The organism is Nocardia sp. NPDC050175, from assembly GCF_044459885.1.
GTDB lineage: Bacteria > Actinomycetota > Actinomycetes > Mycobacteriales > Mycobacteriaceae > Nocardia.
Map to the genome: position 1 here is coordinate 56,051 of NZ_JBITJI010000002.1, position 57,671 is coordinate 113,721.

Here is a 57,671-nt window from a genome sequence, read left to right on the forward strand (position 1 = left end):
GGCGCAAGAGGCGGTGGACAACGAGTATCAGCCCGAGCAGAACCGTTTCGATTCGATGCAGCAGCTCAAACAGAACTTCCTCGACGGCAAGCCACACGGCAAGGAAGCGTTCGGGTATCGCATCGTCTACCAGCGCGGCAAGGCGATGGAGCGGGTGCCCGACGAGGCGACCGCGCCGATTGTGCGTGAAATGGCAAGACGTGCACTGGAATTGGAGTCCGCTACCGGCATCGCGCGGTGGTTGACCGGCGAGGCGGTTCCGGTGCCAAGTGCGGGTATGGGGTTGCCGTGCCGGGTGTGTTCGGTCACCGATGGCCGTAAGGTCCTCGAAGCAGTCGATCGGCGTCATTGCCCGTGTGACAAGGGTTGGTTGACCCGTTGGGATCATGTCGCGGTCCGCAATGTGTTGGTCAGTGCGACGATCGCCGGTTTGCGCGCCCACACAGACAAGGCCACGGGCAAGACTGAAACCGTTGTGGGGCAATGGGATTCGATAATCAGCGTCGAGGATCACGATCGGTTGGTGGCGATGTTCACCGCCCCTGCTCGCTTGACGAGCAATCGGGGTTGCGCGCCGCGTTGGCTGCTCTCGGGTATCCCTCGTTGCGGTAAGTGTGATGGCGGCAAGATCCGTTCGCGTTCGGGCGGGACGGCGGGCAAGGCGCGGACGTATGAGTGCGAGCGGTTCTGTGTCGCCCGCAACGCTGAGCTCGTTGATGATCTGGTGGAGGAGACCGTGTTGCGCCGCCTCGAGGACCCGGAGTTGCTGGCCGCGCTCGAACGCAGTGATGAGGAGGCCGCCGCCGCTGGTGCCGAGGCCAAGGCGTTGCGCGCCTCCTACGACAAGTGGGTTGCCGAAGCGATCGAGGCGGAGTTGTCGCCGATGGAGATCAAGCAGTACAAGGACCGGAAGTTGCCCGCGATCAAGGCGGCCGAGGCCCGTGCTCAGGCGGCGATGCCGATGCCGCACGTGGTCGCCGCCGCTGGGCCGGACGCCCGCGCGAAGTGGGACGACGAGCAACAGACTCCGTTGCAGGCCAAGCGCGACATCATCCGGTCGTTGCTGTCGATCACGATCTATCCGGCCGGGAAGCGTCGCGGTTTCGGCGGTTCGCCGGGCGTGGAGACGATCGAGATTGCCCGTCTGGTCGCGTGAGATCGGTGGTGGTGGTGTCGGTGCGATAGCCGCCGCGCCACCACCGCCTTAGCACCGAGAGTTGCTGGTCGGTCAGCGGTCCGGACAGCCGCTGCTGTACCCGATCGAGGTATTCGAGCTCCTCAGGCGACCAGTCCCGCCGCTGTCTAGGCTTGTCCGTCATCGGATTTCCGAGCCGACATCAGCCCACCATCGTGGCCCTTGACCTGCCCGTCCGCCGTCCGGTGACCCGATCCCCCGCGCAGCCCTGCGAACGCGCCTTCGAAGGATCTGCTGATCGATACCGCCTTTGGTGGCTACGCCGGAGCCGCTGGCGTGTGGGCGAGGGTTCCTGTCGGGTGACATGGCTGTTCTCTCCTCCGACCAGCCCGTCAACCCTGATTCTCCCGAGTCCAGTATGCCTGAAGATCGACAGTGCCCGAGTGCCCCTGATTGTGCGCCCAGGGGCTCCCGCTCGTCGTGCGGGCCGCCCGTTGGTCGCGTGCCCGGCATGGTCCGGCGCGCGCCGGACCACCGGACTCACTTCTCTACTCCGTCGAAGGTGCGCACACAGCACACATCGCTACCACCGACCCACACTCCCTCACCCCATCTGCTGTATGCCTCACCCGCGCACCCATTCTCACCCTCTCACCTCATACCCCACCCTCGTATCCATCCACTTCTCAACAATCAGACATCTTGCATCTCGGGGTGATATTGCCTCGAATATCGTTGTTCTCAGTTATTTTTAAGGGTTGACCTCTTGAATTACGAAGTGTAGTAGGCGCTTCATGGAGGCATGGTCGCGACGATGCACAAAGTCGCCGCAGGCAACGGCTACCAGTACTACCTGCGAAACACCGCCGCCAACGACAGCAGCGCGCGCGGGCGCGCCTCACTGGCGGAGTACTACAACGAACACGGTGAAGCCCCCGGAACCTGGCGCGGCACCGGACTTTCCGCCCTCGGTATCAACCCTGGTACGGAGGTGAGCGAGGAGCAGATGCGGAATCTGTTCGGGGAAGGGATTCACCCCGACGCCGAACAGGTCCGCGCACGCGCCCTCGCCCGCCACCTCGCCGCCGGTATGCCGCGTGCCCAGGCTGCCCGGATGGCGGAGAAGGCAACCAGACTCGGTAACCGCTACCCGGCCTACACCTCCACCTCGGCCTACCGGGCCGCCAAGGCCCAGGCATACCGCGACTACAACACCAGCGTCGGCGCGTGCGTCACCGCGCCCATCCCCGAGGATGTCCGCGCTCGGATCAGCACCCGAGTCGCCACCGACATGTTCACCGCCGAGTACGAGCGCGCCCCGCTCGATGCCCGCGAGTTGTCGGGGTGGGTGGTCAAGAACTCCCGCCCCGACCGCACGGCCGTCGCGGGATACGACTTCACGTTCAGCCCGGTCAAGAGCGTGTCGGCGTTGTGGGCGATCGCCTCACCGAAGCTGGCGGACATGATCGCCTCCGCGCACCGCCACGCCGTCAACGATGCGCTGACCTGGCCCGAGCAACACGCGCTGTTCACCCGGTTGGGTCGCAACGGTATTCGCCAAGTCCAGGTGCAAGGAGCGATCGCCGCGACGTTCGACCACCGCAACTCCCGCGCGGCCGACCCCGACCTGCACACCCACGTCCTGATCGCCAACCGCGTGCGCACCACCGACGGGAAGTGGCGCACCATCGACGGCACCACCATCCACGAAGCAGCGGTCACGGTCTCCGAAATCTATGACACCCGCCTCGAGCACCACCTCGAAACCGCGCTCGGCCTACGCTTCGCCGCCCGCCCTGACCGCACACCCGAGCAAGTTCGCGTCCGCGAAATTGTCGGTGTTCCACTGCCGCTGATCCAGCTGTGGTCGCGGCGCGGGGCCGCGATCACCGATCGCCTGGATACCCTCACCGCCGCATGGCAGGCCGCGTTCGGGCGCGAACCCGAACCCGGCGAAGTCCACCGACTCGCCCAGCGCGCCACCCTGGAAACCCGACCCCGCAAACACCTTCCGGGATCACGCACCCAGCAGCGCGCGAACTGGCGCGACGAAGCCGCCGAACTACTCGGCGGCTCCGATGCTGTGGACGCTGTCATCAGCCGTGTCCTGTCCGTCCAACCGGTCCCGCGTCCGGCACTCGATGACGCGTTCGTGGCCCGTATCAGCGGGCAGGCGGTGTCGGCGGTGTCGGACAAGCGCGCGACCTGGCGTGAGTTCAATCTCCGCGCCGAAGTCGAACGCCAACTCCGCGGGCAGGTGGCTCCCGCGGACTGGGCGCGCGTCGCCGTCGAGGTCTGCGCGCACGCACTCGCTCCGGAATCAGCACTCGCACGCGGAGATCCAGACGTGGCCGAGCAACCCGACCTGCGGGTGGTCCCGGCATGGTTGCGCCGCGACGACGGCACCCCGACCCATACCCGCGCGAACTCCCAGATCTACACCACCGCCTCCACACTCGCCGCCGAAGCCGAACTCATCGCCCTGGCCGTCGAACCCGGCGGGCGCATCCTGGACCCCGGACACGTCGCCGTCGCGATCCACGACTACAACACCACCCACCCAGACCGGCCGCTGAACCTCGGTCAGATCCGCGTCATCGAATCCTTCGCCGCTGCCGGGATGCGCGTGCACACCGCCAACGCACCGGCCGGAGCCGGCAAAACCACCGCCATGGCAGTGCTCACCACCGCCTGGAGATCGGCCGGCGGGACCGTGCTGGGCTTGGCTCCCACCGCAACCGCCGCCTCAGTCCTGGGCCGCGAGATCGGTGCCCGCGCCGAAACCGTCGACAAACTTCTCCACGTCCTCGACGCCCACCACCCCGCCGCCCTCACCGGTGAGCGTCTGCCTCACTTGCCACAGTGGGTCCTCGACATAGATGACACCACGCTGGTCATCATCGACGAACACGTCATGGTGCCGACCGCCAAACGTCTGCACCTGTTGCGGTATCTGAGCAGCCGGGGCGCGACCGTGCGATGCCTCGGCGATGACCACCAGCTCCCGGCCATCGACGCCGGTGGCGCCGCCGCCGACATGGCCCACGCCGCACCAGGTCAGCCAGTCAGCCTGACCGAGGTGGTGCGCTTCGCCAGTCGCGGAGAAGCATTGGCCTCCAAAGGAATACGCATCGGCGATCCCCTGGCCCTGGCCTGGTATCTCGACCACGGCCGCATCCACGCCGGGCACCTGGGCAGCGTCTACGAAGACACCTACCAAGGCTGGGCCACCGACACCGCCACAGGCGCACACGCGGTGATGCTGGCACCAACCCGCGACATCGTGACCGCCCTGAACATGCGTGCCCGCGCCGACCGACTCGCCCGCACAGGCGCACCCACCGGCCCCGATATCGCACTCGCTGACGGCCTGGTCGCCTCGGCCGGTGACACCGTGCGCACCCGCCGCAACGACCCCCGCCTAGGCGTCGGTGAACACGACTGGGTCCGCAACGGTCACACCTGGACCATCCGCCACGTCCACCCCGACGGCACACTCACCCTTACGCGGCGCGTCCACGGCCGAGACACCACCGCCGTCGTGCGACTGCCCGCCGAATACGTAAGCGAACACCTGCATTTGGGTTACGCCGCCACCATCGACTCCGCCCAAGGCATCACCGCCGACACCTGCCACGTCGCGTTGTCCGGACGCGAGTCACGCCAGCAGTTCTATGTGGCGATGACACGCGGGCGTCACGCCAACCACGCCTACCTCGCCACTGCTCTGGGCGGGGAGGAAGGCGACATCTACACCATGCCCGCCCACTACCCCCGCACCGCCGTGGAGCACCTGCAACACATCCTCGACCGAGACGGTGCCGCCACATCCGCCCACACCGAACTCCGCGATGCCCTCGACGCCGCACGCCGCATCGGCCGCGCCGTCGACATCTACCTCGACACCCTGGCCATGACCGCCGAACATGCCTGCGGCCCAACACGACTCGACACCATCGACCGCATCGCCGAACAGCTCCTGCCAGGGCTGACCGACAGCCCCGCTTACCCGGTCCTCCGTCAGCACCTGGCAATGCTCGCCCTCGCTGGAGGAGACCCGATCACCGCCCTGCGCACCGCGATCACCGCGCGCGAACTCGATACCGCCACCGACCCCGCCGCCGTGCTGGACTGGCGAATCGACCCCGCCGGTCAGCACTCGGCCGGACCCGGCCCACTCCCATGGACCCCCGGACTGCCCACCAATACCCCCGAGGCCATCGACCCCGACACCCTCGCACCCGTGCGAGCCCGCCAGCAGATCGTCACCGAACTCGCCACCCAGATCAGCGACACCGCCCAAGCGTGGACCCCGGCTACCGCGCCCCGATGGGCGCGAAACCTCCTCGCCGACCCCGAACTCCTCGCCGACCTCGCCATCTGGCGTGCCGGACTCCGCATCGCCGACACCGAGCACCGCCCCACCGGACCGACCCGTCACACCGCCATCGAACGCGCGCACCAGCAAGAACTCCAACGCCGCATCCTCGACAATGATGGCAATATCCAACTGCCCCAACATCATTGGGCCGCAACGGTCGACCGCATCGACCCGCGCATCAGCACCGACCCGACATGGCCGATCATCGCTAGCTACGTCGACGCCGCCGCCCGAGCCGGAATCGATATAGAACACCAGCTCACCCACGCCGCACAGCAACGACCGCTGCCCGACGAGATGCCCGCCGCCGCACTCTGGGCACGCCTGGAAATCGACGAACACGACATCACCACCCACCAACCCGACCCAACCCCACACCCGCACAACCAAACCCAGCCCGAACCCGAACCCGCCGACCCACAACCCACCAACCCCGGCCCGGACGGGCAGGAAATCGCGGACGCGATCGACGCCGCCGACCTCGGCCACCACACCGAGTACGCCGACGACTACAGCGCCGACCAGAATGCCCCCTACCAGTCCGAACCCGACACAGGCCACGACATCGACTGGTAGACCGGTATTCGGTGGCTATATCGGCGAGCTGTGACGTCGCTTATCGGTCATGCAGCTGACGGTATGCCGAGTTCGTCTAGCAGGCCACGGATGTGGTGTTCTATTTCGTCGCGGATCGGGCGCACGGCGTCGATGCCTTGCCCGGCGGGATCATCGAGCTTCCAGTCCAGATATCGCTTTCCGGGGAAGAACGGGCATGTGTCGCCGCATCCCATGGTGATCACCACGTCGGATGCTTCGACCGCGTCGGTGGTGAGTACCTTCGGGATTGCGGCGGCGATGTCGATCCCGAGTTCGCGCATCGCTTCCACGGCCGAGGGGTTGACGTGGTCGGCGGGTTGCGAGCCCGCCGAGCGGACCTCGACCCGGTCTCCGGCGAGGTGGGTGAGAAAGGCTGCGGCCATCTGGGAACGTCCGGCGTTGTGGACGCAGACGAACAACACGCTGGGTTTCGAAATCACCGGTGGTGCAGTCCTTTTCAGCTCGTCGGGAGGTCGAGGCTGGCCAGCAGATGGCGGACGTGGCCTTCGATGTCGTCGCGGATGGTGCGTACGACCTCGAGGGATTCGCCGTCGGGGTCGGGCAACTCCCAGTTCTCGTAGCGCCGCCCTGGGTAGATCGGGCAGGAATCGCCACAGCCCATGGTGACAATCACGTCGGCCGCTTGCAGGATCTCCTCGGTCCACGGCTTCGGGTATTCGCGAGCGATGTCGATGCCGACTTCGGCCATCACCTGTACCGCGACAGGGTTGATCTCATCGCCCGGTTCTGATCCGCCCGACCACACGACGGCCGCGTCCCCAGCGAGGTGGGTGAACCACCCCAGTGCCATCTGGGAGCGTCCGGCGTTGTGGGTGCACAGGAACAACACGATCGGTTTGCCGGTCAGTGCCTTGCCTTCGACCTTGGCGAGTGCTTGCAGGCGTTGTCGGGCGAAGCGTTCAGCCAGCAGCGGCAGGAAGTTGAGAACGGTTGCACGGGAGGCGAATTGGTTGAAAGACGCGTACAGGAACTTCTCGATCGTCTCTACTCCGAAGAGCTCGGCGAACTCGCGCTGGAGCCGAGTCGCCGCTGTCCTCAGGGCGAGCCGATGGTCGATGGTCAACGTGTCGCGGACGGCGTCGGTGTGCGCGAGCGGGCTGTCTGTCATGGGAGGTACTCCGAGTTCAATGCGGGGTGACGGTGCGGGGGAAGCGGTTTCGTAGGGCGAGGGAGACATAGACCAGGCCGACCAGGACGGGGACTTCGATCAGTGGCCCGACGACTCCGGCGAGGGCTTGGCCGGAGGTAGCGCCGTAGGTGGCGATCGCGACGGCGATAGCGAGTTCGAAGTTGTTGCCCGCTGCGGTGAACGCCATCGTGGTCGTGCGCTCGTACCCCAGCCCGAGCAGCGCGCCGAGTGCGTAGCCGCCACCCCACATGAGCGCGAAATACACCAGCAGCGGCACTGCGATCCGCACGACGTCGACGGGATGGGAGGTGATCTGTTTGCCTTGCAGCGCGAACAGGATGACGATCGTGAACAGCAGTCCATACAGTGCCCACGGCCCCAGGCGCGGCAGCAGGACCGATTCGTACCAGCTTCGGCCCCTGGCCTTTTCGCCGAGACGACGGGTCAGGAATCCGGCCAGTAGCGGGATGCCGAGGAAGATGAGCACCGATTTCGCGATCTGCCATGGCGAGGTGTGGATGTCGGTCTGGGCCAGGCCCAGCCAGCCGGGCAGTACCGACAGGTAGAACCAGCCGAGCACGGCGAACATGACGACCTGGAACACCGAATTCAATGCAACCAGTACGGCGGCGGCTTCGCGGTCACCGCATGCGAGGTCGTTCCAGATGATCACCATCGCGATACAGCGCGCGAGGCCGACGATGATCAGCCCGGTTCGATACTCGGGGTTGTCCGGCAGCAGCAGCCACGCGAGCGCGAACATCAGCGCGGGCCCGATCACCCAGTTCAAGACCAGTGATCCGAGCAGCAGGCGGCGATCACCAGTGACGGTGTCGAGCCGGTCGTAGCGGACCTTCGCCAGTACCGGGTACATCATCACCAGCAGACCGACCGCGATCGGCAGCGAGATCCCGTCCAGCTGCACCGCCGACAGCCCGTCACCGAGGCCGGGGATGAGACGGCCCAGTAGGAGACCGGCGGCCATGGCGGCACCGATCCATACCGGCAGAAACCGGTCCAGGACCGACAGCTTGCCGACGACGGCCGGGTGCTCGGAAGTGGTGGTCATGCACTCACCCGCAGTCCTGCCTCGATCGCCAAGATGTCGGAAAGTCGTTGCAGTGCTTCGGGAACCGCCCGGTAATACACCCAGGAGGCGCGCCGTTCACTGGTCAGCAGGCCAGCTTCCCGGAGCACTTTCAGGTGATGGGAGATGGTCGGTTGACTGACGTCGACACCGTCGGACACATCACACACACACGCCTCCTGCCCGGCCCGCGACGCGATCGCAGACAGCAACCGCAGCCGCACCGGGTCCGACAGCGCCTTGAACATTCCGGCCAGCTCGACCGCGTTCTCGGCGTCCAGGGGTGGGCGAGTCCGAGGCGTGGCCCCACAACCAGGTGTGACCACGCCGATCAACGGCAACTCCGACTTCGACATGCATCGATATTGACAACTATCAATATCGAAGGCAAGCCAACAGCTGGTGAACTCGCCCACCTACACGAGGGTCAGGCGCAGCAGTTCGCGCCGGAGGCCAGGGCCTTCTCCTTGGCGGCGCTGCCGCAGCACGCGCCCTCGGCGGCAGCTTCCTCGGCGGTGCCGCAGCAGGCTTGCACTGCCTCGGCGTCGCTGAGTTCCGGTGCGGTGCCGAAGGTTTCACTGTCGGCGAGCACGGTGTAGACCTCCCAGCGCTCGGTATCCGGTGCGGTGACCCACACCTTGTCCTGGGTAGCGAAACAACACGTGGTCGCTATCTGCTCCTCGGTGAACAGGCCCGCCTGCGACAGGCGCGCGATCTCGGCGTGCACCTCACCGGAAGACTCGACCTCGACGCCGAGGTGGTTGACACTGCCACCATGGCCGCGGTTCTCGATGAGTACCAGCTTCAGCGGCGGCTCGTCGATCGCGAAGTTCGCGTAACCGGGCTTGCGCTTGGCCGGTTCGGCATTGAAAAGGGTCGAATAGAACTGGACCGCCTGGTCGATGTCATCGACGTTGAGGGCGAGTTGAACACGGGACATGATGACAAACCTCCATTTGTGAGACATATGTCGAAGAACTGACGGCACGAGTGTGCACCACCTTTTCGACATATGTCAATGAAGTCGGTAGGGTTGATCTCATGCCCAAGGCGCTGCCCGTGATCGACATGTCCGCCCCTGTCTGCTGCCCACCCGTCGCGGCCGGACCGGTCGACGACAACGCGGCCCTCGAAGTCGCGTTGCGGCTCAAGGCAATCGCCGACCCGGTGCGAGTGAAACTGATGTCACTGCTGCTGACCACCACGACCGGCGAAGAACACAGCGGCGACCTCGCCGCAGCAGTCGGACTGTCGGAATCAACGGTCAGCCACCATCTCACCCAACTCCGCAAGGCCGGACTGATCGCATCCGAGCGCCGAGGGATGAACACCTTCCACCGCGCCCGCCGCGACGCCCTCACCGCGTTGTGCGTCGTTCTCGACCCCAACTGCTGCCGCTGATCACAACGGCAATACCGGCAAGGCAAGCCGCGGAGTACTCGATTGCCGAGGGTGACATCCCGCGAGGATGCACCTAGGTCGAGCCCGACCCGACGGACGGACCGGGCTGGGGGCTCACAGCGCCAGTCGCCCTTACAGTCGAACTCTTGCGGCTTCGCTCAGCCCCCGGCCAACAACAGTCCGATCTCGCCGACTCGGCGATCGAGCCGGGCAGAATGCACCGCGTCCGCCGCCTTGCGGGCAGCAGCGATCGTCGCCTCGGCCGCATCGAACTCACGGTTCCGTAGGTACGACTCCGCTAGCCACGTTTGGTACAGCGCCACCTCGCGAGCGTGCTCCTGTGGGTAGCCCTCAATCGCCTCCAGAAGTAGCGGACTCGCGAGGCCTGGCTGACCCAGCTCAACCAAGCAGCGTCCAGCCATCACATTGATTTCAGAGCGATTTAACCAGTAGACCCATTCCGCCTCTTCGATGTCGGCCGACCGCCGCTCGTACGCATCATCGACCGCATCAAGGGCACGCATCGTTCCGTCCCGATCACGAGACCGAGCCGATGCCCACGCAACTCGCTCTGTCAGAAGTGCTTCAACTACTGGCGTAGCGTCTCGTGCACCGGTTACCGCAGTCTTTGCAAGAAGCGCTGCGTCCGCCGGATCGCCGATGTTCGAAATCTGGTAGGCCAGGCTCGATAACAACTGACCGGCTAACACTCGATTTCCTGCCGCTGTTGCGGCCTTATGCCCGTCTAGATACGCGCGCTGAGCCTGCGTGTATCGACCGGCGTCGCTGGCAACCCATCCAACAAGTTGTGCCAGCTCCCCGGCGCTAGTCCGGAGTCGCCGACCTATCTCATCGGTGTAGCTGCACTCCTTGATGGCCTTGCGAACGTCTTCGAACTCCCGGTCGACCAAAGGCAGTAAGTCTTTTCCGCCGACGTGGTCGTCCAGGTGACGCAGTTCGATCACTCGGTTCTCTAGGTCGGTCGCTAGGTCGTTTCCGACGCGCCGCCCGGCAGCGGAATGGGTCGTCGCCACAGAGTCGGCTACGAGCCACTCGTGCGCGATACGGATCGGATCATCCGGAGGTGCCATCAGAGCATCTACGGGGATGTTCAACGCTCGCGAGTATGCGGTGATGTGCTCGGCCCTGATGTCCCGCTGACCGTTCTCCAGCATCCCCAGAAGCGACTTGGAGTAGTGAGTTTGCCCAGCAAGCACCGCCAGGCTAACTCGCTGCGATTCGCGAGCGAGTCGGAGAAGTGCGCCGGGACTATCCATCGCGTCGCCGAATCCGATCTGTGGACCTTTGTGGACACCGAACCTGTTCTGCGTCAAGCGGTATAGCACGAGACTACTACTCAACGCCTGGCTGGGAGTTGGACCAAGATCCGCATGGGCTTCCGCTCCGGGTGCTTCCTTCGTACTACCGGAGGCCGGGCCACCTAAGCCGTAGTCGACGCAGGGAGGTCGGCAGATGCCGAACAAGCTTCCACCACGCGACCCGTCCAACGGGCCACTTGTCCAGCGATGGACAGCGCTCACTGAATCCGCCCGGTGCTGGGGTGTCGCACCAACCTCCAGCATCGGGAGGCACCACCCGGAGGTGCCGTAATGAACCGAGATCGGTTGCGTACCACCGAATCACCAGATAGCCGGAAGGTCGTGACGTGGCGGCTGGTAGGTCGCGACTGCCAGGTACTCAACTTTCAGAATCGGGCCGATTCGTCACCGGCCTACCGATGGCCTAGCGGGACTGAACTTCCTTCTGCTGCGCCGGGATTAGTGATACTCGATGGCCCGCCGTCCCTGTGGGAAGCACGCGAAGGATTCTACGACCATAACGACCTGTGGGACGCCTTACGCCGTGCCTACTGGGTCGCTGTACTCGATCCGACCGACCAACCAAACCCATTGGGAGCGTGAGATCACGTTCGAGGAACTACACCAGCAGGTGACCGTACAAGCCGAGCGGAGCGGGTACGCGGTGCGTCGCAGGAACCGCGCGCCGTACGGGTTCGAGCTGATCAACGAGCATGGCGACATACCGGCGTCCGGAACGCTGGCGGAGCTGGACAGCTATCTGGCTGACCAGTGGGAGAAGACCGGCAGCGATCGGCAATCACGGTGACCGAGTACAAGGAAGCCCTAGCTGAATGGCTCAGTGCCACAGATGCATTCAATGCGATGGATGAACCACAAGCCGGGCCGGTACTCGAACGGCTCGAAGCTGCACGGGACCGATTTGTCAACGCGCAGAAGCCTGACCCTACGAGCGCGGAAGACCGTTCTTTGTCATGGGCTGCTTGTATCTTGACTCGTGTACGCGGACACCTTCCCCGTTCAGGCCACGACGAGAGGGATAGATGTGAGTGACGACGAACAGCTGACGATGGATCTCGGAGTCGAGCGGACCGATTGGGGTAAATGGGTCGCCCCTGAACGACAGGCGGTGCAAGTGCGGAAGTTTCTCGAATATGCGGGACTGGATGCCCTCCCGCCCAAGTTATGGCCGGAGGATTCCCCGGAACTGCAACGGCTGAACGATACTTGCAGGGAATTGTTTCCGGATTCAGACATGCCGTACCGGCCGGAAAATCAGGACATGACCGACGCATTCATTTGTTTCTTCGGCGAGTGTTTTGTGAGATATGTGGATGGCGAGTGGGTCGACCACACCGAATATGGTACCGATAAATCATTCTATGACGGCGGCGTAAACCCGGCACTGCGATACGTGGATTACGACGGCGACGAAGACGAATCAACGGTGTTCGATTATGTCGACTCCATGATCGATCATAATATCGAATACGGTGACGGTTTCATTCACATCACCGCCGATCTGCGCCGAAAATATTACAATCTGATGTAAATGTAGGCTCCTGATGAGTGACGGCTACAGCCGGGATCGTGACCAAATCCCGAACCATGAGCGTGGCAAGATCTTCGAGACCGGTACCGACAGATTCTTTCGCGACCGCGAAACCGGATACACGCAGGGATCGCGCAAATATGAGTTCCGAGACAACGGCGGTCGCACAGAACGAATTCAGTTCGACAAAATCAGGAATGAGCAGGATCGTAGTCGCACCGATTCGATCGAAGAAAAGTCAGGTCGGATCGAAGGACGGAAGGACGAAAAGCAGCTTCGAGGAGTTCGGGAACTTCTCGACAGGGGTGAGATCAATCGTCACACATTGCGTTCGGTTGAGGGTGAGTCGATCTCGAAGGAGTGCCAGGAACTCATCAATGGGTTGAAGCGCGATTTCCCGGATAGATTCACACACCTGCAAATCTCGCGAACCGATGCCCGCACAATTTGGGCAATAGGTAAGGATCTGGAACGAGGCCGACAGGTCGAAACACCGGAGCGAGGCAAACAGCTTGAACTTCCGGGTGTCGGGGAAAAAGCGCGAGAAGCGAAGGCACAAGAGGCTCAAAAGCAACGGGACAAACAAGCCGCACTCGCTAAGGCGCGTGGGGCGAAGGAGAAGTTCCAGGCGGTGCGAAGGTTCAGCCAAGGCGCTGAACGTGGCCGAGCCGAAGCTCCACAACGCATACAAGCTGAACGCGCTCAGCAGGCACAAGAGCGGGCCGAACGGGCGAAAACCCGTGAAACGCCGCAGGCCGAGCGCGATCGGGCGACCCGCGCAGTTGCCGAGAAAGCCGTACAGGAAGTTCAGGCTCGATTTAAGTCCGGCCCAGAGCCGTCCACGGGCAAAGCACCCGAAAAGACTGCGCCGGAACGAGAATCACCCGAAGCGGCACGCGCCAGAGTCGAGCGCGAAGCCTGTGAACAGGTTTTGCGTGACTTCCCGTTCCCGGTGCCCGATCGACCCCAAGAGCGAGAAACCGTCGAGATCGGAGAACGAGCCGCCCCAGCGCTAGCCGACTCTGCCAGCGTCGAACGTGAAGCGGCGGACAAGGCGAAGGCAGCAGAACGTGAAGCGGCCGATAAGGCACGCGAGGAAACCCGGGAACGGGCAAAGGCGTTGGAGCAGAACCAACTTCAAGGTCTTTCGGCCGAAGTCAGGAACCTGCTCGCGTTAGGCCAAGCTCAACCGCCTGCTGCGGCGGTGGAGACGAAACCGGGCCACGCCCCTCCAGTCCAAGGCCACGGGAGAAACGCCCAAGGGATCACTCGGGGGACAGAACGCACCCGTTGATGCGTTCAGTGAAACGAAGCTGCCGCGCCCCTTCGGGGCTTGCCACCGAATCCCCGAACGACGAATGTCCCCGACATCAGGCACGCTATGCTGTCCCGACGTCGAGGACCGTCTGTGATTGAGATCACATTAATGGGTAAACCCGCAGTTCAGCAGGCCGAGTTTACCTATTTCCGCAGGTCAGATCATTTACCCTGGAAAGGGGCATTGATCGTGGTGAAGTACTGGATTGCCGCGCCGATGGCGACCGGGGCGGTGATCAGGATCTGGCCCGCGACGGTGCCGAGGGCGCCGAGGGCGATGATGCCGCCGAGGCAGCCGATGGCGGCGGCCGGGATGAAGGGGCCGAACAGGCCGATGATGGTGGCCGAGGCAGCGGTGGCGCCGAGGATGCCGCCGAGCACGCAGCCCACGGCCGCGCCGCCGAGACCGCCGACCAGGGTGCCGATGGTGGCGCCCGCGCTGATCGTGCTGGTCAGTCGGCTCCAGGCCGCCTGCTCACGGTCGTACTCGGACTTCCACGGCGCCTTGTCCTCGAACGGCAGCGCGACCGGCTTGTAGGTGGCGTGCTCGGTGTCGATCTGCGGGGTGAGTGTCGCGGTGCGGTCGGAAATCTGTGCGGCGATCGGGAATTCGAAGTCGTCGATCTTCAGCTTCAACGGCGTCGCCGCGACGGTGGTCCCGTCCGCGGCTTTGATCTTGAAGGCCTCGTCCTCGACCACCAGCGAGCCGGAATCCGTCGAGATGATCGATGACGTGTCGGTGGCGTGCGCGGTGTAGTTCACCGGGTCCGCGTCGGTCTGCGGTGCCGCGACCGAAGTGCCTGCGGCCACTCCGGTCGCCATGGTCACCAGCGCCGCGACCACGGCGAGCTTCCTCATCCTCATGTACTGCAATCCCTCATCTAGATGGCTCTGTCGAGGCAAAGCATCGAGGAGAAAGCCCAGGAGAACGAGGGAAAAACGCAGGCAGATTCCAATGGACGACAGCGCGTCGGATGGGTCAGAGCTTGCGGCGCACGTCGTCGAGCCACACCGCAGCCTCGTCCGGTGCCGCATCAGTTCCGATCATGTCCACCACCACATGCCCGATGCACGCGGCCCGCAGCACTCGGTTCGCCACCACCTCGGTATCGCCCCACGGGATGAACGGTTTGGCGATCAGCAGCGACGCGATTCCATGCGCGGCGGCCCACAGGTCGAGCACGACCGGCAGCGGGTCGCCCGGTGCGATCACGCCCGCGTCCATGCATTCCTGAACCGTCCGCGAGAAACGCAGGAACGCACCGCTACCGAGCACCTGATCCACCGCGCCGCCGGACGCGGACGGGATGGTCGCCAGCCGATACTGCTCGGGGTGCTCTCTGGCGAACCGGACGTAGGCCAGCCCTTGCTGGCACAGCCGGGTGATCGGCGAGACCGACGGATCGGACTCGCCGGCGATCGCGGCGTCCAGGTCCTCGAAGACCTGCACCACCACGGCCTCGATGAGCTCGTCCTTGTCGGCGAAATGCCGGTAGATCGACGGCGCGCTGACGCCGACCCGCTTGCTGATCTCGCGGATCGACACCGCGTCGGCGTGCCCGGTACGGGCCAGCAATTCCCCTGCCGCGTCGAGGATTTCGGCCCGCAACTGAGCGCCGGTGCCGCGGGCCGAGCGCGACCTGCTCGAACCGATCATTCGCGCCCGGCCAGTACCCGCTCGGCGGGATCGGGATCGGCGTCCTCGCGCAACCCGATTCGGGCGTGCAGCCGGGCCAGCGGCGCGGGCGCCCACCAGTTCCAGGTGCCCATCAGCTTCATCAGGGCCGGTGCGAGCATGGTGCGGATCAGGGTGGCGTCGGCGAGCACGGTCAAGGTTAAACCGAGGCCCATCAGCTGGATGAACGACACCTTCGAGGTGATCATCGCGCCCATCACGATGGCCATGAGAAGCGCTGCGGCCGTGAAGATTCGGCCGGTCCTCGCGACACCGACGGCGACGGCGTGCACGTTGTCCTGCGCGGTGCGCACGGTGACGCCGTCGACGACTCGACCGGAGGCGAGCCATTCCTCGCGGATGCGGGAGAGCAGGAACACCTCGTAGTCCATCGACATGCCGAATGCGAGGCAGAACATCAGGATCGGCATCGTCGGTGTCATGTAGCCGACCGGGGTGAAGCCGAGCAGGCCGGACAGGTGACCGTCCTGAAAGATCCAGACCATCGCGCCGAACGCGGCGGCCAGCGAAAGTACGTTGAGGACAATGGCTTTCAGCGGCAGTATCAGGCTGCCGGTGAAAAGGAACAGCACAACGAAGGTGGCGAGCGCGATGAGCGCGATGGCCAGCGGCAGCCGCTTGCCGAGCGAGTCGAGGGCATCGGCATTGATCGCCGCGCCCCCGCCGAACAGCGTCTCGCCCGGCGCGGGTACGGCGCGCAGCTCGCGCAACTGTGCCTCGCCCGCCGGGGAGAACGGGTCGACCCGGGTCGCCACATTGATGTATTCGCCTGTGCTGTTTGCCATTCCGGCCGGGCCGTTGGCGACTCGCCCGCCCTTGATGTAGACGCCCGCACTGGACAGCACCGCCGAAACACCGTCCGCTTTGGACAGTCCCTTGGCGTAGTCGCCGATCGGCCCTTGGCCGCCCTGATATCCGTCCAGCACGACGGTGGTGTTGTTGCCCGCGTTGGCCGCGGGGAACTCGGCCCGCAGCACGTCACCGACCTGGCGGGTGGCGGCGCTGGTCGGCAGCACCCGGTCGTCGGGATAGCCGAATTTCACGGAGAGGAAAGGCGATCCGAGCGCGAGGAACAGCGCAACGAGGATCACCGCGACCGGGATGGAATGCCCGGTCACCCAGGTCACCATCCGGTACCACCGGCTCTGCTCCGGCACCTGCGGCGCCATCGGATCCGGCGCCGAACGACCGAACAAGCGGCGCAACGGAACTCGGATGTCGAGCGAGTTCACCCGGTGACCCAGCAGTACCAGCGCGGCGGGCAGGATCAGGATCGCCGCCGCGGCCGCCGCGGCGACCACCGCGACGCCGGCGTAGGCGAACGAGCGCAGGAAGTAGATGTCGAAGATGCTCAGCACGGCCAGCGAAAGGGCAACGGTCAGTGCGGAATACAGCACCGTGCGGCCCGCGGTCTGCACCGCGCGAATGGTGGCGGCCACCGGTTCCAGGCCGTTGGCGAGCTCCTCGCGGTACCGGCTGACGATGAACAGGCTGTAGTCGATGGCCAGCGCGAGACCCATCGCGGTGGTCATGTTCAGCGCGTAGATGGACACGTCGGTGATCAGCGTGAACATCCGCAGGATCGCCAGGGTGGTGAGGATGGCGAAGATCCCGACGGTCAGCGGCAGTGCGGCGGCGATCAGGCTGCCGAACACCAGCACCAGCACGACCAGCGACACCGGGATCGCGACGCCCTCCGCGAGGGCGAGGTCGTGCGTGATCTGTTTGTTCACATCGTGGAAGACGGCGGCGGTGCCGCTCTGCCGGACCGTGATGCCGTCGGTGGTTCCGGTGAGCTGCTCGGTGAGCTCGCCCGCGGCCACCTGAGATTGCGTGTCGTCGCCGGTCAGATAGGCGAAGACCAGGGCTTCCTTGCCGCTGGTGCTGCGCAGTGCGGACGCCACCGCGGGCGGCGCGGTCCAGTACGACTGCACGCCCTTCACGTCGCCGCGGGCGCGCAACGTGTCGGTCAGGTGCAGGCCGACCGCGCGGGTGGCCGGTGCGTCGGCGCCCGCGTCCGAGCTGACCAGCAGCACGTAGTTCGGTGCGGCCCCGTCGAAATTGTCCGCGAGCAGCCGCGCGACCTGGGATGACTCGGCATCGGGCGAGGTGAATCCGGCGGACTTCAGATGCGACGCCGCCGTCGCGCCGAACACTCCGCAGAGGATCGCGAGCGCGGCCGCGGCGAGCAGGATCGCCCGGGGATATCGGGTGACGATCTGTGCAATCCGAATCAGCACGCGCGGCTCCCTTGCTCGACGCAATAGGTTAACGGCGTTAGCGTAACGCCGTTAACCCTGCGCGAACAGAGGGAACCGCCGCGCGATCAGTGATCCCGGTCACCCAGCTGGCCCTGGCCGAAATGCCCTTCGCCGAACCGGCGCGGCGAGTGGCCGTGCACGCCCTCGGCATAGGCGGTCTCGGCGTGCAGCGCGAAGTCGATGCCCGCGGTCTCGTCTTCGTGGCTCACCCGGAAGCCGATGGTGCGATCGATGAGCTTGCCGAGCGCGAAGGTCACCACGAACGCGAACGCCGCGACGACGAGCACGCCGACCAGCTGCTTGCCGAGCTGCGCGAGCCCGCCGCCGAAGAACAGCCCCTCGACGCCGCCGGTCATCACCTGGGTGGCGAGTAGGCCGATCAGCACCGTGCCGACGATGCCGCCGACGAAGTGCACGCCGACCACGTCGAGCGAATCGTCATAGCCCGCCTTGAATTTCCAGCCGACCGCGAACGAACACACCACGCCGGCGGTGAGCCCGACGATCAACGCGCCGAGCGTGTTCACCGATCCGCAGGACGGCGTGATCGCGACCAGGCCGGCCACCACGCCGGATGCCGCGCCGAAGGTGGTCGGCCTGCCGTCGCGGATCTGCTCGACCGCGAGCCAGCCGAGCATGCCGAGGCAGCCCGCCACCAGGGTGTTCAGAAAGACCGCCGCCGCAACACCATTCGCGGACAGCGCCGACCCGGCGTTGAAACCGAACCAGCCGAACCACAGCAGACCGGCACCCAGCAGCACGAACGGCAGGTTGTGCGGACGCATCGCATCGGTCTTGAAACCGATGCGCGGGCCGAGCACCAGGGCGAGCGCGAGTGCCGAAGCGCCGGAAGCGATCTCGACGACCAGGCCACCCGCGTAGTCCAGCACGCCGAAGGAGGCCAGCCAGCCGTCCGGACCCCACACCCAGTGCGCGATCGGGGCGTAGACCACCAGCGCCCAGACCGGTACGAAGATCATCCACGCGGCGAATTTCGCGCGGTCCGCGATCGCACCGCTGACCAGCGCCGCGGTCAGGATCGCGAAGGTCAGCTGGAAGGTGGCGAACAGCAGTTCCGGCACCGCGCCGTGCAGGGTGCTCGGATCGATGTTCGCCATGGCGAGGTGATCGAGATTGCCGATCAGGCCGCCGCCCGCGTCGTCGCTGAAGGCCAGGCTGTAGCCGAACAGCAGCCAGGCGACGGTCACCAGCGGGATCGCGATGAAGTTCATCATCAGCATGTTGAGCACGCCGGTCGAGCGCACCATCCCGCCGTAGAACAGCGCGAGCGCCGGTGTCATCAGCAGCACCAGGGCCGTGCTGACGAGCAGCCAGGCGGTGGCCGCGGGATCCAGGGGTGTGGACACGAGGAGCTCCTTCCACGCAAGGTGCGTTGCAAGGAAATTACCGAATGCTCACCGCCGGATTTGCGCTGGTCCACGAGTCGCGCGCAAGTCCGGACATGGGATGTTTGCCGAGGGACGCCGTTCGGCGGTGACCGATCAGGCGCGGGACTTGCGGGTGATCGCGCGCTGACCACGCTTGCCGGGGACGGGCAGCTCGTCCTGGATGGCCACCCATTCGGCGGTGGTCAGCCACAGTTCCTGGACGCGGGCGTCGGCGGTGTTGTGGAAGACCCGGCGGCCGCGATCGTCGCGCAGTTCCTGGGCGACGGTGGACCAGCGCGGGGCGCGATCGTGCTCGGTGAGGTAGTCGCCGAGGTAGGCGGCCACCGCGGTGCCGATCGTGTTGACCGGGCGCAGCGAGACCCGGTTGCCGTACTGATCGGAGTGGAAACGCCGTCCGGCGCACAGCGATCCGGCGTTGGCGTTGGAGGCGATCCAGCCGGCCCGCTGGGCGCGCTCGATCAGCCAGAGGTGTTTCACCGCCGCGGGGGCGATGTCGCCGATGCGGGTCCGGATCAGCGACATGACCTGTTCGGAGGACAGCACGTCGCGCCGGGTGGGGCCGATGCCGTGCGCGGTCCAGTGGGCGTCGGCCAGGGTGGCCAGCGCACGGCCGAAGTCGTCGATGCTGCGCTGGGCGCGGCGGCCGAGGCGCTCGATGCGTTCGGCCTCGTGGCGCATCTCGTTCTGCGCGGTGAGGGTGCGGATGGCGGCCATCGTGGGCACCTGGCCGCGTTCGAGGAGTTCGAGGATGGCGGCGGAGGTGGCGGGATCGGCCGCCGCGGCGACCGGGAGCGAATCGCGTTTGATCGCGAAGTCCTGCGGGCTGATCGCGCGGCTCAGCAGGTCTACCGCGGAGCGATCGCCGGCGAAGTCGGTGCTGGAAAGCAACGCGGTGGCGATGTCATCAGGCGTTTGCACGGTGAGAAGTTCCTCCGATGGATGTGGAACTCGGTTGCGCTGGAACTTGGCGGTGCGGGAACTTTGGTTGTGCCCCGGTCGGGATGAGGGACCGGCCGGGGCAACCAACCTGATGAAGGTTTGGCTACCGAAGTTGCCGATTGCCACGGTAGCCAGCCGATTGCGTCGGTGTCACCCTCGTTGACGCTTTCGTTATCTCCACAAACCTGCGGTAAATCGGGGAATGGGTACATATTTTCCGGTCTACAAGGGGGAATTGGGCGGTATTTTCCCGCGTTCGACCGGTGCTTCGTCAGCGTTAGCTCATACGTTGCCGCTGTCGCTGTCGGTCAGCGGGGGTTAAGAAGGGCTTTGGAATCTTGTGATTTGGATCACATATCGAAGTCTGCGCTGGCGCTGTTTCGCCGCGCCGGGCCCGGCGCGCAGCGGGAATGTTCTTTGTCGGTGCGCGCCGGTAACCTCTGGCCGTGGCTCTGTACCGGAAGTACCGACCGGCAACGTTCGCTGAGGTAGTGGGTCAGGAGCACGTCACCGACCCGCTGAGCATCGCCCTTGATACCGGCCGGATCAGTCATGCCTACCTGTTCTCCGGACCGCGGGGGTGTGGCAAGACGTCGTCGGCGCGCATCCTGGCGCGATCGCTGAACTGCGTGCAAGGTCCGACCTCGACGCCGTGTGGCGTCTGCCCGTCCTGCGTCGCGCTCGGTCCCGGCGGCTCCGGCAACCTGGATGTGATCGAACTCGACGCCGCGAGTCACGGCGGCGTCGACGACACCCGCGAACTGCGCGACCGCGCCTTCTACGCGCCCGCCGAATCCCGCTACCGGGTGTTCATCGTCGACGAGGCGCACATGGTCACCACGGCGGGCTTCAACGCGCTGCTGAAGATCGTGGAGGAGCCGCCCGCCCACCTGATCTTCATCTTCGCCACCACCGAGCCGGACAAGGTGCTGCCGACCATCCGCTCGCGCACCCACCACTACCCGTTCCGGCTGCTGCCGCCCGCCACCATGCGCGGACTGCTCGGCAAGATCTGCGACCAGGAGCAGGTCACCGTCGAAGAAGCGGTGTACCCCTTGGTGATTCGCGCGGGCGGTGGCTCGCCGCGCGACAGCCTCAGCGTGCTCGACCAGCTGCTGGCCGGTGCCGGTCCCGAGGGCGTCACCTATTCGCGGGCGGTGTCGCTGCTCGGCGTCACCGATGTCGCGCTGATCGACGATGCGGTCGGCGCGCTGGCAGACAACGACGGCGCGGAACTGTTCGGCACGGTCGACCGGGTGATGGAGGCGGGGCACGATCCACGCCGCTTCGCCGTCGACCTGCTCGAGCGATTGCGCGACCTGATCCTGATGCGCGCGGTTCCCGACGCCATCCAACGCGGGTTGGTCTCCGGGCCGGAGGACGTGCTCGATCGGATGAGCGAGCAGGCCGGGCGGCTCGGTCCGGCCACATTGGCTCGGTATGCGGAGTTGCTGCACGAGGCGCTCGGCGAGATGCGCGGCGCGACGTCACCGCGGCTGCTGCTCGAGGTCGTCTGCGCGCGCATGCTGCTGCCGTCGGTGTCGGATGCCGAATCCGCGACCTTGCAGCGGTTGGAGCGGCTCGAGCGCGGGTTCGCGGGTGGGGCGATTGCCGCCGTGCCCGCGGCAGCGTCGGGCTCGGCGCCTGTTGCCGCGGCACCCGCCGCGGCAGCGCCGCGAGTCGCGCCCGCCACCACATCGGGCGAATCGACCCGTCGACGGGGCGCGGAGGCGCTGGCCGCGATCCGCCGTGAGACCGCGGGAACGGGTGGTACGCCGACGGCTGCCGACAGCGCGAGTTCTGGTGGACCGCGCGGCGAAACTGCCGCTCCTTCGGCCCCGGCCGCGAGCGACGCAGGTGCTGCGCGGAGTAGCCATGAGAGTGTTGGCGAGGCAGCGGGAGCCCGACCGGTCGACAGTCGGATCGAATCGAGTGCCTCGACCGCTGGCGCGACCTCCGCGAGCGATGCGGGTGCCGCGCGGAGTGACCACGAGATGGGTGGCGCGGCGGCGGGAGCCCGACCATCTGGTAGTCCGACCTCCCACACGAGCGACGCGGGTGCTGCGCGAAGTGGCAACGAGGCCGGGGAAACTCGACTGGCTGACAGTTCGGCCGACGCGGGTGCCACACCGATCAGTCGCGAGGCGGCGCAAGCGCAGCCCGCTGATATCCCTACGGGCGCGAGTGCTTCAGCCTCCGGCGCGTCCGCCGAGGGTGGTGCGCAGCCTGCTCGTGATGGCGAAGGGGTCGGCGAGGCCGAGGCAACCCGACCCGCTGTCGTCGGCGTTGCTGCCGGTGCGGATCCCGTTGCCGCCGCGTCGGACAGCTCGGTCGATCGACCGAGCGCGTCGACTCCGGTCGAGCCCGAATCCGCTGACGCCACGGCGCTCGAGCCGAGGCAAGCGGGTGCCGTGTCGGAGCAAGTTCCGGTGAGTTCGCGCGAGCCCGTTGCGGCTGCGGCGGTCACCGAAGACCAAGCGGCGCAGGCAGTTTCCGCAGCTGGGTCGGTTGGCGGGGAGGTTGCCGAACAGGCCACCGCCGCGCAACCGGAGCCGGTGGCAGCCGCTGCGTCACCCGCCGATACCGCACAGCCCGATCCGGTAGCCGAGCCAGAACCGTCGGCCGCCCCCGCCGGGGCGAACGCGGATCTGCTGCGCGAGGTCGAGGCCGCCTGGGCGGATATTCGAGCCAAGGTGCGCGAGTTCGGCGCCGCCGTGCAGGCGATGCTGGCCGGTGCCTCGGTATCGCGCATCGAGGGCGACACCATCGTGTTCGCGCATCAGCACGCGCCACTGGCGCAGCGGCTCTCGGATCCGCGCAACCTGGACGCGGTGCGTTCCGCCGTCCACGCGGTGCTCGGACGCGAGCACGACGTGCGCTGGGAAGCGGGCGGTGCCGCCGCGCGACCTGCGGCGACGCAGCGGGCCGGTGCCGCGGCGAAACCCCAGCGCAGTGCCGCGCAACCGGCCGGGCGTGAATCCGGCAACGCGGCCGGGCGCGCGTCGGATGCGCCTGCGCCACCGCGTTTCTCGCGGCCGAGCCAGGCCAAGAACGCCGCGGCGGACCAGTCGGCGGCGGCGAACAAGCCGCGCTCGTTCGGCGACGACGACATTCCGCCGCCCGATTTTCCCGATCTACCGGATGATCCCGGCCCTTTTGATTCAGCGCCGCCCGAGTCGGCGCAATCCCAGGTCGGCAACGGGACAGGCGGCGGCGTAGGCCGCGCGACCGACGGCGTGGTACCGGAGACCACGCCGGAGGACGAAGAGGAGATGATCCGGGCCGCGGCGGTCCCGGTGGCGCCGGAGGATCGGCGCGACCCCGACGAGGCTGCCCTCGAATTGCTGAAGAGTGAGCTCGGTGCCACACGGCTGAGTGGTTGACAAGCACCGCCGCCAGGACGTTAAGTTAACCGGAGTTCGCACACCACGGTAGTATGAACGGGTGGCCGTGAGCTCCGGTACGACGAGGTTCTATGGTATGCCCAGGCGTATGGGCGATCGGAACCTGCGTCCGCCGTCGCATGCCGCGTTTTGTACAGCGTCAGGACGGTCGGTCGCAGGACCGGTCGGCGAGGTTACCCGCAGTGAAACCGCAGTATGCGGTGCCGTTGCACAGAGCGCTCGGACGGACGACGTCCGGCCGCCGCACCTTTAAGGAAGGAACACTCCGATATGACCACCGAGGCCTACATTTACGAGGCCATCCGCACTCCGCGCGGCCGCGGCAAGAAGAACGGCTCGCTGCATTCGGTCAAGCCGATCGACTTGACTGTTGGTCTGATCCAGGAGCTGCGCGGCCGCTTTCCGAACCTCGACGAAGACCGGATCTCGGATCTGATCCTCGGTGTCGTCAGCCCCGTCGGTGACCAGGGCATGGACATCGCCCGCACCGCGGTGACCGTGGCGGGCCTGCCCGACACCGTCGGCGGCTTCCAGCTCAACCGGTTCTGTGCCTCCGGCCTCGAGGCCGTCAACCTGGCCGCGCAGAAGGTGCGCTCCGGCTTCGACGACCTGGTCCTGGCCGGCGGCGTCGAGTCCATGTCCCGCGTGGCGATGGGCTCCGACGGCGGCGCGTGGGCGCTCGACCCGGCCACCAACTACGACACCTACTTTGTGCCGCAGGGTGTTTCGGCCGACCTGATCGCCACCATCGAGGGCTTCAGCCGCGATGACGTGGACGCCTACGCGGTGCGCTCGCAGGAGCTGGCCGCCAAGGCCACCACCGGCGGCTACTTCGCCAAGTCGGTCGTCCCGGTCAAGGACCAGAACGGCATCATCGTGCTGGACAAGGACGAGCACATGCGTCCCGGCACCACCGCCGAGGACCTGGCCAAGCTCAACCCGTCCTTCGCTGTGATCGGTGAGATGGGTGGCTTCGACGCGGTCGCGCTGCAGAAGTTCTACTTCGTCGAGAAGATCAACCACGTGCACCACGGTGGCAACAGCTCGGGCATCGTCGACGGTGCCGCGCTGGTGCTCGTCGGCACCGAAGAGGCGGGCAAGGCCTCCGGCCTGACCCCGCGTGCGCGCGTCGTCGCGACCGCGACCAGCGGCGCCGACTCGACCATCATGCTCACCGGCCCCACCCCGGCCGCCAAGAAGGCGCTGGCCAAGGCGGGTCTGACGATCGAGGACATGGACCTCGTCGAGATCAACGAGGCGTTCGCCTCCGTCGTGCTGAAGTTCCAGAAGGACCTGAACGTCCCGGACGAGAAGCTGAACGTCAACGGTGGCGCGATCGCGATGGGCCACCCGCTGGGTGCCACCGGCGCGATGATCACCGGCACCATGGTCGATGAGCTGGAGCGCCGCAACGGCCGCTACGCGCTGATCACCCTGTGCATCGGCGGCGGCATGGGCGTCGCCACCATCATCGAGCGCGTCTAACCCCAACCGACAGCTGAGAATCAAGGGAGACACAGAGCTGTGACCAGCACCGAAACCAACATGATCGGTTGGGAGCAGGATTCGGACGGCATCGTCACGCTGACGATGGACGACCCGAACCAGGGCGCCAACACGATGAACGAGCTGTACAAGACGTCGATGACCGCGACCGTCGAGAAGCTCGAGGCCGAGAAGGACAACATCACCGGCGTGGTGCTGACCTCGGCGAAGAAGACCTTCTTCGCGGGCGGCGACCTGAAGAACATGATGCAGGTCGGCCCGGGCGACGGCCAGGGCGTGATGGAAGAGCTCTTCACCATCAAGGACGCGCTGCGCCGCCTGGAGACCCTCGGCAAGCCGGTCGTCGCCGCCATCAACGGCGCCGCGCTCGGCGGTGGCCTGGAGATCACCCTGGCGACCCACTACCGGATCGCCGCGGACGTGCCGGGCGTGCAGCTCGGCCTGCCCGAGGTGAGCCTCGGCCTGCTGCCCGCCGGTGGCGGCGTCACCCGCACCGTGCGCATGCTCGGCCTGCAGAACGCGCTCATGCAGGTGCTGTTGCAGGGCAACAAGTACCGCCCGGGCAAGGCCAAGGAAATCGGCCTGATCAATGAGGTCGTCGGCTCGGTCGAGGAACTGGTGCCCGCCGCCAAGGCGTGGATCAAGGCCAACCCCGAGGGTGGCGTGCAGCCGTGGGACAAGAAGGGCTACAAGATCCCCGGTGGCACCCCGTCCACCCCGGCCTTCGCGGCGAACCTGCCCGCGTTCCCGGCCAACCTGCGTAAGCAGCTCAAGGGCACCAACATGCCTGCGCCGCGAGCGATCATGTCCGCCGCGGTCGAGGGCGCGCAGGTCGACATCGACAACGCCTCGCTCATCGAGTCGCGCTACTTCGTGCACCTGCTCACCGGCCCGGTCGCGAAGAACATGATCCAGGCGTTCTTCTTCGACCTGCAGTCCATCAACAACGGTGGCTCGCGGCCGAACGATGTGCCGAAGAAGGACATCAAGAAGATCGGCGTGCTCGGCGCGGGCATGATGGGCGCGGGCATCGCGTACGTCTCCGCCAAGGCCGGCTACGACGTCGTGCTCAAGGACGTCACCATCGAGGCGGCCGAGCGCGGCAAGAACTACTCCGAGAAGATCGAGGCCAAGGCCCTCTCGCGTGGCAAGACCACCGAGGAGAAGTCCAAGGCGCTGCTGGGCCGGATCACCCCGTCCGCTGACGCCAAGGATTTCGACGGCGTCGACTTCGTGATCGAGGCCGTCTTCGAGAACACCGAGCTCAAGCACAAGGTGTTCCAGGAGATCGAGGACATCGTCACCCCGGACGCGTTGCTTGGCTCGAACACCTCGACCCTGCCGATCACCGGTCTCGCCGCCGGTGTGAAGCGCAAGGAAGACTTCATCGGCATCCACTTCTTCTCGCCGGTCGACAAGATGCCGCTGGTGGAGATCATCAAGGGTGAGCAGACCTCGCCCGAGGCGCTGGCGCGGGTATTCGACTACACCCTCGCGATCAAGAAGACCCCGATCGTCGTCAACGACAGCCGCGGTTTCTTCACCTCGCGCGTGATCGGCACCTTCGTCAATGAGGCCATCTCCATGCTCACCGAGGGCATTGAGCCCGCGACCATCGAGCAGGCCGGTCTGCAGGCGGGCTACCCGGCCGCGCCGCTGCAGCTGTCGGATGAGCTGAACCTCAAGCTCATGCAGAAGATCGCCAAGGAGACCCAGGAGGCCGCCGAGCACGGCGACACCACCATGGGCAAGAAGCGGCACCCGGCCCAGGACGTCATCGACTACCTGGTGTCCGAGGGTCGTCCGGGTCGCCTGGAGAAGGCCGGCTTCTACGAGTACGACGAAGACGGCAAGCGCACCGGCATCTGGCAGGGCCTGCGCGATCACTTCAAGACCACGGCGGACTTCACTGTCCCGCTGCAGGATCTGATCGACCGCATGCTGTTCATCGAGGCGATCGAGACCCAGAAGTGTTTCGACGAGGGTGTGCTGGAGACCACCGCCGACGCCAACATCGGCTCGATCTTCGGCATCGGCTACCCGGCCTGGACCGGTGGTGTGCACCAGTTCATCGTCGGTTACCCGGGCGGTCAGGCGGGCTTCGTGGCTCGCGCCGACGAGCTCGCCAAGACCTACGGTGAGCGTTTCGAGGTTCCGGCCTCGCTGCGTAAGTAGTCACCAACGGTAAAGCCCGCCACCGCGTTTCGCGGTGGCGGGCTTTCGCCGTTTTCGGGGCTATTCGGCGGATTCGGGTGCTGTTCACCTGTTGGTACCGCATTGTGGATAGCGTGAAGCGCGTGAGACGTGGACAGGCACGACGTGGGCAAGCTCTGGTGGTCGCGAGCATCGCGGTGGCGCTCGGCGTAGCGCCCGCCGCCGCGGCGCCGGACGCGCGCCCCGCGGTCCGGCTGCTCGGCGAGCAGGTGGTGCCCAACGATCTGGTCTTCCAAGACACCGCGGTCGGTGGCTTATCCGGGATCGACTTCAATTCCCGCACCGGCGATTACGTGCTGATCAGCGACGACCGTTCCGAGCGCGATCCGGCCCGGTTCTACACCGCTCGCTTCCCGGTGGGCGAAAACGGTATCGGCCCGGTGACTTTCACCGGCACTCGGCCGCTGCTTACCGCCGGGGGCGTGGCCTACGGCCCGAAGTCGGTGGACCCCGAGGAGATTCGGGTCGACCCGTGGACCGGTGACTACTTCTGGACGCAGGAGGGTGAGCGCACCGATACGGTGCTCGCCGACCCCTCGGTCCGGGTCGCGCGGCCCGACGGTACCTTCGCGGCCGAGCTGCCGATTCCGAACAACGAACGGATGCAGCCGAATTCGGGTCCTCGGCAGAACCTGGCGCTGGAGGGCGCGACGTTCACCGCCGGTGGCGCGCTGTTCGTGACCTCGGTGGAAGGCTCGCTGCTGCAGGACGGTCCGCTCGCCACAACGACGGCGGGCGCGACCTCGCGGCTCACCGTGCAGGCGCGGTCCGGCCAGCTGCTCGCCCAGTACGCGTACCCGATGGAGCCGGTGTTCGCCGAGTCCCGTCCCCAGCCCGATCTCGGCATGAACGGCATCTCCTCGATTCTGGCCGTCGACCCGGTGGATCCGTCGAAGATCCTTGTCCTGGAACGCTCTTTCGTCTTCGGCGTCGGTAACAAGATCCGGATCTACGAGGCCGACCTGAGTGCCGCCACCAACGTGCTGGACGCCCCGCTCGGCAACGCCCGCCCGGTCACCAAGCGCCTGCTGGTCGACCTGGCCGACGTCGGCCTGCGCAACATCGACAACGTCGAGGGCATGACCTGGGGCCCGCGCCTGCCCTCCGGCGAACGCACGCTGATCCTGGTGAGCGACAACAACTTCGCCGACAACCAGATCACCCAGTTCATCGCCCTCGCCGTCCGCTAGGACCTCGCACCGCACCGCCCGCGATCTGCTGCGGGCGGTGCGTCGTTGAGCCGCAAGTAATTCCGGCGTTGCCGAGTTACTCGGCGCGCAAATCCTCGGTCGCGTCGCGGAACGCGTCGGCGGCACGATTGAAGTAGTCGAACAGCACTTCGCGCTGTTCGGGCGTATAGCCGCCGACGATTTCGCCGATCCGACGGCGGGCCGGTGCCAGTGCCGCGTCCAATTCCGCTGGCGTGCCGACCAATTCGACCAGTACCTTGCGCCGATCACCGGGCACCGGCACGCGCCGCACGTAACCCGCGGCTTCCAGGCGATCGATCAGCCGTGTTGTCGGACCGGTGGTCAATCCGCTGCGCGTGCCGAGTTCGCCCGGCGTCATCGGCCCGGTCAACTCCAGGATGTTCAGCGCATATAGATCGGTCGCGCCCAGGTCGACGGCCCGTGCGCCGGCCTGTCCGTGCAGCATCACCGCACTCAAATACCGCTGATAGACCTTGCTCGCATCCGATCGCGCGGGGGGTGTTGACACGGCGGACCTCCATCTCGTAATCTCTTCCTCAACGAAGAGACTTCTTCAAAGAAGAAAGCTCCTCTGAGAAGAGAATCTACCACGGAGGCCATCATGAGCAGCAACAACGTCGACCAGCAGAGCCAGGAAATCCGCACCGTCTTCGCCGAAATGGTCGCGGCCTGGGGTCGCGGCGACGCCGACGCCTACGGCGCGGTCTTCACCGAGGACGCCACCTACACCGCCTGGTTCGGCACCCTCTTCCAGGGCCGCGCCGACATCGTCGAATCCCACCGTGCCCTGTTCGACAGCTTCCTGAAGGACACCAAGATGGCCGAGGACGTCGTGGACATCCGCCTCTACGGACCCGACACCGCGGTGGTCAACAGCCGAGGCGACCTCTACAAGGGCAGCCCGAAGACGCCGGACCAGCTGGGCAAGGTGCAGACCTACACGCTGGTCCGCCAGGACGGGCAGTGGCTGATCGCCAGCTTCCAGAACACCAAGCGCAAGAAGCTCATGGAGCGCTTCACCTTCCGCTTCGCCCCCGGCGCCCGCCCCGCCGCCCAGCGCTGACGTCACCCACCAAGCAACTAACGGAGAAAAGCCATGAACACCACCGACATTCAGACCGTTACCGTCAAGGCCAAGCCCCGCCGCCGCACCGTCGCCCGCGTACTGGCCGCCTCGGCCATCACCCTCGGCGTCGCCGCGGGCGGCGGCTATCTATACCTGGACAAGACCTCGGACGTGCACAACCTCGGCACCACCGAATGCAGCACCATCACTCCGTCCGGCCCCGCCGCGACACCCCAATCACTGCATGAGGTCTGCGCTCTCCTCGACGATCTCACCGAGGCTTGGGGCCGCGGCGACGCGGACGCCTACGGCAAGCTGTTCACCGAGAACGCCACCTACACCAGCTATGTCGGCACGCACTACCAAGGCCGCGCCGATCTCACCGAGGGGCACCGCGCCCTGTTCGGCGGCTTCCTCAAAGGCACCAAGCTGGCCGACTCCTTCCTCGACATCCGGTTCTACGGCGCCGACACCGCCGTGGTCACCAGCCGAGGCGACACCTACAAGGGCGACCGCAAGAAGCCCGAGGACCTGTCGAAGACGCAGACCTACACGCTGGTCCGACAGGCGGGTCGCTGGGAAATTGCGTCCTTCCACAACACCAAGCGGCAGAATGTTATGGAACGAATCTCGTTCCTGATCGCACCGGACACCAGGCCCGCGCTGGAGCGCTGAGCTGGGCGAATTAGGGGGAAGGTTGAGGTGGAAAAGATCCTGTTCCGAAACTTCTCCCACCGGATGCCGTGCCCGCGCTACGTTGGAGTATGCGCAGACATATCGGACATCGCGCGGGGTTTCGGGTGATGTCCGTCGGTCGGCGCGCTTATTGGTCGCCGGTGACGCCGATTCGATATGAGTTCGAGGTGGTCACGTGAATCCACGGACGCAGACGGGGGAAGTCGGCCCGGACTCGACTCCGGCCGACTCGGATACCCAGCGCCACCCGCTCATCGGGATCGCCGACGAGCTGGAGGCGATGGGCCTGTCGGAAGCGAAGGAGATCGGCCGGGGCGGCTTCGGCGTGGTCTACCGCTGTATCCAGCGGGCGCTGGAACGTGTGGTCGCGGTGAAGGTGCTCTCCTCCGAAATCGAGTTGGAGAGCCGCGAGCGCTTCCTGCGCGAGGAACAGGCCATGGGCCGGTTGTCCGGCCACCCGAATATCGTCGACATCCTGCAAGTGGACGTCACGCTGAGCGGGCTGCCGTTCATCGTCATGCCGTACTGCACCCGTGGCTCGCTGGAACAGGTGATCCGCGATCAGGGCCCGCTCACCTGGGCCGATTCATTGCGGGCCGGGGTGAAGCTGGCGGGCGCGATCGAGAGCGCGCATCGCGCCCAGATCCTGCACCGCGACGTGAAACCGGCGAACGTCCTGCTCAGCGGCTACGGCGAGCCGCAGCTGACCGACTTCGGCATCGCCAGGATCCCCGGCGGTTTCCAGACCTCCAGCAGCCTGATCACCGGTTCGCCCGCGTTCACCGCGCCGGAAGTGCTCAAGGGCGACGACCCGACCATCCGCTCCGATGTCTACGGCCTCGGCGCGACGCTGTTCGCGCTGCTCACCGGGCACGCCGCGTTCGAGCGGCAGGCGGGGGAGAAGGTGGTCGCGCAGTTCCTGCGGATCACCACCCAGCCGGTGCCGGATCTGCGCGCGCACGACATCCCACCGGATGTGGCCGACGTGATCCAGCAGGCCATGTCCACCGACCCCGACGAGCGGCCGCCGTCGGCCTACGACTTCGGGCAGCTGCTGCGCGCGGTGCAGCGCGACCACGATCAGATGCCCGACGAGATGGCGCTGCTGGAAACCATCGCCGCGCCCGAGCCGATGGCACATCCCGCCGAATCCTCGGCCTCGACCAAGTCCAGGCCCGCGGTGACGGCCCGGCGCAGCTGGCCGCTGACGCTGCGCCCGGCGCTGACCGCGCAGACCGGCACCACCGGCTCGGCCACCACCTTGCCGCCGACCGCGGCCACCAAGTTCCGCCCGCCGACCCCGGCTCGCGAACCGGTCCCGCGTCCGCGACTGCTCGACATCCTGCGGGCGGGCGGCCGGCGCAGGCTCGCCGTGATCCACGCGCCCGCCGGTTTCGGCAAGAGCACCGTGGCCGCGCAGTGGCGCACCGACCTGACCGACCGCGGCATCCCGGTCGCCTGGATCGGCATCGATCGCGACGACGACAACGAGATCTGGTTCCTCGCCCATCTCATCCAGGCGATCCGCCGGGTCCGCCCGGACGTGGGCGCGGGCCTGGATCAGGCGCTGGAGGAACGGCCCGCCGACGCGGGCGCCTTCGTGATCTCCACGCTCATCGACGAAATCCATGCCAGTGGCAGCACGGTCGTCGTGGTCATCGACGACTGGCATCGGGTCACCGACGCGGGCGCGCACCGGGCGATGGAAGCGTTGCTGGACAACGGATGTCACCATCTGCGCTTCGTGGTGACGAGCCGGGAGCAGTCCGGCCTGCCGACCAGCCGGATGCGGGTGCACGACGAACTGGTCGAGATCGGCTCCGCCGCGCTGCGCCTGACCACGGAGGAGACCAACGAGATCCTGGTGCAGCACCACGGGTTTCCGCTCAGCGACACCCAGGTGGAGCAGATCCACGCGGCCACCGACGGCTGGCCCGCCGCCATCCAGCTGGTCAGCCTGTCGCTGCGCGGCAATGCCGACCCGGCACAGCTGATCGCCAATCTGTCCGAGGGCAATCACGGCATCCGCGAGTACCTCGCCGAAAACGTCTTGGACACACTGGAACCCAGGATGCTCGACTTCCTGATGTCGATCTCGGTGACCGAGCGGGTGTGTGGCTCGCTGGCCGCGGCGCTGTCCGAGGACGCGGGCGCCGAGCAACTGCTGGAGCAGGCCGAGCAGCGCGAGCTGTTCCTGCGCCGGATCGTGCACGACCCGGAGTGGTTCCGGATGCAGCCGCTGTTCGCCGAACATCTGCGGGCGCGGCTGGAACGCGCCCAGCCGGGTCGGCTGAAGTCGTTGCACCGCAAGGCGGCCCGCTGGTACGCCGAGCATCAGCTGCTGCGCAAATCGGTCGATCACGCGCTCGCCGCCACCGATTTCAAGATGGCCCTCGATCTGCTCGAGACCGGCGGCATGGACCTGATCGACCGGTCCCGGTTGGCGACGCTGCTCGGCTCGGTCTCCAAACTGCCGATGCAGCAGGTGGCTTCGCGGTCCAAGCTGTTGATGGCGGTGGCCAGGGCCAACGTGAACCTGCAGCAGTCCGGCGCGGCCCGGACGGCGCTCGGCAGGCTGTCGAACATCCTCGCCCGCGGCTCGGCCACCGACGAGGACGTGAGTCAGCAGCGCTGCCAGGCCGCCGTGATCGGCGCCGCCGATCAGATCGCCCGCGACCACACCGACGGCGTGCTCGACCGGGTCGCGGACTGCCTGAAGAAGCCGGACGAGCTGCCCGCCTGGACCGTGTCGACCGCGGCGAATCTGACCTCGTTCGTGCGACTGTGCGAGTTCGACTTCGACGGTGCCCGTGCGATCCAAGACTGGGCGGCGCCCTACCACGCGCGGTCCAAGGATCCACTCGGCGCGGTGTTCGGTCTGTGCGGGCGCGGCGCGGCCGCCTACGAGCAGCTCGACATCGCCACGGCGACAGAGTGTTTCCAGGAGGCGTGGCAGGTCGCCAAGCAGCGGTCGGGCCCGCGCTCGCACTCGCTGCGGGTGGCCTCGGCGATGCTCGGCGAATTGAACTACCGCCGTGGCGATCTCGACACCGCCGACCGGCTGCTCGACGAGAGCCATCAGCTGGTCGCCAGGGTCGGCCCGGTGGACTTCCTGATCTCGACCTTCGTCATCGGCGCCAGGGTCAAGGCGGTGCGCGGCGACCTGTTCACGGCCGCGACCAGGCTCGACGAGGGCGCGCGGATCGCCAACGACAACAGGCTGTTCCGGCTCGCCGCGCACATCCGCGCCGAACGGCTGCGGCTCGGCCTGCCGATCGATGACACCGACGATCAGTTCGGGGGCACCGAATCCCCTTCCGCGCCACTGCATGCGGGCCACCGGATGACCGGCGCCGCGGTGCTCACCGCGGAGGCCGAGGAGGTCGCCGCGATCCGCACCCTGCTGGCCAAGGGCCGGATCGGCTCGGACGATCGCGCGGTCCGCCGGTCGCGCGCGCTGCACGGCCGGATGCTCGACAAGGGCCGTCCCCGAGCCCAATTGGACGCGTCGCTGCTGCTCGCCGAATGCCTCGCCGCCTCGGGCTGGGTCGGCGAGGCCACCGGCCTGCTGCTGCCCGCGGCCGCCACCTGTGTCGAACTCGGTTGGACAAGGCCACTACTCGACGCGGGCCCGGGCGTGGTCTCCATCCTGCGCGTGCTGCGCGCCGAAATGCCTTCCGCCGCAGCACATACCGGCGACATAGAACTGCCCGCCCTATTCCTGGATGAACTCCTGGACTAGGACGGGCAGCGCTGCGAAAATTACGGCTGCCACCACGGGCGCAGCGGGACCGTCCAGTCGCCGTCGGCCGGTAGTTTCACGCCGAGCACCTGGTGCAGCTGGACCACGTTGCGCTGGAAGCCGAGTCGGCAACCCGCCATGTACAGGCCCCACACCTTCGCGGTGCCCTCGCCGACCTCCGCGACGCACGCGTCCCAGTTCGCGACCAGGTTCTTGCACCATTCGTGCAGGGTCAGCGCGTAGTGCTCGCGCAGGTTCTCCTCGTGCAGCACCTCCAGGCCGGTGTTCTGGATCTCGGAGATGATCCGGCCGGAGCCGATCAACTCGCCGTCCGGGAACACGTACCGGTCGATGAAGTCGCCGGCCTTGGTGGTCCTGGTGTTGTCCGGCCTGGTGATGCTGTGATTCAGGAACAGGCCGCCGTCGCGCAGCTTGGTCTTGATGTAGTCGAAGTAGTACGGGTAGTTGTGCACACCGATGTGTTCGGTCAGCCCGATCGAGGACACCGCGTCGAACTCGCCTTCCGCGATGTCGCGGTAATCGGAGTGACGCACCTCGGCGAGCTCGGACAGGCCCTGCTCGGCGATCTTCTGCTGCGCCCACTCGGCCTGCTCGGCGGATAGCGTCGCGCCGATCACCTTGACGCCGCGCTTGGCCGCGTAGCGGACCATGCCGCCCCAGCCACAACCGATGTCGAGCAGCCGGTCGCCTTCCTTCAGCCGCAGCTTCTCGAAGACGAGGCGATACTTGTTCTCCTGCGCCTGTTCCAGCGTCCAGTCCTCGTCGCCGTAACACGCACAGGTGTAGGTCATCGACGGGCCGAGCACATACTCGTAGAACTTGTTCGAGACGTCGTAGTGGTGATGGATCGCCTCGGCGTCGCGAGTCTTGGAGTGCCGCAGGCCTTCCAGCGCGATCCGGCGCCAGCGCGGCAGCGTCTCCTGCGGCGGCGGCGCGATCGGCTTGAGCCGCTCCCAGCCCAGCGAGCGGGCGATGGTGACCAGCGCGAGCGCGGACGGGCGGTGGAACTTCAGCCCGTCCATCGCCGCGAGAATGTCGTAGGGATCGCCGGGATGCACCCCGTCGGCGGTCATGTCGCCGGAGATGTAGGCGCGGGCCATGCCGAGATCGCCGGGCGCGGTCGCCAGGTAGTTGATGCCGCGTGGCGTCTTGATGTCCAGCGCGTACTTCGAGTCCTCGGGACCGGTCGCGCTGCCGTCGTAGGCGGTCAGCCGGATCGGTACCTCGCCGTCGATCAGCGTCTCGAAGATCTCGGCAATGCTGAGTTTGGCTCCGAGGTCACCTAAGACGTCGGAACGGTCCTTGAATGTCGTCATTTGCGTTGCACCGCCTTCGAATACAAATCCAGCAGCCGCTGGTCTGGGTCGTAGCGTTTCTTCAATTCGGTGTAAATGTTGCCGCCGTACAGCGCCGCGAACTCATCTTTGTCGTAGTAGGAATCGGAGTACAGCGACTTATGTCCGTCGAAGTCGGTCACGGTGCGCTCGATCGCACGGTTGGCCGCTCCTTCCTGCTGTCCGGGCACGGTGGGGACGGCGGACCAGAACCCGACGTTGACATACGTCCGGTTCGGCTCGAGGGGATACAGCGGCCAGGTGCGCTCGGTCGTCGCGGGCGCGTCGGTCTCGCGCAGCCGCAGCGGGCACAGCCAGATCGGCTCGATCGGAATCTCGCGCAGGAACCATTCGACGAAGTCGGCGGTGCGGTCCACCGGCACCTCGATGTCCTGCACCACGCGCTCGCGCGGCGGGTTGCCCTGCCGGGCCTCCAGCTTGTCGGCGATGTTGTATTTGTGGTCGAGCGCGATCAGCTTCCAGTAGAAGCTGCTGCGCCGGTAGCGCTTCGGCCAGAACCGGCGGATCTTCGGGTTCTGCGTGCCGAACGCGCGCGAGCACCAGAACCAGTCGGTGTCCCAGCGCCACAGGTAATCGTGGATGGTCAGGCGGTCGCGCTTGGGCACTGCGTCGTCATGCTGGATGGACCGGTAGAAGATGTCCATGTCCGTGTAGTCGCTGACCGGTCCGGGCTCGTCGGTCTGGCGGCCGAGGGTCAGGTAGCTCTCGTCGGCGGTGAACACCACGCCGTCGAGGTAGTCGACCCGCTCGCCGTCGTAGGTCTTCTCGTCGACGATGGTGGCCAGGGTCCGCTCCAGCTCGCGCAGATCGTGGAAGCGCAGGTGACGCAGGGCCACGTACGGCCGCACCGTCTCCAGCTCGATCTTCAGCCGGACCGAATAGCCGAGGGTGCCGTAGGAGTTGGGGAAGCCGCGGAACAGGTCGGCGTGCTCGTTGTCCGGGGTGGCGGTGATGATCTCGCCCGACCCGGTCAGGATGTCCATCTCCAGCACCGACTCGTGCGGCAGGCCGTTGCGGAACGAGGTCGACTCGATGCCGAGGCCGGTCACCGCGCCGCCGAGGGTGATCGTCTTGAGCTGCGGCACCACGAACGGCGCGAGGCCGTAGGGCAGGGTCGCGGCGACCAGGTTCTCGTAGGTGGTCATGCCTGCCACGTCGGCGGTTTTCGCCACCGGGTCCACCGTGATCACCTGGGCCAGCCCGGATACGTCGAGGCCGGGCGCGGGGTTTTTCGCCCTGGCCCGGAACAAGTTCGAGGTCTTCTTCGCCAGCCGCACGTTCGCGTCCCGGGGAATCGCGCGATAACTCGCCAGGAGTCGGTCCACTCCAGCCCGATGCGCGGCAAACCCGGATTCGTGCGCGGCCGGAGCGTGTCCGGCCTTCCCCAACAGACTCACTGCCACCCCTCGACGCTAGTACGCACCTCAGTGTGAGACCACCGCGAGGGCAGGGTCTCGGGAGAAATGTCACGCATATGTTGCGAACCGGAATACCGACCGGCTCGGAGAAGTTCGCCACACGATTCGACCGGCATGCGGTGTGGTGGCCGCTACAGGGCAGGATGGAGACCGGTCGACATACCGTACCCGGACAAGGAGCTCATTGTGGGACAGGTCAGCGCCAGCAGTTCGATCACCGTTGCGGCGGACCCGCAGCGCACCCTCGCGGCGATCGCCGACTACGAGACGGTGCGGCCGCGCATTCTGTCGTCGCACTACCACGACTACAAGGTGGTCGAGGGCGGCAAGGGTGCGGGCACCGTGGCCGAGTGGACGCTGCAGGCCACCGAGAAGCGCTCGCGCAACGTGCACGCGGTCGTGACGGTGTCGGATTCGATTGTCACCGAGCGCGATTCGAACTCCACCATGGTCAACACCTGGACCGTGACGCCGGACGGCGCGGGCGCGCAGGTCACCCTGCGCACCACCTGGCAGGGCGCGGGCGGCGTGGCGGGCATCTTCGAGGGCATCTTCGCGCCGCTCGGCCTGAAGAAGATCCAGGCCGAGGTGCTGGGCAACCTGCAGCGCGAACTCGCCTGACGCACAAGTCATCACGAAGAACGCAGCCCGACCCCTCGTGTCGGGCTGCGCTTTCGAGTCGGGTGGTTACGCCGCGCCGATGTCGAAGAGGTTGCCCTCCGGGTCGGCCAGCGTTGTCCACTGCGCGCCGTACTCGTCGAAGTCGCCGATCCGCTTGGCGCCCAGGCTGACCGCGCGCTCGATGTGCTGATGCCAGTCCTCGGCGTGGAAGTCGAGGTGGATCACGTTCTTGCCCGGGGTCTTGTCGGGCACCTGGATGAACATCAGCACCGGTGACAGCCCGGCCGCGCTGCCGACGGTGGCGAATTGCGCGGACGAGCCCTCATCCACCGGCTGATCGAGCAGCTCGGACCAGAATCCGGCCAGGGCGGCGGCGTCGTTGCTGTCGATGGTGATGTGTGCGAGGGACAGTGTCATGGGGTTCTCCACTTCTCAGAGCAGGCCGATCGGCCAGCAGACTTCGGTTCGGTAGGTGTTCGGGTCGTCGGTGTCGTCGGGGCTGAGCAGGTAGCGCTCCCGCACTGGCTCGGCCAATGCGGTGTCGTGTTCGGCGACATAACTGCCCAGTGCGCCGTAGGTGCGGTCGAAGTCCTCGAAATCTCCCTCGTGCAGTGCGATGGCGAATCGGCGCGCGGGCATCTCGATGACCGAGACTCGATCGGCCGCTTCGATCCGGGCGGTGGCCGGGATCGGGACGTAGGCCACCACCTCGCCGATGTCGTTCTCGAAGAACTCCATCGAGTAGGTGGCGCCGTCGACGCCGTCGGGCTCGATGCCCGCCGCGGCCAGCGTTTGATGCAGCAGCGGGTACGCGGCCGCACACCACGGGCCGATGTCGTCCCTGCTGACCACCTCGGTGAGCGCCAGCGCGGAAAAGGCGGGGATCGAGCGGTATTCGACGGCGATCGGCGCGGACGGGGTGAGCAGCGACCGCAGTGACGCCACCACTGACCGGGTTCTGGCCAGCTCGGCCTCCATCCGCTCCAGGTGCGCGCGCAGCGCGGCGTTGCGGATGTCGTCGTCCGGCGCGGCCAGCACGGCCTTGATCTCCGGCAGCGGCATGTCGAGCTGGCGCAGGCGCCGGATCAGATGGGCCTGTGCCACTTGGTCGGTCGAGTAGCGCCGATAGCCGGACCCCGTATCGATCTCGACCGGTTCGAGCAGCTCGATGTCGTGGTAGTACCGGAGCGTCTTCACGGTCAGGTACGTCAGCCGGGCGAACTCCCCGATGGAGACGGTCGCTGTCATGCCTTCAGCGAACACCCTCCAGTGAGGGGAGAGTCAACTTCCCCTCGAAATGCGCCCTCGCGCATGCGCTTCCTAGGTCAACACGAAGGTGAGCAGGAGGGTGTTCTGGAAGAAGCCGCGCCACCACGAGTAGCCGAACCAGACGCCGGGGGTGACCTCTCGGATCTCGTCGTAGACCTGTGGTGTGGGGGACGGGTCGTAGTTCAGCGCCCAGGTCGGTTTGCCGTCGAGCATCGCGGGCGCCGTGTAGACGTATGCGGGCCAGGCCTCGTAGCCCGCGCCGGTCACCCGGTTGGTCAGCGTGCCGCCGTCCGGGCCGGTATAGAAGGTCTTGCCGATCCAGAATGCGGGCGCGATGCCCTGGATCGCCGGTGGCCTGGTCACCCAGCCGTTCTTCACGCCCATCGGCACGTCGCCGCGGTCCGCGTCCCGGAAGATGGCGTCCTGCTGTTCGGGTCCACAGCGGAAGCGCAGCGAGTCGATCGTGGCCGCGGGATTGTCCGGGTAGAGGACACAACCTCCGCCGTAGTCGGCGGCCGCCGCGGTGACACCGGAATCGGCGGTCGCCGTCGGCGCGGCTATACCGAGGAAGATGCCGGGAACCCCCAGTGAAAGCACTGCAGTGCTCAGAAAACGCGCCCTCATCGTGCTCATATCGGTAACTCCAGAACTCCCGACCTGTCTCCCGATGGTAGGTCGATCTTGTTGCCTTGAACCCGGCCGTACTCAACCTGTTACCGGTCATGCCGCTAAGGCATAACGACCGGTCGGGAGCTGTATCGCCGAACGGATTTCGGGCGCGCGGACGCAGCGCTCGGTCGAGGCGGCGCGGCGTCGTCCCCGGATCAGGGACTAGGCTGGCGAATGACACTTTCCCCAGAGAGGAATATGCCGTGCAGCCCGGTGGTCAGTTCGACATGCAGCAGTTACTCGCCCAAGCGCAGCAGATGCAACAGGCGGTGATGGAAGCCCAGGCCGAGATCTCCGCGGCCGAGGTGGATGGTCAGGCCGGCGGCGGGCTGGTCAAGGTCACCATCAAGGCGTCCGGCGAGGTCGTCGCGCTGACCATCGATCCAAGGGCGGTCGACCCGGAGGACGTGGAGACGCTGCAGGACTTGGTGATCGGCGCGGTCAACGACGCGATGGCCAACGCGCAGCAGCTGGCGGCCGAGCGGCTCGGCCCGCTCTCGGGTGGGCTCGGCGGCGGCTCGCTGCCCGGGCTGCCGGACTTCTGATAGCCACGAGGACATAGCCGTTGTACGAGGGTCCGGTTCAGGATCTGATCGATGAGCTGGGCAAGCTGCCCGGCGTCGGTCCGAAGAGCGCGCAGCGCATCGCTTTTCATCTGCTCCAGGTGGAGCCGCCGGAAATCGACCGGCTGCAGGCCGCCCTGCAGAAGGTGCGCGACGGTGTGCAGTTCTGTGTTGTCTGCGGCACGGTGTCCGACGGCGAGAAGTGCCGCATCTGTGCCGACGCGCGCCGCGATCGCACCATGATCTGCGTGGTCGAGGAGCCCAAGGACGTGCAGGCGATCGAGCGCACCCGTGAGTTCCGTGGTCGATACCACGTGCTCGGCGGCGCGCTCGACCCGCTGAGCGGGATCGGGCCGGACCAGCTGCGCATCCGGGAGTTGCTGGCGCGCATCGGCAATCAAGAGGACGGCATCGATGTCACCGAGGTGATCATCGCGACCGACCCGAACACCGAGGGCGAGGCGACGGCCACCTACCTGGTGCGGATGCTGCGCGACTTCCCCGGCCTGAGCGTGACCAGGCTGGCGTCGGGCCTGCCGATGGGCGGCGATCTGGAATTCGCGGACGAACTCACGTTGGGCCGCGCGCTGTCCGGACGGCGCGCGCTCTAACTTTCGCCGCAGGTCCAGCCCCGAATTAAGGGGGTTGCGGTGCCCCGCTGACGGGTTACTGTCACGGGGATGAGCATCGAATTCATGCTGACCACGCTCGTCATCGTCGCCACTCCCGGCACGGGCGCGCTGTTCACCCTGGCAGCTGGACTTTCCAGGGGAACGAAGGCCAGTGTGATCGCGGCGTTCGGCTGCACCCTCGGCATCATTCCGCACATGGTCGCGGCGATCACCGGCTTGGCCGCGCTGCTCAATGCGAGCGCGGTCGCGTTCCAGACGTTGAAGTACCTCGGCGTCGCGTACCTGATCTACATGGCGTGGAGCACGTTCCGGGACAAGGGCGCGCTCACTGTGCCCGAGGACAGCGCGCAGGTCACCCAGTCGGCACGCAAGGTGATCACCTCGGCGGTGCTGCTGAACATCCTCAATCCGAAGCTGACCATCTTCTTCTTCGCGTTCCTGCCGCAGTTCGTGCCGAACGGATCACCGAACGCGTTGGCGCGCATGCTCGAACTGAGCGGGATCTTCATGGCCGCCACGTTCGTGGTGTTCGCGGTCTACGGCGTATGCGCGGCCGCGGTGCGCAACCACGTCATTTCCCGGCCCGCCGTGGTGACCTGGATGCGCCGGGTATTCGGCGTCTCGTTCATCGCGCTGGCCGGCCGCCTGGCTGTGCAGAACCAGTGAGTCAGAGTTCCACCCGCGACCACGGCAGGTTCTGCATCCGGGTGCGGTCGTCGGTGGCCCAGTCCCAGATGAGCGCGGACACCGTCGGCGCGTCCAGCACCGTGGTGCCGAAGTGCTTGTCCGGGGCGCCATCTCGGTACTCCAGGGTGAACGCGCCGGTCTTCTCCCGGTAGGTCTGCATGTAGACCTGCTCGTCGCGTTCCACCACCAGGTACGGGTTCGGCGGGGCCAGCTCGGAAACCCACTGATCGGCAAGGGTTTTGGTCAGGTAGGGAAACTCGCCCGCGCCGCCGTGGGTGACCGTGGCCGGCACGTGCCCGGCCGGGTCGATCAGCCAGGCCAACTGCGGATCGTAGATCGCGTAGTCCAGCGGCGTCGCGATCGCGAAGAGCAGCTGCCGGACGAAGCCGATCGCGTCGTACGGGCTCGGCACCTGCAGTGCGGCGCCGGTCGGCACGCCGCCGACCGGGTGCACGCTGAGGAAGCTGTCGTCCTCGGGAACTTCCGAGTTGGCCTTGTTCAGCTCGGCCGCGATCTGCGCGACCAGGCCCGCCTGGGGGAGTCCCTGCTGAGTATTGAGGTAAGCGTCGACCTCGGAGATCGATGACGCGACACCGGACGGCAGCAAGATGTGGTCATAGCTCACCCGGACAGGGTACGTACGCGGCCGTTCAGGCCCGGCGACGGGCCGTCTCGGGCTCGGCGCAGGCGCAGCCACCGGCCACGTCGGCGCAGTCCACCACGAAGGTATGCCTGACATAGTCGAGATCCACGCAGTCGCCCTCGGTGCATTCGGTGAGCCTGGTCGAATGGACGATCAGGGTGCCGTGGCAGTGGTCGACGGCGGATTCGCAGGACGAACAATCCGGCGTGCGCATGTGACCTCCAGACGAGATCGGTTCGTTATCTTCGGTCTACCACTCCCGGGCCGCACGCTGGGGGACGTTGGTGCCGTGTGTCGGACGGCGGCCGTCGTTTGCGCAGTTCGGCATCGGCGCGAACGCTGCGCGATTGTGTCTGACACCGCGTCCGCCATGTGGTGAACTTGCTGCATGGGCATCAAGGTGTCGCTCGAACACCGGACCATATACACCTTCGACCGGCCGGTGCAGGTACATCCGCACGTCGTGCGCCTGCGCCCGGCGCCGCATTCGCGCACCAAGATCGAGGCCTACTCGATGCGGGTGACGCCCGCCGAGCACTTCTGTAACTGGCAGCAGGACGCGTTCGGCAATTTCCTTGCGCGACTGGTGTTTCCGGAGCCCACACCGGAGTTGTCGATCACCATCGGATTGATCGCCGACCTCGAGGTGGTCAATCCGTTCGACTTCTTCATCGAGGACTACGCCGAGCACTATCCGTTCGAGTACAGCGCGGAACTGCTCGCGGATCTGGAGCCGTACCTGCGGCCGGTGGACGAGTCGGGGCCGGGGTCCGGACCCGGTGCGCTGGTCAAGGATTGGGTACGCGCGCACGGCGTGGCGGATCGGCCGCGCACCATCGACTTCCTGGTCGACCTCAACCACGCGCTGCGGCACGACGTCGGCTACACGATCCGGCTGGAAGCCGGTGTGCAGACGCCCGATCACACGCTGCGCGGCGCGCTCGGATCGTGCCGGGACTCGGCCTGGCTGCTGGTGTCGATCCTGCGCGAGCTCGGGCTGGCGGCACGGTTCGTGTCGGGATATCTGGTGCAGCTGGCCCAGGATGTGCCGTCGCTGGACGGGCCGTCGGGTCCGCCCGCCGACTTCACCGATCTGCACGCCTGGACCGAGGTGTATCTGCCCGGCGCGGGTTGGGTCGGGCTGGATCCCACGTCGGGGCTGTTCGCGGGGGAGGGCCACATCCCGCTGGCGGCTACCCCGCATCCGGTGTCCTCCGCACCTATCACCGGGGCGACCGAGCCGACCGTCGCCACGATGGAGTTCTCCAATACCGTCCGGCGGTTCCACGAGGATCCTCGGGTTACCTTGCCCTACACCGGATCTCAGTGGGAGCGGATCGCCGCGTCGGGTGCCGCGGTCGACGCGCGGATGGCCGCCGAAGACGTGGGTTTGACCGTCGGCGGCGAACCGACGTTCGTCTCCATCGACGATCAGACCGGTCCGGAGTGGACCACCGAGGCCGATGGCACGCACAAGCGCGAGCGCGCGGTCGATCTCGCCGATCGGTTGCGGCGGATCTATGCGCCGACCGGGTTGGTGCAGTATCGGCAGGGCAAGTGGTATCCGGGAGAGCCGTTGCCGCGCTGGGAGATCGCGGTCGCGTGGCGGGACGATGGTGAGCCGACGTGGACCCGGCAAGATCTGCTCACCGACCCGTGGACATCGTTCGGGCAGCACGGCAAGTCGCCCGAATTCGTGCGGGTAGGGCAACCGGGTTCCAGCGAAAAGCCCAGTACCACAATAACTTCGACCGCAGCGAGCGCCGATGCAACGCAGGCGACGCGATCACCCGAGCCCTCGGGACAGGCCGGTGTACTCACAGAGGGCGGTCCGCAGCTATCCGAGGTCACCGAAGCGACTGCCGCACACCGCACATACGCACCCCTCGAACCCGACGCCGCGCGAGCCCTGATCGCGCACGTGACGGCGAGCCTCGGCCTGCCGCCGGGGCAGGTCCGCCCGGCGTATGAGGATCCGCTGCTCCGCCTGGCCGGGAAAGTCCGTGCCCCCGAGGGAGATCCGGTCGACCCGGTCGACGATCTCGACCCGGATCTGGACTCGGCGCAGGCCCGCGAGGAACTGCTGACCCGACTCGACACCGAGGTCAGCGAACCGACGGCCTACGTGCTGTCGCTGTATCGCCGCGACGACGGCACCGGCTGGGCGAGCGCGGACTGGCGGCTGCGCCGCGGCGTCTCCGTCGACCAGCCCGCCGGGCGAATCGTGTTGACGGAGGGCGATTCTCCGGCCGGGCTGCGGCTGCCACTCGACTCGGTGTCCTGGCACACGCCGACCCATCGCCCCGACCGCGACCCACTGTTCGCCGAGCCGCTGACCGTTGCTCGCACCGAGCCACCCGCTGTGGTGCAACCCGCCGACTGGGAACCGACGACCGCGCTGGTGGGCGAGGTACGCAACGGTCGACTACACGTATTCCTGCCGCCCATCGAGGAACTCGACGACTTCCTCGACCTGGTCCGACGGATCGAGGCCGCGGCGGTAGCGGTCGACCGACCCGTGGTGCTGGAGGGCTACGCCCCACCCGTCGACGCCAGGCTGCGCACCTTCTCGGTGACACCCGATCCCGGCGTGATCGAGGTGAACGTGCAGCCGACCGTCTCGTTCGCCGAGCAGTCCGAGCTGCTGTCCACCCTGTACGAGCAGGCGCGGCTGGCCCGGTTGAGCACCGAATCGTTCGATGTCGACGGCACGCACAGCGGAACGGGCGGCGGTAACCACATCACCCTCGGTGGCGCCACACCCGCGCGCTCGCCGATGTTGCGTCGCCCCGACCTGCTGGTGTCCATGCTGACCTACTGGCAGCGGCATCCGTCGTTGTCCTACCTGTTCGCCGGTCGTTTCGTCGGGCCGACGTCGCAGGCGCCGCGGGTGGACGAGGGACGCGAAGAGACCCTCTACGAGCTGGAGATCGCGTTCGCCGAGATCGCCAGGCTCGGCAAGTCGAGTCGGCTTGCGCAGGTGGCGGATTCGGCGAGCCATTCGGCACCATGGCACATCGATCGCGCCCTGCGGCATCTGCTCACCGACCTCACCGGCAACACCCACCGCGCCGAGTTCTGCATCGACAAGCTCTACAGCCCCGAAACCGCCAGGGGCAGGCTGGGATTGGTGGAGATGCGCGGCTTCGAGATGCCGCCGCACTTCCAGATGGCGATGGTGCAGTCGCTGCTGGTGCGCGGCCTGGTCGCCCGCTTCTGGTCGGAACCGTTGCGGGCGCCCCTGATTCGGCACGGTGCCAACCTGCACGGCCGATATCTGCTGCCGCACTTCGTGCTTGCCGATATCGCCGAGGTCGCCGCCGATTTGCGCGCGCACGGCATCGATTTCGACGCGAGCTGGCTGGAGCCGTTCACCGAGTTCCGTTTCCCGCGCATCGGCACCGTCATGCTCGGCGACATAGAGCTCGAGTTGCGCGGCGCCATCGAACCGTGGCACACCCTCGGCGAGCAGACCACCACGGCGGGCACCGCGCGCTATGTCGACTCCTCGGTGGAACGCCTGCAGGTGCGGGTGGTCGGCGCCGACCGCGGCCGCCACGTGCTGACCTGCAACGGCATGCCCGTCCCGTTGCTGGCCACCGACAAGGCCGACGTGCGGGTCGCGGGCGTGCGCTACCGCGCATGGCAGCCGCCGAACTCGCTGCACCCGTCGATCACCGTCGACGTGCCGCTGGTGTTCGACCTGATCGACGCCGACACCGGGCTGTCCCGCGGCGGCTGCACCTACCACGTGGCGCACCCGGGCGGCATGGCCTACGACGAACCTCCGGTCAACGCGGTGGCCGCGCAATCACGCCGCAACCGGCGCTTCGAGGCGGCCGGACACACCACCGATCGGGTCGATCCCGGCGAGTTACGTGCGAAAATAGCAGCACAATCCACGGACGGCGGTGTCGCGGGCATCCTCGATCTGCGCCGGGCGCGGACCGTCTGGGGATTGGTCAGCGACCGTTAGGCACGTCTGGCAGGGGAAGTGAGGTCGGCGCGGTGACAATGCGCGAAGACGCGCTGCGGGAGACCACTGCGGGCGCCACCGTGCGCGAGCAGGTGGCCGAGCAATTCGCGCGCTACCGGACCGGCGGCGTCGAGAGCGCGCCCTACGACGAATGCGGCAGGCCGACCGAGGGCTACTACGACGAACTGGTCGACGGCGACGGCAAGGTGCGCCGGATGTGGTCGGAACTGTCCGCCGATTTCGTCGAACTCGGCACCACCGGACTCGGCAGGCTCGACAGCCGGGTGCGCAGGCTGATCGAGGACGACGGCATCACCTATACCGAGGTCAGTGGCGCGGGCGAGCAGGCGGTGACCACCCCGTGGCGGCTCGATCCGATCCCGCTGCTGATCTCCGCGGACGACTGGACCCGGCTGGAGACGGGCCTGGTGCAGCGCTCGCGGGTGCTCGACGAGGTACTCACCGACATCTACGGCCCGCGCCGCACGCTCACCAGCGGGCTGCTGCCGCCCGAGGTGATCTTCGGCTATCGCGGCTATGTCCGTGCCGCACATGGCATTACGGTGCCCGGCCGGCATCAGCTGTTCCTGCACGGCTGCGATATCAGCCGTTGGAGCGACGGCGAGTTCCGGGTGACCGCCGACTGGGCGCAGGCCCCGTCCGGCGCGGGGTACGCGCTGGCCGACCGGCGGGTGGTGTCCACGGCGATCCCGGAGGCGTTCGAGCATTCCAATCCGCGCCCGCTCACCCCGTTCGCCAGGGCGATGCGGTTGATGCTGATCGAATCGGCGCAGGAGGGCGAGGCCGACGATCCGTTCGTGGTGGTGCTGAGTCCCGGCGTGTACTCCGAGACCGCGTTCGATCAGGCCAATCTCGCGTCGATGCTGGGCTTCCCGCTGGTGGAGAGCGCGGATCTGGTGGTGCGCGATGCCGCGCTGTGGATGCGCTCGCTCGGCACGCTGCGCCGGGTCGATGTGGTGCTGCGCCGGGTGGACGCCGAGTTCTCCGATCCGCTCGATCTGCGGCCGGATTCGCGGCTCGGCGTGGTCGGGCTGGTCGAGGTGTTGCGCAGGGGCGCGGTCACCGTGGTGAACACGCTGGGGAGTGGGCTGCTGGAGAATCCGGCGCTGACCGGATTCCTGCCGCGGTTGTCTCGCGCGCTGCTCGGCGAGGATCTGATGTTGGAGAGCGCGCCGAGCTATTGGGGCGGCGATGAGAAAGAGCGCGCGCACCTGACAAAGAACCTGCACCGGTTGATCATTCGTTCCGCGGTCGACGGCGCCACCGTCTTCGGTCCCGAATTGTCGATCAGGCAGCGGGCCGATCTGCGGGCCAAGATAGAGGACACCGGGTGGCAGTGGGTCGGCCAGGAACCGACGCAGTTCTCGGTGGCGCCTGCCGTCGAAGGCTACGGCGGTTTGGCGCCCGCACCGGTCGGTATGCGGCTGTTCTCGATGGCCCGGCGCAGCGGCTATACCGCGATGGCCGGCGGTCTCGGCCAGTTGCATCAGCGCATGTTGCCCGAGCGCGTGGTGATCAAGGTTGCCGCCAAGGACATTTGGGTCAGGGCGGCACCCAGTGCGGTGCCGGCGGTCGGCACCGAGGTGCCGCACGAGGAACGCGAACGGCGGGCCGCGCCGGTTGTCACGACGGTCAGTTCGCCGCGCGTGCTCAACGATCTGTTCTGGATGGGGCGCTACAGCGAGCGGGCCGAGTCCGCCGCCCGGCTGCTCATCGCCACGCACGCCCGGTATCAGGACTATCGATACCGGCCGTGGATGGAGGGTGCCGAGGCCGTGCCGGTCTTGATGGCGGCGCTGGCTCGCGCCACCGCGACGATTGCCCCGGCAGCTGTGGTATCCGGAATCGCCTCCGACGGCGACGCCGATAGTGATGCGGCAGAGCAGGATTCGGTACCAGACTCCGCGAGTTCGCAGTCTCAGGCATCCGCGAACCATCCGACGGCAGCGAGTTCGGGTGCGTCGCAGTCGCAGTCACAGGGGAACCAGTCCCAGTCGATGGGCCGTCCCCCGACTTCGGTTGGGGCCGAATCCGGTTCGGCCGAGCAATCGGATTCCGCGGCGGAGCGTGTCGACGGCACGGACTCGGGTATTGCCGAGGAAATGAACGTGACCATACGACCAGGGGTGCTACAGCGGGCGATCGTCGCCGCCGCGAGTGCCGCCGAGGAACAAGGAGTCATGGCCCCCGTGCCGGTGGGGACGCCCGCGGTGGCCGGGGCATCTCGCGAGGGCTACGAATACCTGGCGGCGTTGACAATTGACCGCGACCTGCCCGGATCGCTGGCGTTCGCGATCGATCGATACGAGAACGCCGCCCGCGCCGTGCGCGATCAACTGTCCGCCGATACCTGGATGATTCTGAGCGCCGTGGATCGGGCGCTCGCCGAATACCGTGGCACCAACGGGGATCAGGAGACCGCGCTCTCGGCGGTGCATTCGCTGACCTTGGCGGCGCTGCTGTCGCTGTCCGGCATCGGCGCCGAATCGCTGGTGCGCGACTCCGGTTGGTACGTCATGGATATCGGCAAACGGATCGAGCGCGGGTTGGCACTGACCGCGCTGATGTCGGCGGCGCTGACCCAGACCTATCCGAACGAGGCCGAGCGAGTGGTCACCGAGTCGGTGCTGCGGGCCACCGAGTCGCAGGTGAGTTACCGTCGGCGGCACGGGGATTCGGTGCGCATCTCCGCGGTCGCTGGTCTGTTGCTCTTCGATACCGCCAATCCGCGCTCGCTGGCATATCAGCTGGATCGGCTCGACGTCGACCTGCAGGCCCTGCCCGGCGCGTCGGGATCGTCGCGGTCGCAACGCCTGCTGGCCGATGCCCAGCGGATGCTGCGCCGCGTCGACCCGGACGATCTCGACGTCACCGACGACGACGGCATGCGCACCGAACTGCTCGAGCTGCTGGAGGGTGTGCATCTGCGGCTGCGCAAGCTGGCGGATTCGTTCGAGACGTCGAAACTGTCGCTGCCCGCGGGCTTTCAGCCGCTGTGGGGTAGCACCAGGGTGGTCGGATGACCGGCCGCAACGGTGCGGCCCGGCGCTATCGCGTGGCGCACCGCACCACCTACTGCTACTCCGACGAGGTCACCAGCTCTTACGGGCGCGCCTACCTGACGCCGCGCGAATTCCCTGGGCAGCGGCTGCTTTCGCACGATATCTCGATCGATCCGGTGCCCTCGGACCAGTCGGTCGGCCCGGATGTGTACGGCAACACCACGTCCTACTTCCACGTGACCGCTGAGCACCGGACCCTGGTGGTCACCGGCGAATCCCTGGTCGAGGTCGACCGTCCCGATCGCGGGCAGGACGGCCCGGCCGCGCGGCCGTGGGAGCAGGCCCGCCCGACCGGCGCGACGGGGCCACTCGCGGTGGAATTCACTCTCGATCTGCAGCCGCCGGAGATCACCCCCGAGGTCAAGGCGTACGCGGCCGAATCGCTGACACCGGGTCGGCCGCTTGTGGAGGCGGTAGCGGAACTCAACAGTCGCATCCACACCGACTTCACCTACAAGTCCGGCTCGACCACCGTCTCCACCAAGGTCGCCGACGTATTCGCCGCCAGGGCCGGTGTCTGCCAGGACTTCGCGCGAATCGGCGTGGCCTGCTTGCGATCACACGGTTTGGCGGGCCGCTACGTATCGGGGTACCTGGCCACCGACCCGCCGCCCGGCAAGGAACGCATGGTCGGCGCCGACGCCACCCACGCCTGGTCGGCCGTGTGGGTGCCCGGCGGCGACGAGCTGGACCGGACCGGTTATTGGATCGACTTCGATCCCACCAACGATCAATTCGGCGACGAGCGCTACGTCACCGTGGCGTGGGGCCGCGACTACGCCGACGTGCCGCCGCTGCGCGGCATCATCTATACCGACGCCAAGGAGAGCACAATTACCGTCTCGGTCGATGTCTCTCCGGTGGAGGTGTAACCCGCGTGCGCGATTTCGCCTGTCCCAACTGTGGTCAGCAGTTGGCCTTCGAGAACTCGGTGTGCCTGTCCTGTTCCAGCCCACTGGGTTTCAGCCTCGCCGACATCGCCCTGGTGGTGATCGGTGCGCCGCCCGGCGCCGCCCCGAACGACTCGATGACCGGTGTCGTTGATGCCAGCCGCTTCCGGCTCTGCGACAACCTCCATGTGGCGCAATGCAATTGGCTGGTGGCGGTGCCGGAGCCGGGATCCGAACCCGCGGCGTGGGCCGCGAACGGTAACGGGAAGCCGGTGCTGTGCGCATCCTGCCTGCTCACCCGAACCCGGCCCAACGACCTCGACGCCGCCGGGCTGGCCGCCTTCGCCGAGGCCGAGGCGGCCAAACGCCGCCTGATCGTCGAGCTGACCGAACTCGGCCTGCCCATCGTCGGCCGTGACCAGGACCCGGACCGGGGCCTGGCCTTCGACCTGCTCACCAGTGCCAGCGGCAAGGTCGTCACCGGCCACAAGAACGGCGTGATCACCCTCGACCTCGCCGAGGCCAACGACCCGCACCGCGAACAGCTGCGCATCGAAATGGACGAGCCCTACCGCACCCTGCTCGGCCATTTCCGCCACGAGATCGGCCACTACTACTACATGATCCTGGTCGCCACCGACGACGCCGCCCAGCGCTTCCGCGACCTCTTCGGCGACCCCGACGCCGACTACCAGGCGGCACTGAACCGCCACTACTCCGAAGGCGCCCCGGCAGGCTGGGAATCCGCCTATGTCTCCTCCTACGCCACCATGCACGCCTCCGAGGACTGGGCCGAAACCTTCGCCCACTACCTGCACATCCGCGACACCCTCGACACCGCCGCGGCCTTCGGCATCGCCCCCGCGGGCGCCACCCTGGACCGCCCCCAGGTAGGCCGTGCGGGCTTCGACAAAATCATCGACCTCTGGCTCCCCCTGGCCTGGTCCCTCAACATGGTCAACCGCTCCATGGGCCACCCCGACCTCTACCCCTTCGTCCTCCCCGACCCGGTCCTCGACAAAATGCGCCTGGCCCACGACCTCTGCGCCGCCCCGACCCGCTGACCGTCGCGAACTGTGTTGCCTTTCCGCTCGATGGTGGACTAACCTCTTAGCTAAGGAGGTGGGCCATGTCGGGCAGCGCAGCGGAACAGTTCAATATCCACGACGCCAAGACGAACCTGTCGCGCATCATCGAGCGAGTCGAACGCGGCGAGGAGATCATCATCAGCCGCGCCGGTCGCCCGGTCGCCCGAGTGGTCCCGCTGAGTCGCAGCGTGAACCGGGGCGGCCGCGGTTCGCTGAGCGGGCGGCTGGTCCTCACCCCCGAGTGGGACTCCGACGAGACCAACGCCCAGATCGCCGCCGACTTCGGCATGGCGCCGTGAGGATGCTGCTCGACACCCACGTGGTGCTGTGGTGGCTGACCGACGATCCGACGCTGTCCGATGACATGAAGGAACAGATCACCCACGACCCGGACATCCTGGTGAGCGCGGCGACGATCTGGGAGGTCGCCATCAAGCAGGCCCTCGGCAAGCTGGACGGGCCGGTCGGGCTCGCGGACTACATCGGGAACGGCGGGTTCATCCCGCTACCGATCGGCCTCGACCACGCGGCCGCGGCCGGTCGGCTGCCGCTGATTCATCGGGACCCGTTCGATCGAATGCTGGTGGCGCAGGCGCAATGTGAGGATCTCACGCTGGTCACGCGTGACCCGTGGTGTCAGCGGTACAAGGTCGCCGTTCTCCCGGTGTGAGGCCGCGTTATGCGTGGGCGGCGTAGATGTGCGCGGAGACCTCGTCGCGCATGTGGATGAAATCGGGGTGGGCGCGCAGGGTGGTGAAGGTGGGGTCGGTCAGGGCGGTCTTGAAAGTGGTTGGCTCGTCGTAGATTATCCGGCCGGGGCGGGTGCCCATGACCAGGACTCGGGTGCCGAGGAGTAGGGCCTCGTCGATGCTGTGCGTGACGAAGAGGACGGTCTTTCTGCGGTCGCGCCACAGGGTGAGTAGTTCGCCCTGCAGTTTTTCGCGGGTCAGTGCGTCCAGGGCGCCGAAAGGTTCGTCCATCAGGATGATCTGGGGATCGTTGACCAGGACGCGGGCGATCTGGGCGCGCTGTTGCTGGCCGCCGGAGAGTTCGTAGGGGCGGCGACCGCCGAGGTGGTCGAGGCCGACCAGGGCCAGCATGCGGTTGGCGTCGGTGGTGCGTTGATTGCGTGGCACGCCACGGACTTTCGGGCCGAACTCGACGTTCTGGCGAACCGAGAGCCAGGGGTAGAGATTGGGCTGCTGGAAGACAACGCCGCGGTCGGGGTCGGGCCCGGCGATCGGATGACCGCCGACCTGCACCGTGCCCTCGGTTGGTTCGAGGAATCCGGCCAGGATGTTCAGCAGCGTCGACTTGCCGCAGCCGGAAGGGCCAACGACACAGACGAACTCGCCGCCCTCGATGGTCAGATCCGTCGGCGCGAGCACCTGGGTCGGGCCGTCGTCACCGGGATAACTCTTGCTCACCCCGGTGAGAGCGACGCGGAGCTCGTCGCTCACGAGCTCGCACCCTTAGCCGCGTCGGCGTAAATGCCGGTGCGGTAGGCGGATTCGTCGCCGATCGCGTCGATTCCGCCCTGGCTCAACAGGAATTCGGCCGTCTTGTGCAGATCGCCGCCGAAGCCGCCGCCCAGGTACTTCGCGTCGGCCTGCTCGGCCGCGCCGAGGTAGGTGTACCCGGCCAGCTGCGGTCCGACCAGCTTGGGCTCGATGCCGAGCTGCGCGCCGATCGAGACGGCCGCGTCGTCGGGCTTGGTGCGCAGCTGCGTCACCGCGTAGTCCTGCAACTTCGCCCAGACCACCGCGAACTTCGCGTTCTCGTCGAGGAACTTCTTGCTCGCCACCGCCAGATCGAAGGTCGGCGCGCCGGCGGCCGCGGTGTCGGCGCTGGACGTGATGAGGTGGCCGCCGGATTCGGCGAGCTTGGACAGGGTCGGATCCCACACCCAGGCCGCGTCGATCTGACCGCCGTTCCAGGCGCCGGGAATCGCATCGGGTGCCATGTTGATCAACTGCACGTCAGCGGCCAGGCCTGCCTTGCCGAGCGCCGCGAGCAGGCTGTAATGCGCGGTGCTGCCGAACGGCGTCGCGACGCGCTTGCCGCGCAGCCCGGCCAGCGAGGTGATCGACTTGTCCTTGGCGATCAGCGATTCCGACTTGCCGATCACGTCGTGGATCCACAGCACCCGCACCGGCAGGTTCAGCGGCGCGGACAGCGCCTTGGTCGCCGGGCTCGACCCCATGGTGCCGATGTCGAGGCTGCCCGCGCCGAACGCCTGGACCACGTCGGCCCCCGAGGAGAACTGGCTCCAGGTGACTTTCGCGTTCGGCAGGCAGGCGGCGAGCAGCCCGCGATCCTTCACGAGCAGATCGGCATTCGGGATGGCCTGGTAGCCGATCCTGGCCTGCGTGGTCACGCCGGGATCCGCCGCGAACGGGCAGGCGGACTGTGCCCCTTCGGCTCCGGTATCGCCGCGACCGGACTGGACACACCCTGCGGTCGTCGCGACAACGGCCGCCATGGCCAAACCTGCGGTGACCGCCCGGCGGACTGCGGATTTCATACCTTGCCTTTCCACGGAACTGCTTTGGCACCAAGAAATTTGATGACCGAGTCGAGCACGAGAGCGGCGCAGCCGATCACGATGATGCAGGCGATCGTCAGCGGCGTATTCAGCTGCGTACCCGAGATATACGCGAGGCCGCCGATGCCGGGGATGCCGTTGTTGAGCTCGGCGGCCACCACGGTGGTCCAGGCGAACGCGGTGGCGATCCGGATGCCGCCGATCACCTCGGGCAGCGTGGCGGGCAGCACCACGCGCGAAATGACCTGGGCGCGACCGGCACCCAACGAGCGGGCGGCATGGAGATAGTCCTGCTTGACGCCCGTGACGCCGCTCAACGTGGCGATGGCGATGGGCGGGAACGCGGCGAGGAACAGCAGCCAGATCTTGGACATGTCGCCGATGCCGAACCAGACGATCAGCAGGCCGATATAGCCGAGCGGCGGCAGCGACCGCAGGAAGTTCAGGATCGGCTCGGTGACCAGCCGCACCGGGGTGAGCATGCCCATCACGAACCCGACCAGCGGGCCGACCACGATCGCGAGGCCGACCCCGGCGCCGATCCGCTGCAGGCTGGCCAGCAGATGCTCCCACAGGTAGTAGTTCTGCTCACCGATCACCGTGCGATCGACGCCCGCCGCGATCTGATGCCGGGAGTTGGCCCGTACGAAGGCATCCCACACCGCGTGCGGCGACGGCAGATACAGCGGATCGACCAGACCGGTCGCCGTGAGCACCGCCCACAGGCCGAGCACGAGCGCGAGCGCACCGAGGCGGGTCAGCGCCGGACCGAGCAGGCGGCGATAGTTCCGCGACCGCCGCGGTGCGACGGCGGGCGCGTCCGCACCCACCGTCGGTGCGTCCGGCGTGGTGATCGCGGTCATGCGGCGCTCGGCGGCAGTCCGCGCCGATGCAGGCCCACGTCGGACACGGCACTCTCCTCAAAACTCGGCAAACCTCGACGCTATCCGTGGCGAGGGGGCCGAAGGGAGAGTTAGAAACGCCGTGAACTTAATTGATCGCGGACGCGGCGCAGCGCCGGTCACCCTATTCCGTTGACGCTGCCGTTCATGCCGATGTGCTCGCCGATGTTGCCCGCCAGCCACTGGTTCTGCGCCAATGTCTCGAAAACACAGATCAGCAACAGCTTTCGACTGCGCCTGCTCACCGAGTACTCCAGATCGGGCGCGGTTTCCGGGCCGCGCAGCGCGCTGCTGATGCCTTTGCGCAGGTTCGGTTCCGACAGCAGCCAGAACAATTCCGGCCCGATCAACACCGATTGCCCGCCGGTCTCGTGGAACCAGCGACCGGCGAATTCGATCAACAGGTCGGTGAACGCGTCCCCGCTTTCCACCGACTCGGTGAGTTGGCTCAGCGCACCCGATCGGTCCACACTGCTTTGGATCACCGAGGCGAGCCTGCTCGCTACTTCACGAAACTGATCGACGTCCTGGTCCTGCCAGACAGTGAGAGACATGCGTTTTCTCCATCGAAGTAGTCGAGCGTGGGTGAGTTACTAACTACCTCCGGCGTCGCCGCGTGATTATCGGTGGTTGACCAGCTTTCGGCCGTCCGCGTCGAAGGTGTTGAAACGCATCGGGGTGTTCGGTCCGGCGGCGAAGGGCGCCGCCGCGGGCTTCGCGACCTCGTGCCCGTTGGCCTGCGCATGCCCGTTGAGCTGTGGCGATATCAGCTGCTCCGGCAGCTCCTCGGCCGTGACGTATTGCTCGATCTCCGCGGTCACCAGGTCCGGGACCGGACGTGCGGCGGTGCTGCGCCCGAGCAGAATCAGCGTGAGGTGCACCGCGAACAGCAGGGTCAACGGCATTCCGGCATAGATGATCAACGACACCGCACCGCCGCCGATCTCGCGCGCGTATTCGATATTCCCGGCGACCGATACCAGCGTCGAAAGCACGAAAAGTCCGGTCGCATACCACCAGCCGGCACTACGTTTCGGGAATGACGCGGTGGCGACGATCGAGCCGACGACAAGGCCGTCGATGGCGATCGGCACATTGGACGCCAGGTCGGCTTCCACCAGGTTGCGCACGGCCAGATGGTGTAGTGCGGCAAAAGACATCTCGAACGCCTTGAGCGCGACTACCGACGAAACGATCAGCGACAGATACAACGGACGCGGCCGTAGGATGCTGCGCCAGCGAGACCAGATCGGTGGACGGCGTGGCATTACCGGCTGCGCCATTGATTCGGCAGGTGACCCCGGCGTGATCGTCGTCATAGCGGGGAGCGTAGCGTGCAGATAGCCCAGCACCCCGGAGCGCATCGGTCGAGTCGCGTTTATCGACCCATAACGCAACAACCTGGCATTGTGCTATCTAGTGCTGGACTACCTACGCGCGCAGACGTTCACGGCGGAGTTGCTCGACCTCCGGCATCGGCAGCGGAGCCAATTCCGCGACGCCGAGCGCCCGCGCCAGCAGCAGATCGGCCAGTTCGGGATTGCGGGCCAGCGCGGGGCCGTGCATGTAGGTGCCGATCACCGAGCCCTGCACCACACCCTCGAGTCCGTCGCCGACGCCGTTGCCGACACCGCGGGTGACCTTCGCCAGCCCCGTCGCGTCGCCGCCGAGTTTGGTGCCGCCCCGGTGGTTTTCGAATCCGGTCAGTGCCGCGGTGAGCCCGGACAGCAGGGGCGCGGTGGTCACCTCGCCGATCGCGCGCTTGGGCTGCGGCGAGGTGGTCACGTCGATCATGGCGACGCCGTCGACGCGCTCGCCCGACGAGGTCTCGTACCACTGGCCGAGCACCTGGATGGCGGCGCAGATGGCAAGCACCGGAGTGCCGTTCGCGGCCGCCTGCTGCAGGCCTGGGTAGCGCTGCAGATGCCGGGTGGCCAGTCGCTGCGCCGAATCCTCCGCGCCGCCAAGGGTATAGATGTCCAGCGAATCGGGAACCGGGTCGGCCAGCGTGATCTCGACGACCTCGGCGTCATAACCGCGCAGCCGCAACCGCTGTCGCAGCACCAGCGCGTTGCCGCCGTCGCCGTAGGTGCCCATCACATCGGGCAGCACCAAACCGATGCGGACGGTCGATTCACTCATGACTGCACCTCGCTGGCGCTCGGTTCCGTCACGCGCGATGCACGCTGTGACATGATTCGTTCGCTCATGATTTGGCCTCGAGGTCGCGGTTGAGATCCCGGAATGCGGTGTAGTTTGCCAGCACCTCGACGTGCCCCGCCGGGCAGGAGGCGATGGCGCGCAACGGGTTCGGCACCGTGGTGTGTTCGACGCCCGCGTAGGTGAGCCGCACCGCGAGGTCGGTGGCCCGCTCGCCGGAGGCGACCACCTGGACGCCCTCGAAATGCTCGAACCGCACGTCCCACAGCCAGGACAGGTCCTCGCCGTCGGGCACCTGCCCGTTCACCGCGATCACCAGTCCGGCCGAACTCGGCTCGATCATGGACAACGCTTCCTGCCAGCCCGCCGGGTTCTTCGCCAGCAGCAGCCGGGCGGCATGCTCGCCGACCTGCACCGTGCGGTAGCGCCCCGCGATCTCGCGCACCGTGCCCGTCGCGGTGACGGCCGCGGCCGGATCGGCGCCGAGCGCGATGGCCGCGGCGACCGCCTGCGCGGCATTGCCCCGGTTCGCCCGGCCCGGCAGGGCCAGTGTCAGCGGGTAGCGCTGCTTGTCGGGACCGACCAGATCATCGCCGTCCAGCCACCAATCCGGTTCGGGCCGTTCGAAATCCGCGCCGGTGCTGCGCCAGTGCTCACCCTCCCACAGGATCGGCTCGCCGCTGCGCGGGCAGCTGGTCGCGTCCATCGCCCAGCCGCTGCCCGCGGCCACCCACACCACGTTCGGGTGGTCGTAGGCGATCGAGGTCACCAGCACGTCGTCGCAGTTGGCGATCACCACGGTGTCGGGGTGCCCGGCCAGGCCAGCGCGCAGCTTGCGCTCGATCATGTTGATCTCGCCGACCCGGTCCAACTGGTCGCGGCTCAGATTCAGCAGCACCACGGCGGCGGGGTTCAGCGCATCGGTGACGTGCGGCAGGTGCAGCTCGTCCACCTCGATCGCGGCGAGCTCGACACCGCGATGGGCGCTGAGCGCGGCCACGATGCCCGCGTCCATGTTCGCGCCGTCGGCCTGGGTGGCGACCGCGCCGAGCGTGCTGAGCGCCGC

At 66.9% G+C, this 57,671-nt stretch carries 49 protein-coding genes (2 of these 49 running past the window's edge); 23 read left to right on the forward strand and 26 right to left on the reverse strand.

Going from position 1 to position 57,671, the window contains the following annotated elements:
- Both ACIBK2_RS05855 and mobF read left to right on the forward strand, forming a co-directional pair.
- Nucleotides 1-1,156, forward strand: the 3' portion of a protein-coding gene (locus tag ACIBK2_RS05855) for a recombinase family protein (protein WP_396964181.1). The gene continues 404 nt to the left of window position 1, outside the view; only the last 1,156 of its 1,560 coding nucleotides appear in the window; the start codon falls outside the window, past its left edge; its stop codon occupies nucleotides 1,154-1,156.
- 781 nt (nucleotides 1,157-1,937) lie between these two features.
- On the forward strand, nucleotides 1,938-6,092 hold the full coding sequence (gene mobF / locus ACIBK2_RS05860; protein WP_396964183.1) for a MobF family relaxase: 4,155 nt from the start codon (nucleotides 1,938-1,940) through the stop codon (nucleotides 6,090-6,092).
- 47 nt (nucleotides 6,093-6,139) lie between these two features.
- On the opposite strand, the gene ACIBK2_RS05865 is transcribed toward mobF, so the two are convergent.
- From ACIBK2_RS05865 to ACIBK2_RS05885, 5 genes are all read right to left on the reverse strand, one after another.
- Nucleotides 6,140-6,553: an arsenate reductase ArsC gene (locus ACIBK2_RS05865; protein ID WP_396964185.1), complete on the reverse strand. Its 414-nt coding sequence runs from the start codon at nucleotides 6,551-6,553 to the stop codon at nucleotides 6,140-6,142.
- A 17-nt stretch (nucleotides 6,554-6,570) separates the two neighbouring features.
- A complete protein-coding gene (locus tag ACIBK2_RS05870; protein WP_396964187.1) occupies nucleotides 6,571-7,242 on the reverse strand; it encodes an arsenate reductase ArsC in 672 nt (223 codons plus the stop codon).
- 16 nt (nucleotides 7,243-7,258) lie between these two features.
- Nucleotides 7,259-8,332, reverse strand: a complete 1,074-nt coding sequence (gene arsB / locus ACIBK2_RS05875; protein WP_396964189.1) for an ACR3 family arsenite efflux transporter — start codon at nucleotides 8,330-8,332, stop codon at nucleotides 7,259-7,261.
- Nucleotides 8,329-8,706: an ArsR/SmtB family transcription factor gene (locus ACIBK2_RS05880; RefSeq protein ID WP_396964191.1), complete on the reverse strand. Its 378-nt coding sequence runs from the start codon at nucleotides 8,704-8,706 to the stop codon at nucleotides 8,329-8,331. The genes arsB and ACIBK2_RS05880 overlap by 4 nt, the downstream gene beginning before the upstream one ends.
- Nucleotides 8,707-8,777: 71 nt before the next feature.
- Nucleotides 8,778-9,290 carry an ArsI/CadI family heavy metal resistance metalloenzyme gene (locus ACIBK2_RS05885; protein WP_396964193.1) on the reverse strand — a complete coding sequence of 171 codons (513 nt, stop codon included), beginning with the start codon at nucleotides 9,288-9,290 and terminating at the stop codon, nucleotides 8,778-8,780.
- A gap of 101 nt (nucleotides 9,291-9,391) precedes the next feature.
- On the opposite strand from ACIBK2_RS05885, the gene ACIBK2_RS05890 reads away from it, so the two are divergent.
- Nucleotides 9,392-9,751, forward strand: a complete 360-nt coding sequence (locus ACIBK2_RS05890; RefSeq protein ID WP_396964195.1) for an Rv2640c family ArsR-like transcriptional regulator — start codon at nucleotides 9,392-9,394, stop codon at nucleotides 9,749-9,751.
- 158 nt (nucleotides 9,752-9,909) lie between these two features.
- On the opposite strand, the gene ACIBK2_RS05895 is transcribed toward ACIBK2_RS05890, so the two are convergent.
- Nucleotides 9,910-11,334 (reverse strand): helix-turn-helix domain-containing protein, encoded by a 1,425-nt coding sequence (locus ACIBK2_RS05895; RefSeq protein WP_396964197.1) that lies wholly within the window; start codon nucleotides 11,332-11,334, stop codon nucleotides 9,910-9,912.
- 280 nt (nucleotides 11,335-11,614) lie between these two features.
- Here ACIBK2_RS05895 and ACIBK2_RS05900 point away from each other — a divergent pair, with 280 nt between their 5' ends.
- The 3 genes from ACIBK2_RS05900 to ACIBK2_RS05910 all read left to right on the forward strand — a co-directional run bounded on the left by ACIBK2_RS05900 (nucleotide 11,615) and on the right by ACIBK2_RS05910 (nucleotide 13,916).
- Nucleotides 11,615-11,878 carry a hypothetical protein gene (locus tag ACIBK2_RS05900; RefSeq protein ID WP_396964199.1) on the forward strand — a complete coding sequence of 88 codons (264 nt, stop codon included), beginning with the start codon at nucleotides 11,615-11,617 and terminating at the stop codon, nucleotides 11,876-11,878.
- A 237-nt stretch (nucleotides 11,879-12,115) separates the two neighbouring features.
- On the forward strand, nucleotides 12,116-12,622 hold the full coding sequence (locus ACIBK2_RS05905) for a hypothetical protein (protein ID WP_396964201.1): 507 nt from the start codon (nucleotides 12,116-12,118) through the stop codon (nucleotides 12,620-12,622).
- A 13-nt stretch (nucleotides 12,623-12,635) separates the two neighbouring features.
- The gene (locus ACIBK2_RS05910; RefSeq protein ID WP_396964203.1) at nucleotides 12,636-13,916 is read left to right on the forward strand and encodes a hypothetical protein; all 1,281 of its coding nucleotides are present in this window, start codon (nucleotides 12,636-12,638) and stop codon (nucleotides 13,914-13,916) included.
- 185 nt (nucleotides 13,917-14,101) lie between these two features.
- Here ACIBK2_RS05910 and ACIBK2_RS05915 read toward each other — a convergent pair whose 3' ends face one another.
- The 5 genes from ACIBK2_RS05915 to ACIBK2_RS05935 form a co-directional block, all read right to left on the reverse strand.
- Nucleotides 14,102-14,803 (reverse strand): hypothetical protein, encoded by a 702-nt coding sequence (locus ACIBK2_RS05915; protein ID WP_396964205.1) that lies wholly within the window; start codon nucleotides 14,801-14,803, stop codon nucleotides 14,102-14,104.
- A 115-nt stretch (nucleotides 14,804-14,918) separates the two neighbouring features.
- Nucleotides 14,919-15,596 carry a TetR/AcrR family transcriptional regulator gene (locus ACIBK2_RS05920; protein WP_396964207.1) on the reverse strand — a complete coding sequence of 226 codons (678 nt, stop codon included), beginning with the start codon at nucleotides 15,594-15,596 and terminating at the stop codon, nucleotides 14,919-14,921.
- Nucleotides 15,593-17,875 carry an MMPL family transporter gene (locus tag ACIBK2_RS05925; protein ID WP_396964209.1) on the reverse strand — a complete coding sequence of 761 codons (2,283 nt, stop codon included), beginning with the start codon at nucleotides 17,873-17,875 and terminating at the stop codon, nucleotides 15,593-15,595. Before ACIBK2_RS05925 ends, ACIBK2_RS05920 begins: the two co-directional genes overlap by 4 nt.
- Before the next feature lie 86 nt (nucleotides 17,876-17,961).
- The gene (locus ACIBK2_RS05930; RefSeq protein WP_396964211.1) at nucleotides 17,962-19,263 is read right to left on the reverse strand and encodes an ammonium transporter; all 1,302 of its coding nucleotides are present in this window, start codon (nucleotides 19,261-19,263) and stop codon (nucleotides 17,962-17,964) included.
- Nucleotides 19,264-19,398: 135 nt separating this feature from the next.
- Complete coding sequence (locus ACIBK2_RS05935) at nucleotides 19,399-20,223, reverse strand: hypothetical protein (RefSeq protein ID WP_396964213.1); 825 nt, start codon at nucleotides 20,221-20,223, stop codon at nucleotides 19,399-19,401.
- Between the two features lie 467 nt (nucleotides 20,224-20,690).
- On the opposite strand from ACIBK2_RS05935, the gene ACIBK2_RS05940 reads away from it, so the two are divergent.
- The 4 genes from ACIBK2_RS05940 to ACIBK2_RS05955 all read left to right on the forward strand — a co-directional run bounded on the left by ACIBK2_RS05940 (nucleotide 20,691) and on the right by ACIBK2_RS05955 (nucleotide 28,558).
- A complete protein-coding gene (locus ACIBK2_RS05940) occupies nucleotides 20,691-23,627 on the forward strand; it encodes a DNA polymerase III subunit gamma and tau (protein ID WP_396964215.1) in 2,937 nt (978 codons plus the stop codon).
- Nucleotides 23,628-23,918: 291 nt separating this feature from the next.
- The gene (locus ACIBK2_RS05945) at nucleotides 23,919-25,133 is read left to right on the forward strand and encodes an acetyl-CoA C-acetyltransferase (protein ID WP_357379893.1); all 1,215 of its coding nucleotides are present in this window, start codon (nucleotides 23,919-23,921) and stop codon (nucleotides 25,131-25,133) included.
- A gap of 60 nt (nucleotides 25,134-25,193) precedes the next feature.
- Nucleotides 25,194-27,329 (forward strand): 3-hydroxyacyl-CoA dehydrogenase NAD-binding domain-containing protein, encoded by a 2,136-nt coding sequence (locus ACIBK2_RS05950; protein WP_396965818.1) that lies wholly within the window; start codon nucleotides 25,194-25,196, stop codon nucleotides 27,327-27,329.
- 122 nt (nucleotides 27,330-27,451) lie between these two features.
- Nucleotides 27,452-28,558 carry an esterase-like activity of phytase family protein gene (locus ACIBK2_RS05955; protein ID WP_396964217.1) on the forward strand — a complete coding sequence of 369 codons (1,107 nt, stop codon included), beginning with the start codon at nucleotides 27,452-27,454 and terminating at the stop codon, nucleotides 28,556-28,558.
- Nucleotides 28,559-28,634: 76 nt separating this feature from the next.
- Here ACIBK2_RS05955 and ACIBK2_RS05960 read toward each other — a convergent pair whose 3' ends face one another.
- Nucleotides 28,635-29,087, reverse strand: coding sequence for a MarR family winged helix-turn-helix transcriptional regulator (locus ACIBK2_RS05960; RefSeq protein WP_396964219.1), 453 nt, complete (start codon nucleotides 29,085-29,087; stop codon nucleotides 28,635-28,637).
- 93 nt (nucleotides 29,088-29,180) lie between these two features.
- On the opposite strand from ACIBK2_RS05960, the gene ACIBK2_RS05965 reads away from it, so the two are divergent.
- From ACIBK2_RS05965 to ACIBK2_RS05975, 3 genes are all read left to right on the forward strand, one after another.
- Complete coding sequence (locus ACIBK2_RS05965) at nucleotides 29,181-29,642, forward strand: SgcJ/EcaC family oxidoreductase (protein ID WP_396964221.1); 462 nt, start codon at nucleotides 29,181-29,183, stop codon at nucleotides 29,640-29,642.
- A gap of 33 nt (nucleotides 29,643-29,675) precedes the next feature.
- Nucleotides 29,676-30,320 (forward strand): SgcJ/EcaC family oxidoreductase, encoded by a 645-nt coding sequence (locus tag ACIBK2_RS05970; RefSeq protein ID WP_396964223.1) that lies wholly within the window; start codon nucleotides 29,676-29,678, stop codon nucleotides 30,318-30,320.
- Nucleotides 30,321-30,516: 196 nt separating this feature from the next.
- A complete protein-coding gene (locus ACIBK2_RS05975; protein WP_396964225.1) occupies nucleotides 30,517-34,083 on the forward strand; it encodes a protein kinase in 3,567 nt (1,188 codons plus the stop codon).
- Nucleotides 34,084-34,103: 20 nt separating this feature from the next.
- On the opposite strand, the gene ACIBK2_RS05980 is transcribed toward ACIBK2_RS05975, so the two are convergent.
- Nucleotides 34,104-35,420 carry a class I SAM-dependent methyltransferase gene (locus ACIBK2_RS05980; protein ID WP_396964227.1) on the reverse strand — a complete coding sequence of 439 codons (1,317 nt, stop codon included), beginning with the start codon at nucleotides 35,418-35,420 and terminating at the stop codon, nucleotides 34,104-34,106.
- Nucleotides 35,417-36,856, reverse strand: coding sequence for an FAD-binding oxidoreductase (locus ACIBK2_RS05985; protein ID WP_396965820.1), 1,440 nt, complete (start codon nucleotides 36,854-36,856; stop codon nucleotides 35,417-35,419). The genes ACIBK2_RS05980 and ACIBK2_RS05985 overlap by 4 nt, the downstream gene beginning before the upstream one ends.
- 207 nt (nucleotides 36,857-37,063) lie before the next feature.
- Between ACIBK2_RS05985 and ACIBK2_RS05990 the strand changes: the two genes are divergently transcribed.
- Complete coding sequence (locus ACIBK2_RS05990; protein ID WP_379281843.1) at nucleotides 37,064-37,498, forward strand: SRPBCC family protein; 435 nt, start codon at nucleotides 37,064-37,066, stop codon at nucleotides 37,496-37,498.
- 66 nt (nucleotides 37,499-37,564) lie between these two features.
- Here ACIBK2_RS05990 and ACIBK2_RS05995 read toward each other — a convergent pair whose 3' ends face one another.
- The 3 genes from ACIBK2_RS05995 to ACIBK2_RS06005 form a co-directional block, all read right to left on the reverse strand.
- The gene (locus ACIBK2_RS05995) at nucleotides 37,565-37,915 is read right to left on the reverse strand and encodes a VOC family protein (RefSeq protein WP_396964230.1); all 351 of its coding nucleotides are present in this window, start codon (nucleotides 37,913-37,915) and stop codon (nucleotides 37,565-37,567) included.
- Between the two features lie 15 nt (nucleotides 37,916-37,930).
- The gene (locus tag ACIBK2_RS06000) at nucleotides 37,931-38,746 is read right to left on the reverse strand and encodes a MerR family transcriptional regulator (RefSeq protein ID WP_396964232.1); all 816 of its coding nucleotides are present in this window, start codon (nucleotides 38,744-38,746) and stop codon (nucleotides 37,931-37,933) included.
- 72 nt (nucleotides 38,747-38,818) lie between these two features.
- Nucleotides 38,819-39,400 (reverse strand): hypothetical protein, encoded by a 582-nt coding sequence (locus ACIBK2_RS06005; protein WP_396964234.1) that lies wholly within the window; start codon nucleotides 39,398-39,400, stop codon nucleotides 38,819-38,821.
- A 239-nt stretch (nucleotides 39,401-39,639) separates the two neighbouring features.
- Between ACIBK2_RS06005 and ACIBK2_RS06010 the strand changes: the two genes are divergently transcribed.
- From ACIBK2_RS06010 to ACIBK2_RS06020, 3 genes are all read left to right on the forward strand, one after another.
- Complete coding sequence (locus tag ACIBK2_RS06010) at nucleotides 39,640-39,981, forward strand: YbaB/EbfC family nucleoid-associated protein (protein WP_379282310.1); 342 nt, start codon at nucleotides 39,640-39,642, stop codon at nucleotides 39,979-39,981.
- A 20-nt stretch (nucleotides 39,982-40,001) separates the two neighbouring features.
- A complete protein-coding gene (gene recR / locus ACIBK2_RS06015) occupies nucleotides 40,002-40,610 on the forward strand; it encodes a recombination mediator RecR (protein ID WP_357379883.1) in 609 nt (202 codons plus the stop codon).
- Between the two features lie 69 nt (nucleotides 40,611-40,679).
- A complete protein-coding gene (locus ACIBK2_RS06020) occupies nucleotides 40,680-41,297 on the forward strand; it encodes a LysE family translocator (RefSeq protein ID WP_379281847.1) in 618 nt (205 codons plus the stop codon).
- A 1-nt stretch (nucleotide 41,298) separates the two neighbouring features.
- On the opposite strand, the gene ACIBK2_RS06025 is transcribed toward ACIBK2_RS06020, so the two are convergent.
- Both ACIBK2_RS06025 and ACIBK2_RS06030 read right to left on the reverse strand, forming a co-directional pair.
- Nucleotides 41,299-41,943, reverse strand: coding sequence for a hypothetical protein (locus ACIBK2_RS06025; RefSeq protein ID WP_357379881.1), 645 nt, complete (start codon nucleotides 41,941-41,943; stop codon nucleotides 41,299-41,301).
- Between the two features lie 25 nt (nucleotides 41,944-41,968).
- On the reverse strand, nucleotides 41,969-42,175 hold the full coding sequence (locus tag ACIBK2_RS06030; protein WP_396964238.1) for a hypothetical protein: 207 nt from the start codon (nucleotides 42,173-42,175) through the stop codon (nucleotides 41,969-41,971).
- A 174-nt stretch (nucleotides 42,176-42,349) separates the two neighbouring features.
- Between ACIBK2_RS06030 and ACIBK2_RS06035 the strand changes: the two genes are divergently transcribed.
- The 6 genes from ACIBK2_RS06035 to ACIBK2_RS06060 all read left to right on the forward strand — a co-directional run bounded on the left by ACIBK2_RS06035 (nucleotide 42,350) and on the right by ACIBK2_RS06060 (nucleotide 51,668).
- Nucleotides 42,350-45,937, forward strand: a complete 3,588-nt coding sequence (locus ACIBK2_RS06035; protein WP_396964240.1) for a DUF2126 domain-containing protein — start codon at nucleotides 42,350-42,352, stop codon at nucleotides 45,935-45,937.
- A 38-nt stretch (nucleotides 45,938-45,975) separates the two neighbouring features.
- Complete coding sequence (locus ACIBK2_RS06040) at nucleotides 45,976-48,981, forward strand: circularly permuted type 2 ATP-grasp protein (RefSeq protein ID WP_396965822.1); 3,006 nt, start codon at nucleotides 45,976-45,978, stop codon at nucleotides 48,979-48,981.
- The gene (locus tag ACIBK2_RS06045; protein WP_396964242.1) at nucleotides 48,978-49,892 is read left to right on the forward strand and encodes a transglutaminase N-terminal domain-containing protein; all 915 of its coding nucleotides are present in this window, start codon (nucleotides 48,978-48,980) and stop codon (nucleotides 49,890-49,892) included. The genes ACIBK2_RS06040 and ACIBK2_RS06045 overlap by 4 nt, the downstream gene beginning before the upstream one ends.
- 5 nt (nucleotides 49,893-49,897) lie before the next feature.
- Nucleotides 49,898-50,974 carry a putative zinc-binding metallopeptidase gene (locus ACIBK2_RS06050; RefSeq protein WP_396964244.1) on the forward strand — a complete coding sequence of 359 codons (1,077 nt, stop codon included), beginning with the start codon at nucleotides 49,898-49,900 and terminating at the stop codon, nucleotides 50,972-50,974.
- Between the two features lie 65 nt (nucleotides 50,975-51,039).
- The gene (locus tag ACIBK2_RS06055; RefSeq protein WP_396964246.1) at nucleotides 51,040-51,297 is read left to right on the forward strand and encodes a type II toxin-antitoxin system Phd/YefM family antitoxin; all 258 of its coding nucleotides are present in this window, start codon (nucleotides 51,040-51,042) and stop codon (nucleotides 51,295-51,297) included.
- 2 nt (nucleotides 51,298-51,299) lie between these two features.
- Nucleotides 51,300-51,668, forward strand: a complete 369-nt coding sequence (locus ACIBK2_RS06060; protein ID WP_396964248.1) for a type II toxin-antitoxin system VapC family toxin — start codon at nucleotides 51,300-51,302, stop codon at nucleotides 51,666-51,668.
- Nucleotides 51,669-51,675: 7 nt separating this feature from the next.
- Here the strand turns inward: ACIBK2_RS06060 and ACIBK2_RS06065 are convergent, their stop codons facing one another.
- From ACIBK2_RS06065 to ACIBK2_RS06095, 7 genes are all read right to left on the reverse strand, one after another.
- Nucleotides 51,676-52,458, reverse strand: a complete 783-nt coding sequence (locus ACIBK2_RS06065; protein ID WP_396964250.1) for an ABC transporter ATP-binding protein — start codon at nucleotides 52,456-52,458, stop codon at nucleotides 51,676-51,678.
- Nucleotides 52,455-53,522 (reverse strand): ABC transporter substrate-binding protein, encoded by a 1,068-nt coding sequence (locus ACIBK2_RS06070; RefSeq protein ID WP_396964252.1) that lies wholly within the window; start codon nucleotides 53,520-53,522, stop codon nucleotides 52,455-52,457. The genes ACIBK2_RS06065 and ACIBK2_RS06070 overlap by 4 nt, the downstream gene beginning before the upstream one ends.
- Entirely contained in the window at nucleotides 53,519-54,406 is an 888-nt protein-coding gene (locus ACIBK2_RS06075; protein WP_396964254.1) for an ABC transporter permease, read from the reverse strand. The genes ACIBK2_RS06070 and ACIBK2_RS06075 overlap by 4 nt, the downstream gene beginning before the upstream one ends.
- 158 nt (nucleotides 54,407-54,564) lie before the next feature.
- The gene (locus tag ACIBK2_RS06080; RefSeq protein WP_379281855.1) at nucleotides 54,565-54,999 is read right to left on the reverse strand and encodes a hypothetical protein; all 435 of its coding nucleotides are present in this window, start codon (nucleotides 54,997-54,999) and stop codon (nucleotides 54,565-54,567) included.
- Between the two features lie 66 nt (nucleotides 55,000-55,065).
- Nucleotides 55,066-55,764 carry a DUF2637 domain-containing protein gene (locus tag ACIBK2_RS06085; protein ID WP_396964257.1) on the reverse strand — a complete coding sequence of 233 codons (699 nt, stop codon included), beginning with the start codon at nucleotides 55,762-55,764 and terminating at the stop codon, nucleotides 55,066-55,068.
- 112 nt (nucleotides 55,765-55,876) lie between these two features.
- On the reverse strand, nucleotides 55,877-56,587 hold the full coding sequence (locus ACIBK2_RS06090; RefSeq protein WP_396964259.1) for a type 1 glutamine amidotransferase: 711 nt from the start codon (nucleotides 56,585-56,587) through the stop codon (nucleotides 55,877-55,879).
- Between the two features lie 64 nt (nucleotides 56,588-56,651).
- Nucleotides 56,652-57,671 carry the 3' portion of a MurT ligase domain-containing protein gene (locus ACIBK2_RS06095; protein WP_396964261.1) on the reverse strand. Its footprint extends 216 nt past the window's final position, so the window shows 1,020 of its 1,236 coding nt (coding positions 217-1,236); the start codon falls outside the window, past its right edge — the gene reads right to left on this strand; it ends in the stop codon at nucleotides 56,652-56,654.

Bases quoted from the DNA above. Each gene is read 5' to 3' on its own strand.
- mobF (WP_396964183.1), top strand. From the start codon at position 1,938: ATGGTCGCGACGATGCACAAAGTCGCCGCAGGCAACGGCTACCAGTAC.
- ACIBK2_RS05870 (WP_396964187.1), bottom strand. From the start codon at position 7,242: ATGACAGACAGCCCGCTCGCGCACACCGACGCCGTCCGCGACACGTTG.
- arsB (WP_396964189.1), bottom strand. From the start codon at position 8,332: ATGACCACCACTTCCGAGCACCCGGCCGTCGTCGGCAAGCTGTCGGTC.
- ACIBK2_RS05880 (WP_396964191.1), bottom strand. From the start codon at position 8,706: ATGTCGAAGTCGGAGTTGCCGTTGATCGGCGTGGTCACACCTGGTTGT.
- ACIBK2_RS05885 (WP_396964193.1), bottom strand. From the start codon at position 9,290: ATGTCCCGTGTTCAACTCGCCCTCAACGTCGATGACATCGACCAGGCG.
- ACIBK2_RS05890 (WP_396964195.1), top strand. From the start codon at position 9,392: ATGCCCAAGGCGCTGCCCGTGATCGACATGTCCGCCCCTGTCTGCTGC.
- ACIBK2_RS05895 (WP_396964197.1), bottom strand. From the start codon at position 11,334: ATGCTGGAGGTTGGTGCGACACCCCAGCACCGGGCGGATTCAGTGAGC.
- ACIBK2_RS05910 (WP_396964203.1), top strand. From the start codon at position 12,636: ATGAGTGACGGCTACAGCCGGGATCGTGACCAAATCCCGAACCATGAG.
- ACIBK2_RS05915 (WP_396964205.1), bottom strand. From the start codon at position 14,803: ATGAGGATGAGGAAGCTCGCCGTGGTCGCGGCGCTGGTGACCATGGCG.
- ACIBK2_RS05920 (WP_396964207.1), bottom strand. From the start codon at position 15,596: ATGATCGGTTCGAGCAGGTCGCGCTCGGCCCGCGGCACCGGCGCTCAG.
- ACIBK2_RS05945 (WP_357379893.1), top strand. From the start codon at position 23,919: ATGACCACCGAGGCCTACATTTACGAGGCCATCCGCACTCCGCGCGGC.
- ACIBK2_RS05950 (WP_396965818.1), top strand. From the start codon at position 25,194: ATGATCGGTTGGGAGCAGGATTCGGACGGCATCGTCACGCTGACGATG.
- ACIBK2_RS05965 (WP_396964221.1), top strand. From the start codon at position 29,181: ATGAGCAGCAACAACGTCGACCAGCAGAGCCAGGAAATCCGCACCGTC.
- ACIBK2_RS05970 (WP_396964223.1), top strand. From the start codon at position 29,676: ATGAACACCACCGACATTCAGACCGTTACCGTCAAGGCCAAGCCCCGC.
- ACIBK2_RS05980 (WP_396964227.1), bottom strand. From the start codon at position 35,420: ATGACGACATTCAAGGACCGTTCCGACGTCTTAGGTGACCTCGGAGCC.
- ACIBK2_RS05995 (WP_396964230.1), bottom strand. From the start codon at position 37,915: ATGACACTGTCCCTCGCACACATCACCATCGACAGCAACGACGCCGCC.
- ACIBK2_RS06000 (WP_396964232.1), bottom strand. From the start codon at position 38,746: ATGACAGCGACCGTCTCCATCGGGGAGTTCGCCCGGCTGACGTACCTG.
- ACIBK2_RS06005 (WP_396964234.1), bottom strand. From the start codon at position 39,400: ATGAGCACGATGAGGGCGCGTTTTCTGAGCACTGCAGTGCTTTCACTG.
- ACIBK2_RS06020 (WP_379281847.1), top strand. From the start codon at position 40,680: ATGAGCATCGAATTCATGCTGACCACGCTCGTCATCGTCGCCACTCCC.
- ACIBK2_RS06030 (WP_396964238.1), bottom strand. From the start codon at position 42,175: ATGCGCACGCCGGATTGTTCGTCCTGCGAATCCGCCGTCGACCACTGC.
- ACIBK2_RS06035 (WP_396964240.1), top strand. From the start codon at position 42,350: ATGGGCATCAAGGTGTCGCTCGAACACCGGACCATATACACCTTCGAC.
- ACIBK2_RS06040 (WP_396965822.1), top strand. From the start codon at position 45,976: ATGCGCGAAGACGCGCTGCGGGAGACCACTGCGGGCGCCACCGTGCGC.
- ACIBK2_RS06045 (WP_396964242.1), top strand. From the start codon at position 48,978: ATGACCGGCCGCAACGGTGCGGCCCGGCGCTATCGCGTGGCGCACCGC.
- ACIBK2_RS06055 (WP_396964246.1), top strand. From the start codon at position 51,040: ATGTCGGGCAGCGCAGCGGAACAGTTCAATATCCACGACGCCAAGACG.
- ACIBK2_RS06060 (WP_396964248.1), top strand. From the start codon at position 51,300: ATGCTGCTCGACACCCACGTGGTGCTGTGGTGGCTGACCGACGATCCG.
- ACIBK2_RS06070 (WP_396964252.1), bottom strand. From the start codon at position 53,522: ATGAAATCCGCAGTCCGCCGGGCGGTCACCGCAGGTTTGGCCATGGCG.
- ACIBK2_RS06075 (WP_396964254.1), bottom strand. From the start codon at position 54,406: ATGACCGCGATCACCACGCCGGACGCACCGACGGTGGGTGCGGACGCG.
- ACIBK2_RS06080 (WP_379281855.1), bottom strand. From the start codon at position 54,999: ATGTCTCTCACTGTCTGGCAGGACCAGGACGTCGATCAGTTTCGTGAA.
- ACIBK2_RS06085 (WP_396964257.1), bottom strand. From the start codon at position 55,764: ATGACGACGATCACGCCGGGGTCACCTGCCGAATCAATGGCGCAGCCG.
- ACIBK2_RS06090 (WP_396964259.1), bottom strand. From the start codon at position 56,587: ATGAGTGAATCGACCGTCCGCATCGGTTTGGTGCTGCCCGATGTGATG.